This window comes from Wolbachia endosymbiont of Drosophila tsacasi (assembly GCF_028982115.1).
Classification (GTDB): domain Bacteria; phylum Pseudomonadota; class Alphaproteobacteria; order Rickettsiales; family Anaplasmataceae; genus Wolbachia; species Wolbachia pipientis_B.
This window is the reverse complement of record NZ_JAPQLJ010000052.1, coordinates 17,423-75,093: the sequence shown is the minus strand read 5'-3', so window position 1 is coordinate 75,093 and position 57,671 is coordinate 17,423. Positions and strand designations below refer to the sequence as shown.

At 35.5% G+C, this 57,671-nt stretch carries 50 protein-coding genes, 3 tRNA genes, 2 rRNA genes and 6 pseudogenes (1 of these 61 cut by a window edge); 15 read left to right on the top strand and 46 right to left on the bottom strand.

The window, feature by feature from the left end; genetic code table 11:
- Together OZD70_RS05170 and terL are read left to right on the top strand one after the other, a co-directional pair.
- Positions 1–1,123, top strand: the 3' portion of a protein-coding gene (locus OZD70_RS05170) for a DegQ family serine endoprotease (protein ID WP_275021317.1). 362 nt of this gene lie to the left of the window's left edge; the window shows 1,123 of its 1,485 coding nt (coding positions 363–1,485); its start codon lies beyond the left edge, outside the window; the stop codon is at positions 1,121–1,123.
- Between the two features lie 119 nt (positions 1,124–1,242).
- Positions 1,243–2,786 (top strand): annotated as a pseudogene (gene terL, locus OZD70_RS05165) (phage terminase large subunit).
- An 11-nt stretch (positions 2,787–2,797) separates the two neighbouring features.
- On the opposite strand, the gene OZD70_RS05160 reads toward terL, so the two are convergent.
- The 14 genes and pseudogenes from OZD70_RS05160 to OZD70_RS05100 form a co-directional block, all read right to left on the bottom strand.
- Positions 2,798–3,547 carry a hypothetical protein gene (locus tag OZD70_RS05160; protein WP_275021315.1) on the bottom strand — a complete coding sequence of 250 codons (750 nt, stop codon included), beginning with the start codon at positions 3,545–3,547 and terminating at the stop codon, positions 2,798–2,800.
- An 83-nt stretch (positions 3,548–3,630) separates the two neighbouring features.
- Complete coding sequence (locus tag OZD70_RS05155; protein ID WP_275021313.1) at positions 3,631–5,028, bottom strand: hypothetical protein; 1,398 nt, start codon at positions 5,026–5,028, stop codon at positions 3,631–3,633.
- Between the two features lie 30 nt (positions 5,029–5,058).
- Positions 5,059–5,256 (bottom strand): hypothetical protein, encoded by a 198-nt coding sequence (locus OZD70_RS05150; RefSeq protein WP_275021312.1) that lies wholly within the window; start codon positions 5,254–5,256, stop codon positions 5,059–5,061.
- A 122-nt stretch (positions 5,257–5,378) separates the two neighbouring features.
- Positions 5,379–5,573, bottom strand: a complete 195-nt coding sequence (locus tag OZD70_RS05145) for a hypothetical protein (RefSeq protein ID WP_275021311.1) — start codon at positions 5,571–5,573, stop codon at positions 5,379–5,381.
- A gap of 287 nt (positions 5,574–5,860) precedes the next feature.
- Positions 5,861–7,294, bottom strand: coding sequence for a hypothetical protein (locus OZD70_RS05140; RefSeq protein ID WP_275021310.1), 1,434 nt, complete (start codon positions 7,292–7,294; stop codon positions 5,861–5,863).
- Between the two features lie 378 nt (positions 7,295–7,672).
- The gene (locus OZD70_RS05135) at positions 7,673–8,164 is read right to left on the bottom strand and encodes a hypothetical protein (RefSeq protein ID WP_275021309.1); all 492 of its coding nucleotides are present in this window, start codon (positions 8,162–8,164) and stop codon (positions 7,673–7,675) included.
- Positions 8,165–8,253: 89 nt separating this feature from the next.
- Positions 8,254–9,021, bottom strand: coding sequence for a hypothetical protein (locus tag OZD70_RS05130; protein ID WP_275021308.1), 768 nt, complete (start codon positions 9,019–9,021; stop codon positions 8,254–8,256).
- A gap of 9 nt (positions 9,022–9,030) precedes the next feature.
- Positions 9,031–9,228 (bottom strand): annotated as a pseudogene (locus tag OZD70_RS06040) (ankyrin repeat domain-containing protein); the annotation flags it as partial.
- A 90-nt stretch (positions 9,229–9,318) separates the two neighbouring features.
- Positions 9,319–9,471: a hypothetical protein gene (locus OZD70_RS05125; protein WP_275021307.1), complete on the bottom strand. Its 153-nt coding sequence runs from the start codon at positions 9,469–9,471 to the stop codon at positions 9,319–9,321.
- Positions 9,472–9,659: 188 nt separating this feature from the next.
- Positions 9,660–11,573: an excinuclease ABC subunit UvrB gene (gene uvrB / locus OZD70_RS05120; RefSeq protein WP_182183686.1), complete on the bottom strand. Its 1,914-nt coding sequence runs from the start codon at positions 11,571–11,573 to the stop codon at positions 9,660–9,662.
- Positions 11,574–11,826: 253 nt separating this feature from the next.
- On the bottom strand, positions 11,827–12,585 hold the full coding sequence (locus tag OZD70_RS05115) for a cytochrome c1 (protein WP_275021336.1): 759 nt from the start codon (positions 12,583–12,585) through the stop codon (positions 11,827–11,829).
- A gap of 2 nt (positions 12,586–12,587) precedes the next feature.
- On the bottom strand, positions 12,588–13,820 hold the full coding sequence (locus OZD70_RS05110) for a cytochrome b (protein ID WP_275021306.1): 1,233 nt from the start codon (positions 13,818–13,820) through the stop codon (positions 12,588–12,590).
- 144 nt (positions 13,821–13,964) lie between these two features.
- Positions 13,965–15,161 carry an ankyrin repeat domain-containing protein gene (locus tag OZD70_RS05105; protein ID WP_275021304.1) on the bottom strand — a complete coding sequence of 399 codons (1,197 nt, stop codon included), beginning with the start codon at positions 15,159–15,161 and terminating at the stop codon, positions 13,965–13,967.
- A 100-nt stretch (positions 15,162–15,261) separates the two neighbouring features.
- Complete coding sequence (locus tag OZD70_RS05100) at positions 15,262–15,513, bottom strand: DnaJ domain-containing protein (protein ID WP_275021302.1); 252 nt, start codon at positions 15,511–15,513, stop codon at positions 15,262–15,264.
- Positions 15,514–15,682: 169 nt separating this feature from the next.
- On the opposite strand from OZD70_RS05100, the gene OZD70_RS05095 reads away from it, so the two are divergent.
- Positions 15,683–16,255 carry a NifU family protein gene (locus OZD70_RS05095; protein ID WP_458695149.1) on the top strand — a complete coding sequence of 191 codons (573 nt, stop codon included), beginning with the start codon at positions 15,683–15,685 and terminating at the stop codon, positions 16,253–16,255.
- A complete protein-coding gene (hisS, locus tag OZD70_RS05090; RefSeq protein WP_275021299.1) occupies positions 16,252–17,478 on the top strand; it encodes a histidine--tRNA ligase in 1,227 nt (408 codons plus the stop codon). The genes OZD70_RS05095 and hisS overlap by 4 nt, the downstream gene beginning before the upstream one ends.
- Positions 17,479–17,498: 20 nt before the next feature.
- Here hisS and surE read toward each other — a convergent pair whose 3' ends face one another.
- The 8 genes from surE to rseP form a co-directional block, all read right to left on the bottom strand.
- A complete protein-coding gene (gene surE / locus OZD70_RS05085) occupies positions 17,499–18,251 on the bottom strand; it encodes a 5'/3'-nucleotidase SurE (protein ID WP_275021298.1) in 753 nt (250 codons plus the stop codon).
- A gap of 652 nt (positions 18,252–18,903) precedes the next feature.
- Positions 18,904–20,247: a signal recognition particle protein gene (gene ffh, locus OZD70_RS05080; RefSeq protein ID WP_275021297.1), complete on the bottom strand. Its 1,344-nt coding sequence runs from the start codon at positions 20,245–20,247 to the stop codon at positions 18,904–18,906.
- Positions 20,232–21,791 (bottom strand): proton-conducting transporter transmembrane domain-containing protein, encoded by a 1,560-nt coding sequence (locus tag OZD70_RS05075; protein WP_275021295.1) that lies wholly within the window; start codon positions 21,789–21,791, stop codon positions 20,232–20,234. Before OZD70_RS05075 ends, ffh begins: the two co-directional genes overlap by 16 nt.
- A 302-nt stretch (positions 21,792–22,093) precedes the next feature.
- Entirely contained in the window at positions 22,094–25,063 is a 2,970-nt protein-coding gene (locus OZD70_RS05070) for a WPE palindromic element domain-containing protein (protein ID WP_275021294.1), read from the bottom strand.
- Between the two features lie 29 nt (positions 25,064–25,092).
- Entirely contained in the window at positions 25,093–25,533 is a 441-nt protein-coding gene (gene fabZ, locus OZD70_RS05065; protein ID WP_275021293.1) for a 3-hydroxyacyl-ACP dehydratase FabZ, read from the bottom strand.
- A gap of 4 nt (positions 25,534–25,537) precedes the next feature.
- The gene (locus tag OZD70_RS05060; RefSeq protein WP_182183705.1) at positions 25,538–26,089 is read right to left on the bottom strand and encodes an OmpH/Skp family outer membrane protein; all 552 of its coding nucleotides are present in this window, start codon (positions 26,087–26,089) and stop codon (positions 25,538–25,540) included.
- A complete protein-coding gene (gene bamA / locus OZD70_RS05055) occupies positions 26,090–28,426 on the bottom strand; it encodes an outer membrane protein assembly factor BamA (protein WP_275021290.1) in 2,337 nt (778 codons plus the stop codon).
- A gap of 7 nt (positions 28,427–28,433) precedes the next feature.
- Positions 28,434–29,552, bottom strand: a complete 1,119-nt coding sequence (gene rseP, locus OZD70_RS05050; RefSeq protein WP_275021288.1) for an RIP metalloprotease RseP — start codon at positions 29,550–29,552, stop codon at positions 28,434–28,436.
- Positions 29,553–29,652: 100 nt separating this feature from the next.
- Here rseP and OZD70_RS05045 point away from each other — a divergent pair, with 100 nt between their 5' ends.
- Positions 29,653–29,931 carry an FAD assembly factor SdhE gene (locus OZD70_RS05045; protein ID WP_275021286.1) on the top strand — a complete coding sequence of 93 codons (279 nt, stop codon included), beginning with the start codon at positions 29,653–29,655 and terminating at the stop codon, positions 29,929–29,931.
- Here the strand turns inward: OZD70_RS05045 and OZD70_RS05040 are convergent.
- The 3 genes from OZD70_RS05040 to OZD70_RS05030 form a co-directional block, all read right to left on the bottom strand.
- Entirely contained in the window at positions 29,906–30,232 is a 327-nt protein-coding gene (locus tag OZD70_RS05040) for a cell division protein ZapA (protein ID WP_182183710.1), read from the bottom strand. The two genes, OZD70_RS05045 and OZD70_RS05040, sit on opposite strands and share 26 nt — an antisense overlap.
- Positions 30,233–30,304: 72 nt before the next feature.
- Complete coding sequence (locus OZD70_RS05035; RefSeq protein ID WP_182183712.1) at positions 30,305–30,583, bottom strand: HU family DNA-binding protein; 279 nt, start codon at positions 30,581–30,583, stop codon at positions 30,305–30,307.
- A 29-nt stretch (positions 30,584–30,612) separates the two neighbouring features.
- On the bottom strand, positions 30,613–32,265 hold the full coding sequence (locus OZD70_RS05030; protein ID WP_275021285.1) for a 30S ribosomal protein S1: 1,653 nt from the start codon (positions 32,263–32,265) through the stop codon (positions 30,613–30,615).
- Positions 32,266–32,412: 147 nt separating this feature from the next.
- On the opposite strand from OZD70_RS05030, the gene trmB reads away from it, so the two are divergent.
- Positions 32,413–33,078, top strand: a complete 666-nt coding sequence (gene trmB / locus OZD70_RS05025; RefSeq protein WP_275021283.1) for a tRNA (guanosine(46)-N7)-methyltransferase TrmB — start codon at positions 32,413–32,415, stop codon at positions 33,076–33,078.
- A 79-nt stretch (positions 33,079–33,157) separates the two neighbouring features.
- On the opposite strand, the gene OZD70_RS05020 is transcribed toward trmB, so the two are convergent.
- From OZD70_RS05020 to OZD70_RS04980, 9 genes are all read right to left on the bottom strand, one after another.
- The gene (locus tag OZD70_RS05020; protein WP_275021281.1) at positions 33,158–33,631 is read right to left on the bottom strand and encodes a coenzyme F420-0:L-glutamate ligase; all 474 of its coding nucleotides are present in this window, start codon (positions 33,629–33,631) and stop codon (positions 33,158–33,160) included.
- A 12-nt stretch (positions 33,632–33,643) separates the two neighbouring features.
- The gene (locus tag OZD70_RS05015) at positions 33,644–33,931 is read right to left on the bottom strand and encodes a hypothetical protein (RefSeq protein ID WP_275021279.1); all 288 of its coding nucleotides are present in this window, start codon (positions 33,929–33,931) and stop codon (positions 33,644–33,646) included.
- Position 33,932: 1 nt separating this feature from the next.
- On the bottom strand, positions 33,933–34,412 hold the full coding sequence (locus tag OZD70_RS05010; RefSeq protein WP_182183719.1) for a dihydrofolate reductase: 480 nt from the start codon (positions 34,410–34,412) through the stop codon (positions 33,933–33,935).
- Positions 34,409–35,707, bottom strand: a complete 1,299-nt coding sequence (gene folP / locus OZD70_RS05005; protein ID WP_275021277.1) for a dihydropteroate synthase — start codon at positions 35,705–35,707, stop codon at positions 34,409–34,411. Before folP ends, OZD70_RS05010 begins: the two co-directional genes overlap by 4 nt.
- Entirely contained in the window at positions 35,704–36,087 is a 384-nt protein-coding gene (locus OZD70_RS05000) for a dihydroneopterin aldolase (protein WP_275021275.1), read from the bottom strand. Before OZD70_RS05000 ends, folP begins: the two co-directional genes overlap by 4 nt.
- Before the next feature lie 31 nt (positions 36,088–36,118).
- On the bottom strand, positions 36,119–36,775 hold the full coding sequence (locus OZD70_RS04995) for a CADD family putative folate metabolism protein (RefSeq protein ID WP_275021273.1): 657 nt from the start codon (positions 36,773–36,775) through the stop codon (positions 36,119–36,121).
- 78 nt (positions 36,776–36,853) lie between these two features.
- Positions 36,854–36,930: transfer RNA gene (locus tag OZD70_RS04990), tRNA-Met, on the bottom strand.
- A gap of 42 nt (positions 36,931–36,972) precedes the next feature.
- Positions 36,973–37,296, bottom strand: a complete 324-nt coding sequence (gene trxA / locus OZD70_RS04985) for a thioredoxin (protein WP_275021271.1) — start codon at positions 37,294–37,296, stop codon at positions 36,973–36,975.
- Between the two features lie 114 nt (positions 37,297–37,410).
- Positions 37,411–38,031 (bottom strand): ribonuclease D, encoded by a 621-nt coding sequence (locus OZD70_RS04980; RefSeq protein ID WP_182183874.1) that lies wholly within the window; start codon positions 38,029–38,031, stop codon positions 37,411–37,413.
- Positions 38,032–38,211: 180 nt separating this feature from the next.
- Between OZD70_RS04980 and OZD70_RS04975 the strand changes: the two genes are divergently transcribed.
- Positions 38,212–38,284: transfer RNA gene (locus OZD70_RS04975), tRNA-Gly, on the top strand.
- A 704-nt stretch (positions 38,285–38,988) separates the two neighbouring features.
- On the opposite strand, the gene OZD70_RS04965 is transcribed toward OZD70_RS04975, so the two are convergent.
- The 3 genes from OZD70_RS04965 to OZD70_RS04955 all read right to left on the bottom strand — a co-directional run bounded on the left by OZD70_RS04965 (position 38,989) and on the right by OZD70_RS04955 (position 41,561).
- Positions 38,989–39,747, bottom strand: a complete 759-nt coding sequence (locus OZD70_RS04965) for a cell division protein FtsQ/DivIB (RefSeq protein WP_275021270.1) — start codon at positions 39,745–39,747, stop codon at positions 38,989–38,991.
- A complete protein-coding gene (locus OZD70_RS04960) occupies positions 39,728–40,738 on the bottom strand; it encodes a D-alanine--D-alanine ligase (RefSeq protein ID WP_182183871.1) in 1,011 nt (336 codons plus the stop codon). Before OZD70_RS04960 ends, OZD70_RS04965 begins: the two co-directional genes overlap by 20 nt.
- A gap of 448 nt (positions 40,739–41,186) precedes the next feature.
- Entirely contained in the window at positions 41,187–41,561 is a 375-nt protein-coding gene (locus OZD70_RS04955; protein ID WP_275021268.1) for a ferredoxin family protein, read from the bottom strand.
- A 61-nt stretch (positions 41,562–41,622) separates the two neighbouring features.
- Between OZD70_RS04955 and dprA the strand changes: the two are divergent.
- Positions 41,623–42,711: pseudogene (dprA, locus tag OZD70_RS04950) on the top strand (DNA-processing protein DprA).
- Positions 42,712–42,931: 220 nt separating this feature from the next.
- Here dprA and OZD70_RS04945 read toward each other — a convergent pair.
- Positions 42,932–43,660, bottom strand: a complete 729-nt coding sequence (locus OZD70_RS04945) for a triosephosphate isomerase (RefSeq protein WP_275021267.1) — start codon at positions 43,658–43,660, stop codon at positions 42,932–42,934.
- A 22-nt stretch (positions 43,661–43,682) separates the two neighbouring features.
- Positions 43,683–43,755, bottom strand: a tRNA-Thr gene (locus tag OZD70_RS04940).
- Between the two features lie 77 nt (positions 43,756–43,832).
- Here OZD70_RS04940 and rsmA point away from each other — a divergent pair.
- Together rsmA and guaB are read left to right on the top strand one after the other, a co-directional pair.
- Positions 43,833–44,651: pseudogene (gene rsmA / locus OZD70_RS04935) on the top strand (16S rRNA (adenine(1518)-N(6)/adenine(1519)-N(6))-dimethyltransferase RsmA).
- A 31-nt stretch (positions 44,652–44,682) separates the two neighbouring features.
- Complete coding sequence (guaB, locus tag OZD70_RS04930) at positions 44,683–46,176, top strand: IMP dehydrogenase (RefSeq protein WP_275021266.1); 1,494 nt, start codon at positions 44,683–44,685, stop codon at positions 46,174–46,176.
- A gap of 10 nt (positions 46,177–46,186) precedes the next feature.
- Here the strand turns inward: guaB and fsa are convergent, their stop codons facing one another.
- The 5 genes from fsa to pstC form a co-directional block, all read right to left on the bottom strand.
- Entirely contained in the window at positions 46,187–46,828 is a 642-nt protein-coding gene (fsa, locus tag OZD70_RS04925; RefSeq protein ID WP_275021264.1) for a fructose-6-phosphate aldolase, read from the bottom strand.
- A 39-nt stretch (positions 46,829–46,867) separates the two neighbouring features.
- Complete coding sequence (locus tag OZD70_RS04920; RefSeq protein ID WP_275021263.1) at positions 46,868–47,224, bottom strand: hypothetical protein; 357 nt, start codon at positions 47,222–47,224, stop codon at positions 46,868–46,870.
- Positions 47,205–47,549: a F0F1 ATP synthase subunit epsilon gene (locus OZD70_RS04915; RefSeq protein WP_275021261.1), complete on the bottom strand. Its 345-nt coding sequence runs from the start codon at positions 47,547–47,549 to the stop codon at positions 47,205–47,207. Before OZD70_RS04915 ends, OZD70_RS04920 begins: the two co-directional genes overlap by 20 nt.
- Positions 47,550–47,561: 12 nt before the next feature.
- A complete protein-coding gene (gene atpD / locus OZD70_RS04910) occupies positions 47,562–48,989 on the bottom strand; it encodes a F0F1 ATP synthase subunit beta (RefSeq protein ID WP_275021334.1) in 1,428 nt (475 codons plus the stop codon).
- Positions 48,990–49,090: 101 nt separating this feature from the next.
- Positions 49,091–50,179 (bottom strand): phosphate ABC transporter permease subunit PstC, encoded by a 1,089-nt coding sequence (gene pstC / locus OZD70_RS04905; protein WP_275021333.1) that lies wholly within the window; start codon positions 50,177–50,179, stop codon positions 49,091–49,093.
- A gap of 107 nt (positions 50,180–50,286) precedes the next feature.
- Between pstC and rpmH the strand changes: the two genes are divergently transcribed.
- The 3 genes and pseudogenes from rpmH to OZD70_RS04890 all read left to right on the top strand — a co-directional run bounded on the left by rpmH (position 50,287) and on the right by OZD70_RS04890 (position 51,039).
- Positions 50,287–50,421 carry a 50S ribosomal protein L34 gene (rpmH, locus tag OZD70_RS04900; protein WP_164224295.1) on the top strand — a complete coding sequence of 45 codons (135 nt, stop codon included), beginning with the start codon at positions 50,287–50,289 and terminating at the stop codon, positions 50,419–50,421.
- Positions 50,422–50,440: 19 nt separating this feature from the next.
- Positions 50,441–50,764 (top strand): annotated as a pseudogene (rnpA, locus tag OZD70_RS04895) (ribonuclease P protein component); the annotation flags it as partial.
- An 89-nt stretch (positions 50,765–50,853) separates the two neighbouring features.
- Positions 50,854–51,039: a hypothetical protein gene (locus tag OZD70_RS04890; protein WP_275021260.1), complete on the top strand. Its 186-nt coding sequence runs from the start codon at positions 50,854–50,856 to the stop codon at positions 51,037–51,039.
- A 16-nt stretch (positions 51,040–51,055) separates the two neighbouring features.
- On the opposite strand, the gene rrf is transcribed toward OZD70_RS04890, so the two are convergent.
- A 5S ribosomal RNA gene (gene rrf / locus OZD70_RS04885) occupies positions 51,056–51,162 on the bottom strand.
- A 66-nt stretch (positions 51,163–51,228) separates the two neighbouring features.
- Positions 51,229–53,994, bottom strand: a 23S ribosomal RNA gene (locus tag OZD70_RS04880).
- A gap of 335 nt (positions 53,995–54,329) precedes the next feature.
- Here OZD70_RS04880 and OZD70_RS04875 point away from each other — a divergent pair.
- Together OZD70_RS04875 and OZD70_RS04870 are read left to right on the top strand one after the other, a co-directional pair.
- Positions 54,330–55,406, top strand: a complete 1,077-nt coding sequence (locus OZD70_RS04875; RefSeq protein WP_275021258.1) for a methyltransferase domain-containing protein — start codon at positions 54,330–54,332, stop codon at positions 55,404–55,406.
- Positions 55,407–55,425: 19 nt separating this feature from the next.
- A pseudogene (locus OZD70_RS04870) lies at positions 55,426–57,213 on the top strand (ribonucleoside-diphosphate reductase subunit alpha); the annotation flags it as partial.
- Positions 57,214–57,671 lie beyond the last annotated feature (458 nt).

The following is a 57,671-nucleotide window of genomic DNA, read 5'->3' as shown; positions in this document are numbered from 1 at the left end:
AGGTGGAACTATAGTAACCAATTATCACGTTATTAAAAACGCCCAAGATATCACAGTTACTATGAACGATAATACTTATTTCAAAGCAGAAGTTTTAGGCTATGATGCAAGAACTGATCTTGCTGTGCTTAAGGTTCATTCTAATAAAGATCTTCCTTTTGTTGCATTTGGCAATTCTGATACAGCAAGGGTTGGCGATACAGTTATTGCAATAGGTAACCCATTTGGTTTGGGTGGTTCTGTAAGCACAGGAATTATATCTGCAAGGTCCAGAGACATTAGTATCGGCACTATGAATGAATTTATTCAAACCGACGCTGCAATTAATAGAGGCAACTCTGGAGGGCCATTATTTGATTTAAATGGAAAAGTTATAGGCATTAACACCGCTATCTATTCCCCATCTGAGTCTGGCGGTAACGTGGGTATAGGCTTTGCTATACCATCTAATTTAGCTATGTCAATTATTGACACATTAAAAAGTGGCAAAAAAATAAAACATGGTTGGCTTGGTGTGCAAGTTCAGCCTATAACGAAAGAATTTGCTGAGTCTTTGGGTTTAAAAGATACAAAAGGTGCACTGGTTGCAAGTATAGTAAAGGATAGCCCTGCAGAAAAAGGTGGAATTAAGGTGGGTGACATATTATTAGAATTTGATGATAAAAAAATTGATAGAATGACACAACTGCCTCAAATGGTTTCAAGAACTGAACCTGAAAAAAAAGTACAAATTAAGTTACTTAGAAAGGGCAAAGAGGTCAATATTAAGGTTGTGATTGAAGAATCTGCAAATGATGGTCAAGGTAATAATCAAGAAGAAAATAAATCAACATCCGATTACATAACTGGTTTAACTGTTTCAAACCTGCCAAAAGAATCAAAAGAAAGTAATCTTACAAAAGGTGTGATAGTTACTAATGTAGATAGTAACAGTAATGCCACGCTGCGTGGTATTAAAAAAGGAGACATTATTATCCAATTAGATGGAACCGATATAGAAAATACTAATGATTTTCAAAAACAAGTTGATTCAGCAGTAAAGAAAAACGGTAAAGATTCAATAATGTTGCTCATTTACCGCAATGGAAATCAATTCTTTACTTCAATAAAGCTAAAGAAATAGCACTTTTCGTAGGTTATTTACTAAATTAGCAGCATTGTAAGCCTGCCATTGTAACACCTCAATCTTATAAGACAAATCAAAACTATTAAAGTCTACATTCCATTCACTAAAATACACATATGGATAATATAAATTTTCTAAAATTCATTGAACTGTGCTTTCAAACGGTGGTGCCGGGATGTGAGTATAATGATTATCGGTACATAAAAGTCATAGCAGACAGGCTGGAAGCAGCGAGCATTGTTGAAGTGAGACGAATAGTATTCAATATGCCTCCACGTTCAATGAAGTCCATATGTGTGAGTGTTGCGTGGCCCGCATGGATACTGGGAAATCAGCCAACCGCGAGAATAATAGTTGCAAGTTACTCTCGGCTGCTCAGCAAAAAGCACTCGCTTGATACCAGGTGCATAATGCAATCTGATTGGTATAAAGAGCTGTTTCCAGAGGTAAAATTATCCAAAGACCAGAACACTAAATATAAATTCCAAACAGTGCAGAGAGGATTTAGAATCGCAACATCAGTTGGAGGAACGTTAACCGGTGAAGGTGGAGATTTTATTATTGTGGACGATCCGCTTAACCCTGCCCAAGCTTTGAGTGAAACGTTTAGAAAGCGTGCCACAAACTGGTTCGATCAGACTTTGGTGACAAGGCTCAACGATAGAAAAAAAGGAGTAATTGTGCTTGTTATGCACAGGCTGCACCTGGAAGACTTAACTGGGCACCTCTTATCCAAGCCAAAAAACATATGGCATCACATTTGTTTGCCAATGATTTCTGAAAATAAGGAGGTTATTTATTCAATTAATAACCATACTGGTGTCATTCCAATCCCCCCTCCTGTCATCCCAGTGCCCAGACACTTGGATCCAGAAAATTCAACCGCAAAAGACTGGATTCCAGCATCAAGTGCTGGAATGACACTACCTGCAAGAGTATTATACTCAAGAGAAGAAGGTCAGTTGCTATATCCCCTGGAGGGAGGAAGAGAAGAAGTTGAGATGATAAAAGTTGAACTCGGGAGTTACGCTTTTGCTGCTCAATATCAACAAAACCCCTTGCCGCTTTCAAGTGGTATAATAAAACAAGAGTGGCTAAAGCGCTATAAAATTTCCCTGATAATCCCTCACATGTAACTCAAAGCTGGGACACTGCAGTTTCAACAAACGATTCCAGCGACTTTAGCGTCTGCACTACCTGGGCAAAAATAGATAATAAATTCTATCTACTTGATGTATATCGAGCAAAGCTTGAGTATCCAAAGCTTAAAGAGCAAGTTCTGTCACTAGCTGCAAGATGGGCACCACATGCAATTTTGATTGAAGCAAAAACGAGTGGTCAGCAATCAACACAAGAGCTAAAGGCAAATAGCAATCTACCCATTATTGAAATTGTGCCACACAATGACAAACTCACTCGATTTTATCAAATTGTTCCAATTATAGAGTCTGGCAGGGTTTTTCTGCCGCATCAAGCAGTATGGCTCAGCGATTTCGAATATGAAATTTTAATGTTCCCAGAAGCCCGTTATGATGATCAGGTGGACAGTATGGTACAATATTTACAATGGATGAGAAAAATTAACACCAGCGCCTTTAGGGTCAGAGACTTTGGCCCCAACCCTAACAAAACACTTAGGTGGCTGAGAGCAGTGGATTAGGTACAAACCGCTTATACAAAAACTTCTTTTTCTTCTTGCAAGTGTTTCTTGATATCAGGAGAATCTACCCTAGAATTTATAAGAGATTTATCATTAAACTCTTCAATAAGCGACGGTGACTGTCCCCGCTCAAGCGACTTCCCTAAACCACTATCTGCAGAAGCTTGAGAACTACGTTCCCCAGGTAATTGTGCTTTTACAGAAGATTTTTTTATCTCCCATTCCTTCAGTAATTCCTCCCTCTGATCAGGATCAAGAGATTCTTGCAACTTTGTAGGATATACAGAAGTCAATGCTCGTATTTTTGGTTTATTGGAAAATCCACCATCCTCTAATTCAGTAGCCCCTGGCTTGTTTTTGGTACATGCTTCAGTAACAGGAGAAGTCTCTTTTGAGGGTGGATAACTTTTTGCTTTTCTTTCTGAGGCAGATCGCTCAGAAAGAGATGGTTTTTTAGTTACATGATGCACAAGATCACTTTTACTTGAACACATCGCATCACGCTCTACACTACGTCGCTTAAAAGGTGAGAACTTTGCTAGTATCAGCTTTATTTCTTCATAGGACAAACCACCCCTATGTTTCTTCGGAGATTTAATCTCTTGTGAATTTGCTTCAGAACACTCACCACTAACTTGCTGTTTTTCATGTTCCACATTGTTCACATCTTCAACACCTGATGATGACACATACCAAGTACTCTTCCCTGTTCGCATACTTTCATCAGCACCTTTCGATGATGAAGGTTCACTAGAACTCACCTGTAGCAATTCATTTCCGGACGTGCTTTGTGATGAGCAATGGCTAGAAGTACTAGCCCATGCTGGCATATTCGCAGCAGCACCTACATTATAGAGAACTTGCCTGGAAACCCCTCTAATGCTCCATCCTGGCTTTTTCCCGTAGGAGAACTCAATCGTGCCAATTGTGCCTTATCTAGATGTCCATTAGGCAACCTGCCATTTTGAAAATGTATGGAAGAATCCCATTCCATATCTGACAGTTCAGTCGATGGCTCTGGACCACCACTTGAAGCACCAGAATCCTTAGGTTTCGGAGGTGACTCACCAATACCACTATCTCTGCTTCTGCTTCTTTGTTTGGGTGGCGTTCTTAGTCCACTCGGTCCTGCATGTATAGGAGAATTGAATGGCGACTGTGCAGGCGACAATTCTCGAAAATGAAGCTCAGGGTCAATGAACAGTTCATGGTCTTTGTTGATTACAGAGCTTTCTATGATCTTAGTTATCACACAGTGAGAAATTTCTTTATTAGAAAAGTCTATGCCATATACCCCACTGCTTCCATTTACTAATAATTCTCCCTGAGTTTTACCATAAAGATCACAAAATACAGCACCATTAAATGCATAATTTAGTTTAAGAGCTTCTTCGTTTGTTAATAATCTAGCTCCTTCATTACCTTTTATATTAGGTATAAGAATTGAGGCTTCTTCTCTACCTAAAGGGGAAGCACATACAAAGCCATATATTGCCACTCCTGTCAATTGACCAATAGATTCTACTATCATATCTTTAAATAACTTCACTTTATGATTAGCATCACTGTCAACTCCAAGATACATACCTACAAGCCATGCAACACGCCGTGTTACACTATCAATAAAACGAGCGTCATCAAAAACGTTCTTGATATATACACTATTGGCTTCAATCTTCAGGGGCTTCTTAGGAACATTTTCATATCTTTCTCTCATCCTTGATAAAAACCCACGCTCAAATTGCTGACGTGATTCTTTAGTATCAAATTTAGAACAACACAAATATTTTCTCTTGTTAAATGGTACAGTTGTGCTGCTAATTTGCATATCTTCTAGAATATCCTTTTCAAGTGAAGAAGCTAAGTGAGACTTTAGATTAAAAATTACGCCATGATCTATAGGTGTTACAAACTTATACCCATTCTGTTCATCCCAAAACCAGTCTCTATCACTGATATTAAATGGGAAAGAATTAACATCAAAAATTAGCTTAGCTGTATCCAATATTTCTGCATCATTACTTTCTTCAATGCCATAGAATTCACGTATTATCTTCCTTTTTATACTGTTCAGATACCTTCTACACTGATACGTATTCATACTCTTCTCAAATGAGACTACGATATAGTCCTCCTTGCCCTCGCTTTGCAGCGTGAAATTGGTTTTAACTGTATTACGAGCATAATTATGTACATTAAAAGCGCTAATCAATGCCCTTACTGTTTCTCTTATATTAGGCATACTAACCTCCCCATTTTTAAATTACAACAACTACCCTTTACTTATAGAACTACCAGGATTGTTTTTCTGCTCAGACTGACGCCTCCTTTCTTCTACTCTTCTGGCTGCATTACTATGATCATCATACCTCATTCCTTTTCCTCCCTGCACTATACCACCACCTGGTGCTGTATTCTCACTTTTCCACTTTTTAGCATCAAAACCTTTTTTATCATTACCGCTATACATATTGCCTCCTAAGTAAGAATATTATGTAATTAATATACTAAAAATAAATTGTAGTGCAAACACTTTTTTTATATTCTTTAGCATAAATTTTATTCATTCTTTATTCATAAAACTTAAGTTTTCTAGATTCCGCTAACACGTAGCAGAATGACGAACTGTCGACATCTGTCTATATGCCCCTGGATTCCAGTGTTAAGCACTGGAATGACATGGTGAGGCGTCATCCAAGTAGCTGATGCTGGTTCTATCCAAGAGGGTGTCATCCCAGTGCCCAGACACTGGGATCCAGTATTCTTTATCGCATAAGTAACTAACACTGGTTTTTCACAATTTCATCAAAAACACTCCCTTTTAACATAAAACCCTACACTTATCAAACCCAATGTACATCCTGGATTCCAGTACTGGAATGACAAGTCATTGGCAACCCTAAGTTCCCTACGTCATACCGCCGCAGTATCTCAAGCATAGATTCCGCTAACACGTAGCGGAATGAGGAACTGTCGACACCTATCTATATGCCTCTGGATTCCAGTTTCACGCACTGAAATGACAAGAAAGGGACACTGGGATCCAGTGTTCTTTATCACATAAGTAGCTAACACTAACTTCTCGATGGTGTATTACCATTTCCTCTTGCTGCACGTTCATTCAATACATCAGTAACTTTTGATCTAGGATCTTCTTGAGCACCACCCACAGAACATTGCTTAGATTCATTCTCAGCACTATTCCAAGTACCCATGTTAGTAAAATCAAATCCACAATCAGCAACAGAACTTTTAATAGATTGCTTAGGAGCTCTTCTGTCAGAAGCAGATTCCTGAACAGATTTTTCTGGAGCACTTCCGTTAGGTTGCCCTGGGTTAGGAACAGGACTCTTAGCAGATTGGCTTGAAGCTTGATGGGTATTATTATTACCTTGCCCTGTCATTTTTCTCCAATCACTATTGCATCCATAAACCTTTTTTCTCTCCTGCCACGTCTCCGTTGCAGTCTTTGGAGCAGGTGGACACATAGCTACTTTCGGTCCCTCAGGCTTCGCTTTTTTCTCTTCTTCCACTTTTGGTTTTGTTTTTTTTATCTCGCGGATCTCCTCCTTTATAACCTCTTTAGGCATTAGTTCTTTCATAGGTTTTGGTAAAAGATCAAGTTCCGGTTTGCTCAGAACAACCGGCCTTACAAATCCGTATAAAACTTCAAAAAGGGAAACTGGCACTTTAGGTTTTTCTCTTTCATCTATCTTTATTTCTACTTCTTCATGAACTTCTTTAATTGCTTCTAATGATGTTTTTTCTGCTTTTTTATCTTCTGCTTTAGCTGTTTCTTCTTTAGATGCCTCTACTATAGCTGCTAGCTCAACTCCAAACATCTCTGCAAACATTGTAACAATCCATCCGGTAACGGCCATTTGTAACTTGAATTTTAGATCCGTCAATGCTTGTAGACGTTCGAGCACCCTTGCAAACTCTTCTACTGATAACTCACCACTGTTTAATTTTTCCCGCAATTCTTTTATCTCTTTGTCCAACTTCTTGTCCCAACTCAAATCTAAATTACTTTTGAAGATCTTCTTGATTAACTTCTTAAGCTTATCACACAAAACCTTAATTATCGCAGCAATCAGGTTTTTTTCTTTCTTTTCCTTGAGCATTTGGTAGATTTTCGGATCATCTACGTCTACTTCAAAGAAGTTGAAGAGAGATTCAAAGAAACTCCAGAAATCTCGCAGTGGTCTTTCACAATCGAAGTAACCCTCATTACCTCCTTTGGTATATAATTCTGCTTGAGATGGTATTTCATCGACACAACTAGAGGCCTGACGCTCACACTTGAGCCTTCTGAGCAAATCTTGTCTGTCAAGCTCCTCTACGGCTGCTTTCAGTTCATTTAACTTCTGCTCCGCAGAGAAATCTTGCTCCCTAATTTTTCCTTGAAAGATTGAGCTACCGCTTTCGTTATTATCTGAAAAAATTTCCATTGTTCTTGTCCCCTTAATAAAATTACTGTCTTTATTATTAACTGAAAAGCTTTCCATTATTTTTGCTCCCTTTATAAAACTTAATAATTTAATTGTACAGCACTAAATATTTAAGGAGTCTTAACGTAAAGATATCAATAAAATTATTTATATTTTTACACTATATATATTATATCATACGCTTTTTAACCTTTCAATAATATTTTTTTTATTCTTGCTGCTTTTTCAAGCTCTAGCATGCGCTCTCCTTCTTATTAATGTTCACTTTTGCCTCCACTACCACTTTTTCTTGTAAAGTATTTGTTTACTATACTCTCTGGCATAACATTGTACAACATATTGTATTCAGAGTGTATTGAACGAGCCTGAAAGGCTGATAAACGAGTATCAACAAAGACTGTCAGAAAGCAAAGATAAAGCTACGTTAGATATAACTTAGCCACATTTGCCTTTAGCTCTTGTGTTAATTTGCTGCGGACAAGCTTGCGTCAAATCAGAATATGGATCATCCTTAATAGTCTCGATTGACTCTGTAGGTACATTACCATTTTTCTTAAAACCTTTATCTTCTATAGCTTCCAGAACACTTTTTCCTCCCAAAAGACAGTTTTCCCCTAAACTTTTCTTCTCAGCTTTTAATTTGTTAAGCCTTGCTTCGCTCTCCTCATCGATCTTTACCTCTATTTTATTACCATCTTTCTTACTAGGACTTAGATAAATACTAATCTCTCCTACCTCAGTGGTAAAAGACATTTTAATGCTACCTTCTAAGATATCTGTATAATTTCTTTTTCCACCTTTTGTACCTTCAATTCTCACTATACTCTCCCCAATTTGAAGTATGCCGACTTTTAGATTTAACTTTTTAGCTTTTTCATTGTTTAAGATTTTCACAGGTTCAATAATACTATCTTGTGGATATTTCACATAAAAATATACATTATCTATTTCTGCTTTAAAGTCATACTCATGAGTTTGCTTACTTTTGTTTACAATACCTTCACATGCTATACTCTTTAGCTCTTCTTTCCTACCCTTATATTTCTTACCGAGATCATTTGAATAATCACAGTCATAATGTTTATTTGCAAGCTCGGTATCATCGTAGAAAAAATTTTTCTCATTCCTCCACCTTTTAACAACAAATTACTTATGATCTTTTTTATGATGATGCCTGAAGTTTTATATTTGTCAGCTTCACATTCGTTGCCATCACTTTCATCGATACAATCAGGTATATTAAGAATTCCAGTTGAAAAACGTGGATTCACACGATGATTAAGAACATCTTCTATTTCTTCAAGTATTAAATTTGTTACAGTTTCTTTATCGCCTTTTTCATTACCATTACTACAACTTGAATTTAATCTTAGTCCTTTCTCCAAGTACTCATTTACTATTTTCTCAATACTTTCTAGAATACTTTCTTCAAATTCTTGTTTGTTTTTTGTTGTTATACCTCTTATCTCCTCACAAAACTTATCAATTAGCTCCTGCTCATCTATAGTTAATGGTATTCCTAGCTTCGCTAATAGTGAGTCTTCTAGAAAAAGATAATCACTTGAACTACAGCTCGAATCCTCGTCTTTTCGGTCACAATCACTCGGTTCAGTAGAAATTGCTTTATTATCGTCACCGGAGCCATACCCTAGATCATCACGCAGTGCCTGATCATCATTGTGCTTGTTAGGGTAATTACTAGAGTTATTTGCCGGATTCTCTTTATTTTCACAAGAACCATCTGAATGATAGCCCTGATCCTTGTCTGGATCCGGACAATTCACAGCTCGAATGCAGTCACTTTCAGTAGCATATTTAGCTGGAGTGTTTCCACTTTTATCTGTTATACTTGGATCAGCTTTTTTGCTTAAAAGAAATCTTATAGCGTCAATATTGTTATGTTCAGCAACGTAATGTAACAGAGTTTTTCCAGCTTGGTTTTGTACATTTGGATCAGCTCCTGCTCCTAGAAGAGACCCTATATATTCAATATTATTGGGATTATCTAATAGATTGCTATCATCTTCTAAATCATTTAAAATGTTAAGTAAGTGTTTATCTAAGTAATATGACAGAGTTTTTCAATCTTGGCCTTTTGTACTTGGATCAGCTCCTGTTTGTAGAAGACGAATTATACATTGAGTAAAATTTTCATTATCTAATAGACTGATATCCTCTTCTAAATATTCTAAAACACCATAACTGAATTTCTTGTTTGCTACCTCACCACTCATATTCTATAACTATTACTCACTAATTCTTTAGTAATTACCGTAATACATAGATAAGTCAATAAAAAAATGCACCTTTCCTTCTTCAATTCTAAGAAATTGTCAAAAATCTCAAAAAGATGAGCTAAAATAAGAAGGAGAATAGCAGGTTGTTTACACTTTCATGCTATGCCCATAGCATCATATATTACTTAACCTTGCAATAATTTTTTTATTCTTGCTGCTTCTTCAAACTCTAAATTTTCAGCATGCTCTATCATTTGCTTTCTCAAATCATCCTTATTAGTATTTACTTTCGGTTCTGCTATTGCCCTCTCCTGTAAGGTGTTTGATATAGGTTTTATTATAGTCTTTGGGACAATATTGTACAATATATTATGTTCTTCTTGTTTTTTTCTTCTTCTTTCGGTCTCTCTTAATGCACGATCTAAAGAACCAGTGATTTTATCTGCATACAAAATTACTCTACCTTCAGCATTACGTGCAGCACGACCGATCGTTTGAATGAGCGATGTTTCTGATCGCAAAAATCCTTCTTTATCAGCATCCAAAATTGCAACCAACCCACACTCTGGAATATCAAGACCTTCCCTAAGCAAGTTAACACCTACTAAAACGTCAATTTCTTTAGATCTTAATTTACATATAATTTCTATTCTCTCCAACGCACCAATATCAGAATGCAAATAACTCACTCTCATATTTAATTCACTCATATATTCAGCTAAATTTTCAGCCATTTTTTTTGTCAGTGTAGTGATTAAAACACAAAATCCCTTTCCTATTGTCACTTGTGCCTCATGAATTACATCATCAATTTGACTCTCTATTGGTTTCACAATGCAGATTGGGTCTGTAAGCCCTGTTGGACGAATAACTTGCTCTATAAATACGTTATTGGTTTGTGCTAACTCATACTTTCCGGGAGTAGCTGAAATGTAAATAGTCTGCGGCCTAACTTTCTCCCATTCTTCAAATTTTAATGGACGATTATCAAAAGCGGAAGGGAGCCTGAAGCCATAGTCAATCAATTTCTTTTTACGTGCCTCATTACCACTGTACATTGCACCAATCTGAGGAACGGTGACATGACTCTCATCAACAAATAAAATTACGTCTTTGGGTAAATATTCAAACAAAGTAGGCGGTGGATCCCCAGCTTCCATTCCATAGAGATAACGCGAATAATTTTCAATACCTTTACATATTCCTGTTGTTCTCATCATTTCAATATCAAAATTAGTGCGTTGCTCGAGACGCTTTGCTTCAACAATCTTGTTTTGCAAGTAGTAATAATCCAAGCGTTCATGCAGCTCTTTTTTGATTAGCCCAACTGTCTGTAACAGAGTCTCACGTGATGTAATGTGATAGCTGTTTGGAAAAATGGTGATTGTATTTAGGCTTTTGGTAATATTACTCGTTATAGCATCAATTTCAGAAATTTCTTCTATTTCATCACCAAGCAGCGATAAACGCCAAGCTTTATTTTCATAATAGGCAGGAAATATATCGATAATATCACCACGCACTCTGAAATATCCTCTCTCAAACCTGGTATCAGAGCGCTTGTATTGAAGATCAGCTAAGTTACTCAAGAAATCATTAACATGAATTTTATCTCCAACACTTAAAGATATAGTCATGCTGCGGTAGCTTTCAGGCGAACCAAGACCGTATATGCAAGAAACACTGGCAACTACGATCGTGTCCCTGCGCTCCAAGAGGGAGCAGACGGCAGAATAACGCAGCATGTCAATTCTGTCATTGATTGCAGAGTCTTTTTCGATATAAGTATCAGTTTGCGGCAAATAAGCTTCGGGCTGATAGTAATCATAATAAGAAATGAAATATCCAACAGCATTATTGGGAAATAATCCTTTCATTTCCTCATAAAGTTGTGCTGCTAAGGTTTTATTGTGTGCCATGATCAGCGCAGGTCTGTTTGTCCTTGCTATAACATTTGCCATAGTGAAAGTTTTCCCAGAACCAGTAACCCCAAGCAAAACTTGGTCTCTTTTATTGCTATTTAGCCCCGCAATTAAACTATCGATTGCTTGCGGTTGATCTCCAGAGGGTTGAAAATGTGTAGTGATTTGAAATTTCATAGACTTTACTTACTATCTTTGATTCATTGCATAGTGAACACTATATTGCTTTTAAGATAAGTTGTATAGCTATAAACTTTCCGTAAAGCCATAAAACATTAACCAACAATAGACTTCTTGCATAACCATATAACGAACTTTCTTGGGAATAGAAACGAAAAAACTTGCTTGACACCTCTGGACACTGCCGTCATAAAGGAACCAGTGTTAGCTACTTGGATGACAACCATTGTATTTGAAGCAAAATTGACTATCACTTCTTTTTATAGAGCTTGCTCCAAATTCTATTGTTAGTTAATACAAAAAACACTGTTAAAATTATAAAATACGCCACTACTTTTAATCCAAGTTTATGCCGGCGCTCTAATTCTGGCTCTGCTGCCCATTGTAAAAAATTTATCACATCATACGCCATATTTTCAACTGTGGCTTGTCTTGTACCATCATATTCCACCATTCCTTCAGAAAGCGGTGGCGCCATAGCTAACCTGCCTGTTGAAAAGTAAGGGTTGAAGTATAAATCATTTTCATCGTGCTCACCGTTTTGATAGCCTGTTAAGAGTGAATAGACATAATTTGCACCATCATGCCTTGCTTTAATAATTAACGATAAGTCTGGTGGAACTGCACCATTATTGCTCGCTGCAGCTGCTTCTTTTGTATCAAAAGGTGCAATAAAATAATCCGAAGGTATTCCAGGTCTATCGAACATTTCACCTAAATCATTCGGACCATCTTTAACTTGGTAAGAAGCTGCAATCTGTTTTACATCTTCTTCAGAAAAACCAACATCTTGCAAATTACGAAATGCTATCCTATTCATTGAATGACAAGCAGCACAGACTTCTTTATACACTTTATAGCCCCGTTGAATTGACTCTCTATCGAAAGATCCGGTAATTCCATCAAATTTCCAGTCCATTTTTTTGTTTGGTGATTGCTTGAATTCTTCTGCACACATAAAATTAGCAAAAAACGATATGCAAAGTATAGCTAACATATTTCTCATCATCATTACTTCATCTCTGGCACAGAATCACTTAAGGTTTTTGGTGGTTCTTTTGGCTTTTCATATTTACTAAGCAGTGGTAAAATTATTACAAAGTATGCAAAATAATAAAGAGTAGATAGCCTACTCATAGTGATGTAAGGCTCTTTCACCTCTTGTCCTCCGAGCCAGGCAAGAAATGCAAAATTTATTGCAAAAACCCAAAAAAATTTTTTGAATATCGGCCGATAAGCACCACTTTTAATTTTTGATTTATCAAGCCAAGGTAACAAAAACCACACTAAAATAGATGCAAACATGGTAAGCACACCAGTAAGTTTACCTGGAATTGAACGTAGCATTGCATAAAAAGGTAAAAAATACCACTCTGGCACTATATGTACCGGAGTGACCATAGAATCAGCTTCTATATAATTGTCTGGATGTCCAAGATAATTAGGAGCATAGAAAACAAATGCAAACAAAACTACAAAAAACAGACCAAAAGTTATGCAATCCTTGACTATATAATAAGGATAGAGAGGAATGGTATCCTTATCTGATTTTACCTCCACTCCACTTGGGTTACCAGAGCCAAACCTATGCAAAGCTATCACATGAAGCATAGCTAAAGCAATAATAACAAAAGGCAGAAGATAATGCAGAGCGAAAAAACGGTTAAGTGTTGGGTTATCCACTGAAAAACCACCCCATAACCATATAACTATTTTATTGCCAATTAAAGGTATAGCAGAAAACAAGTTGGTTATAACTGTTGCACCCCAGAAACTCATTTGTCCCCAAGGAAGAACATATCCCATAAAGGCAGTTGCCATCATTGCAAAAAATATAAATATACCAACAAACCACACCATCTCTCGTGGCCTCTTGTAAGATCCGTAATATAACCCACGCATTATATGAACATAGACTACCATAAAGAAGAGCGATGCTCCAACAGCGTGAGTGTAGCGTATTAACCACCCGTAATTCACATCTCGCATTATGCGCTCTACACTATTAAACGCATAATCAACATGCGGAGTATAGTGCATAGCAAGAAATATGCCTGTTATTACCTGTAAAATCAGTGCTATACCAGACAAAGAACCAAAATTCCAAGCATAATTTAAATTTTTTGGCACTTGATAAGAAGCAGTATGTTTTAGAAAAGAAAATATAGGCAGTCTATACTCTATCCATTCTAATATGCCTTTTTCTTCTTCTATCGTTGTCTTTTTTTTAGTATCATCTTGCATAACTTAAAGCTTTCTCACCTTCAACTCGTTTTATTGTAGCAGCTTATCCCCAGCACACAATAAAAAGTTTAAATTTAAGGGATGGAAATCTGTTTTTTTTCAAAAAACAAGCACTCAAACTTGAGTGCTTATTTTAACTATAGCTTAAAAGAACTTTTGGTGATTTATGCCTTTAGATACTGTTGTGTTACTTAGTGAACTCCCAGGACACTGATTAAGCTCTTCAAACTCATTAATTGCCATCTTGACATCTCTTTCTATAGCGCTAAGCTTTCTTTCTTTAATTTGCTCCAATGTCAAAAGCGAATCATCCAATGGTCTTGAATATTTCCCCCCAGTGAACTTTCTGGCTACCACATCAGCTAGCAGAGCTGTTCCATAAAAATCAACTTGCGAAGAACCAGCTAGGCTTCCAGCCGAATGAGTAACAGGCTGCTGAGCAGAAGATAAAGCAGGAGCACTTTGGAATAAGCGACTGAGTGCAGCAGTAGTTGAAGCTCCCATCCAATTAAATATACTATTAATAAAAAAGGAAGGTTTTACCGCGCTGCTTGCTACAGATATGGATTGCATAGCGTTGTCTGGACTTATATTTACACTCTTTGCTTCTGCAGCAATTTCTTTTATCGTTTTATCGGGATAAAATGTCTTAGCAAGATCTGAAGGTGTCTGGTTCCTTATATCTTTAACATTGTCAATATCAGCACCATTATCGTATAGCAGCTTTATTATCTTAGGATGTTTAAATCTAATAGCCAAATGTAGAGGTGTTTCGCCCTGTTTATTTTGAGCATTGACATTAGCATGATATTTAATGAAAACTTTTACCATTTCTGGATTATTTCTTACAACAGCAACATGTAAGGACGTACAATCGCCCTGGAAAGCATAAGAAAACTTTTCATCCGAGTTAGCACCATGCTTAAGCAGAATCTCTGCTTTTTCTGGGCTACCATCTTGTACAGCCCAAGCTAAAAGGCTAAAAAACTCATCACCATTTGTAAATTTACCACTAGTACTAGCACCATTATTAATCAGAAACTCCACCATTTGTGCAGAACAATACCTTGATGTAACGCAACGATACAAAACAGGACGTTCAGCATAATCTTTAGCATTAACATCAGCATAATTATCAATTAACAACTTTACCATTTCAAAGTTGTTCTTTAGGACAGCAACTTGCAAAGGTGTTTCGCCCTGTCTTTTAGAGTTAACAATCTTACTAATATTTTCTTCTGGTATTTTTTCAATACATTCTTTAGCTTTCTGAAGATTATCTTCCTTTACTGCAGCAAATAATTCATTTTTTAACTGCTCAATTTCTGTATTTGTTACCATAAAACCCCTTAAAATATAATATTTTGGCCTTATACTATATAACTTGAGTATGTCCAAGTAAAATTTACAGAAAAAACTAATAATTTCTAATGGTTGAAAATCAATTCTTCAGCAACCTATCACGTGCCGCATTTAATTTTTGTGCAAAATATTCCGAGCCTCCCTTATCTGGGTGAACTAATTTCATTAAATTTTGATATGCTTTATTAATTCCATTTTGACTTGCCTCAGGATTCAGCCCCAGTATCTTTAATGCTTCATCCTTGGACATGTTATCACCAGTGTAATTTTCAGTATAACTTCTACTGCTACTAAATTCGTTCAAAAATTTACTCAATATAGAGTTCATCATGAAACTTATGTTATTTTTTTTTGTCAGGAAAAGAAAAAATACAACAACGCTAGGCAAGACAAATGTAATTACTATGAATACTAAAAAAAGAAAAAAGATGAATGACATGTATATTTTTTTATCATTTTATGATTAAATAGTAACAATTATAATTGTCATGGTAAATAACATGTTCATCCAGATTGAAGAAACACCAAATCCAAACACACTGAAATTTCTCCCTGGATTTGCAATTCTAAACGAAGGAGAAACGGCTGATTTTTCAAACGCAGATGAGATAAAAAACTCCAAGTTAGCAGCGGATCTTTTTCAAATAGAACATGTAGCGAGAGTATTTTTTGGTCATGATTTTATTTCAGCAACAAAATTGAATGGAATTAATTGGGATATATTAAAAGTAGAAGTTTTAACTACAATCATGAATCACTTTACTTCTGGCGGAAAAGCACTAGATAAAGAAGGAGTTAATGACAGCAACGTGCCAGATGAAGAATTTTTCGATGAGAATGATATAGAAATTGTAAATAGAATAAAAGAGTTGATGGAAAGTTATATCAAACCTGCAGTTGCTCAAGACGGTGGTGATATCAAATTCCGTGGCTATAAAGATGGAATAGTTTATGTTGAGTTACAAGGAGCTTGCTCTGGATGCCCAAGTGCTGCAATTACTTTAAAGCAAGGAGTGCAGAATATGCTGAGCTACCACATACCAGAGGTTGCAGGTATAGAGACCACACTATGACTAATCAAACGGTTAGAGGAACAAAAGATCTCCTATTTGATGAATGGTACAAGTTTAAACACATAGAGCAAACAGCAAGCAGAATCTCAAGTCTATATGGCTTTTTGCCTGCTCAAACTCCGATATTTGAATATACGGAAGTTTTCACAAAGACTTTAGGTGATAGCTCAGACATCATCACTAAAGAGATGTACACCTTTAATGATAAAGGGGGAAAGAGCATAACTTTACGTCCTGAGTTCACTGCAGCAGTTGTCAGGCTACTCATTGAAAAAAAACTGCAAACGCCGATAAAATTATTTTCAACAGGGCCTACATTTCGTTACGAAAGACCGCAAAAGGGAAGACAGAGGCAATTTCATCAGATAAATTTTGAGGTTTTTGGTGTAGAAGATTCAAAAGCCGATGTTGAATTGATATCACTCGCTCAGCACTTACTAACTGAATTTGGCATCAATAAAAATGTAAAGCTGGAAATCAACTCTCTGGGTGATAGTGAAACAATAACTAAGTATAGAAAAGCTTTGATCTTATACTTTACAAAGTATCAAAACGATCTATCAGAAGATAGCAAAAATAGGTTGATCAAAAATCCACTCAGAATACTGGATTCTAAGGATGAGAAAGATAGATTAATAATTTCTGATGCGTCTAAAATCAGTGATCACTATACAAAAGAATCTTCATATTTCTTTGACCAGGTGTTAAATGGACTGCAAGCTCTTGGCATACCTTACACTGTAAATAGCAAATTAGTTCGAGGTCTAGACTATTATTGTCACACAGTATTTGAATTTGTCACAGAAGATTTAGGTGCACAAGGGGCAGTTTTTGCCGGTGGAAGATACGATAATCTAGTATCTTCAGTAGGTGGAAAACACACTCCAGCAATAGGATTTGCAGGAGGTATTGAACGCATAATGGAGTTAATCAATTATTCTCCGAAAGAAGAGCGACCTATTTACCTAATTCCGATCGGCAGAGAGGCTGATGAACATGCTCTAACACTTGCGAATGAATTGCGCAGAAATGGTTTATATGTAGTCTACGAATATAGCGGAGCACTTAGAAACCGAATGAAAAAAGCAAATCAAGCAAATGCTAAAGCTGCTTTAATCTTTGGCGATAAAGAATTGAGTAGTAAAACTTTAAAGATTAAAAACATGGATATAGGTGAAGAAAAAATAATTGCTCGCGATAACACAATAAAAAACATCAATTAGGAGCAATGCAAATGTTTTTCTTAGTCAGCTATAGAAGAAAATTCGTCTGCACAAGAATTTTTCATAGCATTCAATGTATCATAATCTGTAAAATCTAATTTTACTGGTGTGATAGTAATAAATCCTTCTTTTATTTTATTTACACTACCACTGCCTGAGTGCTCTCGAGACCAATTTAAGCTAAAAGAGCCATTCGAATTTTCAGTAAAAGTTAAATCCCCATCAATGTTATATTCACCTTGTTCAGCAAATTCTACTCCTTTTACTTTTTCTGTAGCAGGAAAATTTACACTCATCACTATGTTTTTAGGCCAACCAACCTTAACTAGCTTGGCAATAACCTTTGGTGCAAAAACCTTTGTATTGTGCCAGTCTATTTTATCATGATAAACTTGGCTCAGCGCAATAGAAGGTATAGACCTTGCAGCACCTTCCATTACAGCACCAATTGTTCCTGAATAACAAATATCGTCCCCGACATTTGATCCAATATTTACTCCGGACAATATTAAGTCTGGTTTTTTATTCATAACTTTATTTAGCGCAATAATGACACAATCTGCAGGAGTACCAGACACACTAAATTCCCTTTCACTATGTTGGTTTATTCCAATAGATTGCTTCACTGGATAATCAAGAGATCTTGCAGCCCCGCTTCTATCAGTATCTGGTGCCACTATCCATATTTCTGAGGTAAAATTCCGTGCAATCTCTTTGAGTAATTTTATTCCTTTACTTCCAAAGCCATCATCGTTTGTTATCAATATTATCATATACAATACTCAGCTATACAGTTCCAAACTATGTAAATCACTGGCTGTAAATAAACTCATAAGGCTTTAGGTTTCTTTGCATAACTATGAACTGTAACAAAGAACCTGCTGTAAATCAATAAGAAAAGATTAGGAGTGAAAACAGGTTGGAAAGTATATAGCTAAAGTGGCTTAGGGTTACCTACAATTTGAAAAACCGTCATTCCGCTACTAGTTAGCGGAATCTATACCGCGCACAACTGTACGAACGTTGTGATTTTGGTCCATCAGGAGGGTGTCATCCCAGTCTGGGATCCAGGAATTTTAATTGTAAGTAAGCATACTGAGTTGATAAGTATAAAAGTAACCAGAAAATAAACATTTTTGATGAGGTTATATGGAAAACTGGATTCCAGATTGGAATGACAAGAAGAGGGTACTTGGATAAGAGGCATTGCCCTTCTGGTAGGCCCAAATCACAACATTCGTACAGCTATGGAATGAACCGCGGTATGACATAGGGAAACCTTTCTTAGGTTAGCTATAGTATTTCCTAAAATTAATAATAAATTTCTTGGCTAGCAAGAAGCTGTAAAATTTTTTGCGAGACCTAAGCCACTTTTGATATAGCTAAAGGGTTACTGACAATTGTCTCATTCCACTACCTGCTGACTTACTTTCTGCTTAGCATATCCATCAAATCAGATTCTTTGAGTTTACTATGGTCAACTTTACTGAACTTATTTACCACAGAGCTCATTTGATTATACTGCTTAATCAGAAGATTAACTTCAGTTACACTTGTTCCGGACCCCTTAGAAATTCTAAGTCTTCTTTTGCCATTTAAAATATCTGGATTTTGCCTTTCTTTTTCAGTCATTGAGTTTATAATAGCTATATATTTTTTCACTTTATTTTCATCTGGCACACTGCTACTTAGCTTTTTTGTGAATGAACTAGGAATGAATTTCATTATGTTGCTAATACCATCCATTTTATTGAGAGTTTTTAACATTCCCACTAGGTCGTTTAGGTCAAATTTACCCTTTTTTACTTTCTTTTGTAACTTATCAATTTCTTCCTGACCAACAATCTCAGCAGCTTTTTCAACCAATGAGACAACATCACCCATATTAAGTATCCTTTTTGCAATTCTATCGGGGTAAAAATCATCGAGGTCACTTAATTTTTCACCACAAGCAATAAATTTAATTGGACAATCGGCGATCATTTTCATAGAAAGAGCAGCACCACCACGTGCATCACCATCAACACGGGTAAGAATAATGCCGGTTACACCTATTGCCTCATTGAATGATTTTGCAATGTTGACCGCATCCTGGCCTATCATTGCGTCAGCTACTAAAATAACTTCTGCAGGTGAAACCATTTCCTTTACGGCTTTTAACTCATTCATCATATTATTGTCAATATGAAGCCTGCCTGCGGTGTCTAGTATTAATACATCATAATTATCGTTCTTTGCTGCTGCCAATGCCCTTTTTGTAATTGCAATAGGCCCCTCATTTATTACTATAGATAAAGCTTGTACGTCTATTTGTTTACCCACCACCTCAAGTTGTTTCTGGGCAGCTGGCCTATAAATATCTAAAGAGGCAAGCATCACTTTTTTCTTTTGCTTTTTTAGCTTTAAAGCAAGCTTTCCTGAGGTGGTTGTTTTACCTGCACCTTGTAAGCCCACCATCATAATCACAGCAGGGGGTTTAACTGCTAGATTTAAGTCACTTTTCTCTGATCCAAGAACTGCAACTAAATTATCCTGCACAATTTTAATTATCATTTGTGCTGGAGAAACACTTTTTATGACTTTTTCCCCAATCACTTTATCTTTAATGTCATTGATGAATTTTTTCGCAACTTCAAGTGAAACGTCAGCTTCAATTAAAGCTATACGTATTTCACGCATGGCAAGATTAAAATCATCTTCAGAAATGATTGACTTTCCTCTCAGTTTACTAAATACAGAATTTAAACTTTCAGTTAACGATTTAAACATAATAGCGTTAGTAGAATACTCATTAAAAAGAGAGAAGAAGCTGAAACAAAACTCACTGAGTCATAATCCAGCACTTCTTTAAGTTTAGTAATATTATTAAAGTATAAACCAGCAAGTGAATTAGTCAAGTTTTGCACTATGCTGGCAAACATTTCTCTAGTTTTAGAGACTAACTGATTGAACAGCAAGACAATATAGGATATGAAAGCTCTAAAAGTCCAATCAAGATCCATTTTAAAATTTATTCTCGGGTAAAATAACTTGCGTAAAGGAATAAACAATAAAGTGGTACATAATAACAAATTAAATTGCGACAAAATATTTTTTGTGTTGTACACAAAATCGAAAATCGAAGATTTATTGTAAATAGGCAAGTAAGGATTGCCAGTGATTACGCATATAAATGCTAAAATGATCATAGTCGCTTTGCCCCCCCTCTCTGCTAAAGGTTTTGACTTACTTTTTGCAATAAATAAGTAATAAAGAAACTTTAGCCCCACGCTTAAATAAAGCAGCAAATTTAGAACCTTATATAAATTTTTATACCCTTTTAAGGCAACAGTGTTCATTTCAATTTCAGCTGTGATATATGATTTACTGATAAATCCAGCGGTTCCAGGAAATGCAGCCATTGTAAGTATTGCGATTATAGCACACATGCCTTCCACTGACATCAGTTTACCTACTCCATTAAAACTAATTGTTTTTGTTCGTGAAATAATCGAATTGCTGACCACAAACAATAATGATTGATAAACAAGAGAGAAGATTATATGCAGTATCAAAATTGGTATTGCCTTTTCCGAAGGGCTGAGTAAACCTCCTGCAATAATCAGCAAGCCCATTTGTCCGATAATATTATAGCATAAAAATCTACGAATATTTTGCTCAAGAGAAGCAAATATAATGCTGTAAATTGCAGTGATGGCGCCTACAAGCGCTAATATTTCAGTACAATCTTGCCATAAGTTATAAGTGTGTAAAAGCATCACTAAAAAAGAGATTTTAGTGGTAAATAAAGAGAGATATGTAGTGCCATGTAGCGATGCAGCAGGATATGCATCAACAACCCAAAACGAAAAAGGGAAATAAGCGCAGTTTATCAATAAACCTAAAATTATCAGGTTAGTATTTTGCAGTGCCAATCCTGCTGTTAATATAACTCCAACGAAAAAGTGTACACAAGCGTACCTTATTGCAGATTCACTATCTCTACAGCCAGCTGCGATAGTAAAAAATGCACTGACGGTCATTAATTCACAGAATATTATAACCAATATCATATGTTCAGATAAAACTGCATAAAGTGAACTAATAGTGTAAGCAGCAAAAGATAGCATCTCTGAAAAAGTCAAATTTTGTGCTGGTAGAACAGCTAAAAATGCAACTGATAAAAAAGATATTAGTATGATACGAAAAGATAAATCAAAATCCAGAATTGGGAGAGACCAATTTACTGCAATGCTCAAATTTTCAGGTAACTTTAGGACTATAACTATTAATACAGTCAGTAGAAGTAACAGTGACGATTTATAAAGTTGCACAATAATTTAAACCAATATGGTTTATGCTATCTCAATATATGAATAAAATCAATTTGCATATTAACCACTAATTAAACTAATTATCATATAATTATATCAGAGTTTAGAGGGTTATAGAGAAACCGGTCAGATTAGGTTTTAATCTAATCTGACCGATAGCTTTAATAGTGAGGTAAGCTTTAATATAGCATTCTTAATTCACAATGCTACACTCGTGCATAATTTATTTTTAATTTGTGCACGAGCGTTAATAAATTATTTACTTTTTGAAATAAAATTTGGCATCACTTTAATATCCAGACTTAGTAAACCTCAGTAGGGCTGCCAGTTGGACCCATAAGAATTACTTGTTCACCTTCTTTAAAACATTTACATAAATTAGTGGAACCGCCAGTTTCAAGCACAATAGTGGAAATAATTCCTTTTTTTTTGTCTACTTCAGTGCCGGTTACGGCTATACCTTCCATAGCAAGATTTGTATTATTGGCTTTTCTGCTATTGGTTTCAAAATTTTGCAACCTAAAGAATTGTCCAGGTTTAAAATTCTTTGCCGCAAGTGGTGCTTTGATCACTATTTCCACAACTTTGTCTGTTAAATATTGAACTTTTATAACCTTTGCAGTGAATTGCTCTTTGATTTTATTGAAAAACTCTTTGTTAGCCAGGTGTTCTGATATTATTCTAGCGCGTGACGCTTTAGTGTACAAATGCTGCAATTTGTAGGTAATTCGCATAGCAGGTGGTGTCGTGCAAGTAGCTGACACTGAAATCCAGTTCTGACTATACAACCATCTGGTGTACTCATTCAAAATTAAGTTTTCTGGATTCCAGTGTCTGGGCACTGGAATGACATCTTTTTTGGTGAAAGTTACTCTTACATTACAACATTCATACAATTGTGCATATGACTCCGAGATTCTAGCTGGAGTGACAGAAACGAAGCTATTAACTCTATTCAAAAGCTGAGAAATGATAGGGTAACCATTCTTAGCGCTTGCCATAGCTTTCACGACGCTGCCGCTATACGAAGGATGAAGATCACCAAAAAAGCTAATTGTTTTATTGCCTTGCTTATATACTAATATCCTGTCTTTATTCTGCATCTTAGGGGAAAATATTGGATCTATTTCTTTTCCTGATGAATTCAAATGAGTAAAATACCCATTGCTTAATTTAAAATGCTTTTTATCTTCTGTTGCAATAACTATATTTGGCTCAGTACCTGCTGCTATAAAAATAGAACGTGCTTTAATACATTTGATTTCGCCGGATTTTGTGTCTATTAGTTTTATTAATTCAGCATGGTTATATTTATCCGTCACAACTTCAACTGGCTCTAAGTTTTCAATAAAGTAAATCCCTTCTGAAAGTGCATTTTGCACCTCTTCGCTATTTAATCGATAACTTGGCGAATCTTTTAGCTCTTTTCTATATACAACTTTCACTCCCCCCAAACTCTGCATTAACTCCAATATTTTTATTTCTCTACTCTCTTTTTTTGCTAACTTTTGCTTTTCTCGGATCAATTGTGCGTGCAATATAAACTCATTCGCAATTTTGCGCTCTTCCTCTGTCCAATCCTTTTCAACATAGTCCTTTCCATACTCATCAACTAATATCTCATAACGAAGAAGAAATTTTTCTACTTGAATTGGATAATACGCTAAAGCTTCAGTGGCAGTATCAATCGCAGTAAGCCCCGCACCTATGACAACTATCGGCATACGAACTTGCAGATTTGCTATAGAATCAAATTTAAGAGCGCCAGTCAGTTGTAACGACATAAGAAAGTCAGATGCCATACGCACTCCACGAGCTAGTATATTCTTTATTTTGATCATTCGTTGCTTGCCAGAGCCAAGTGCTAGTGCGATGTGATCAAAACCCAAGTTGAAAGCATCATCAACATTAATCGTGCCACCAAAACGAATGCCCCCATAAAGTGCGAAATTCTCACGTCTTTCCAGCAGCAATCTAATAATCTTTAAGTAATTTTTATCCCACCTAGAAGTAATGCCATATTCTGCCACTCCACCAAAACCACCTGCCGTGCGTTCACTCAATTTTTCGTGTTCAAAATCTTTAATTAGCTGGAAATTATCGATTAAAGGTTCAATCTTTAGTCCATCAATGGCGATAACGTTATGCCCATCATTCAACAAATGATGAGCTAAATTAAAACCAGCAGGACCAAGGCCTACAACTAGAACGTTTTTTCCGGTGTTTTCTCTTGGCAATGAACGCTGAAAATTTAAAGGATTCCAACGGCTGAGCAGAGAATATATTTCAAATCCGTACGGTAAACTAAGCACATCATCCAAAATCCTTGTTTCAATCATTGGCACATTCACGGGTTCTTGTTTCTGATATATGCACGAGTTCATGCAGTCATTGCATATTCTGTGCCCAGTAGCCGCACATAATGGGTTATCTATCATCACAATTGCAAGGCTTGCTATGCTGTAACCTTCGCTTTTCACCAGATTCATTTCCGATATTTTCTGTTCTAGTGGACAGCCATGCAGCTCAACTTTTAGTGGGGACTGTTTAAAAGTATTGTCGTTATTAATTAGCCCCTTTGAGCAGCTGTCCTTATTTTGCTTATGACAGAATATGCAGTAGTGAGCGTTATCTAATGCTTTATTCAAACTCACCTTTTTGCTTGTTAGATCAAAACCATATCGTCTTTTTACTTCATTTGAATACAGCACTCCAGCTTTGTCTACTTCTTTTTTAGAAAATGGTATGAGGTTTTCGTGGTCGATTTTTTTATGAATACTGAATAATATACTCTGTTTATTTTTTACTCTCCACACTGCATATTGTGCCGCAAGTTCTATTTCTTCTTTGTGATTTTCTTTATCTTCAAACCAATGCATCACCTGCTCGGCAAAAATTTTTTCTGTTGTTGGCAAAGTGAGAAAATGACTTAGTTTGTTAGTAATATCTATATTCGCCACATTCATGTATTTCTTCAATGCGTAGCGTTGGACAAACAACCTTTTGCATTTATATATCACAGCAAAGTCATTATGTTTTTTCTTTAGCTCTTCTATTTCTTTTTTAATGTTGAAAAGTTTTGCAATGAACTCGTCAAATAAATATGAGAGGTCTATTATTAACTGGCTATCACCAATCTGATTTTCCCTTGCTTCAATTAATGAACAAAACAAGCTTTCATCACATGATTTAATATAATTCAAAAATGTCTCATCCAATTTTATTAATCCACTGCGAGTATATAAATTTGAAAATGAGATATTAAGCTGCATTATACAGTATGCACACTGTCTTTTGTATATTACGTATTTTGTAGCATAGCTAAAATCGTTGCTTCCGCAACCTTTTCTTCACCAATACACGCAATACACTCAAATTTACATGCACTTAAACGTGCGTTTTTAACATTAGCTTGCAGAATCAGTGTGTCCCCTGGAGTGACTGGCTTTCTGAATTTCGCATTTTCAATAGACATAAAGTAAATAGCTTTGTTTTCTATTGTACCTTGACTTTCTTTACCAAGAACACATATAGCAGATGCTTGAGCTAGAGATTCAATTATCAAGACTCCTGGCATTATTGGATGACCAGGGAAATGACCAATAAAAAATGGCTCATTGAAAGTCACATTTTTGATTGCTTTTATACTTTTACCAGGATCACACTCTATAACCCTATCTACTAAGAGAAACGGATAAGAATGTGGTAGTATTTTTATAATATCACTGATATTAAATTGCATAAGCCTACTCAATGCCTTTTAAAGCAAATTCAGGTATTTCCTTGTTTATATTGTTTAATACCATATCCGATAAATCAACTTCATCCATAGAGTATAAAACTTGGTTCTTTTTTGAAATAAATAGTACCAAATCTATGTTGTCTTTTTCTGCCGTTTTTTTAGCAACCTCTTTTATCTTGTTAAAAACACTCTCTACTGCATCTCTATAACTTTCTTCTAAATACAACATTTTTTTAGTGTAAGCATCTCTAGCATTTACAGTATGCTTATTAAACTGTTCTGTCTTTTCCTTTTTTGCTTCTTCTGACAAAAGTTCAAATTCTTCTTTTGATGGCTTAAGTTTTTCTAACTCACTTTCAAATTCTTGTTGTAATCTAGAATTCTGCTCCTTTATTTGTTGTTGTATGTTTTGCAGAGCAAGGGATTCATTGATAACTTTATCACTATCAATAATGGCAGCCTTTGTGTTCTGAGGTTGATATCCTGCAAACTTATACCCCACAAATAGGGAAATAACTAAGGCAATAACTGATATAAATAACTGTATATATTTCATTCAAATACCCGCTTCAATAGAAAATTTAACATTTGGTGATAGTATTCTATCATAAGATTCCTTTACTAAAGGAAACCCAAAATCTAATCTAAGTCTACCAAAAGGAGAAGGCATTGAAAAGCCAAAACCTGGTGACACTCTTATAAGCTTACTATCATTATATAGACCTTTATATTTCTCATTTTTATCATCTAAGCCAAAAAGTGTTGCATAGTCAACAAATAATGAGCCTTTGATACCAGCATAGTCATATAGTTTTGGTAGTGGAAAATCTACTTGCTGTGTTAAATTAAAATAAGTTTTGCCTCCTAACGAGCTTTTATTGTTGTCTATTGCTCTTGGTCCGATACCAGAAAGATCAAACCCTCTAATCTCATTACTCCCTTTAAAAAAGTGCTGGCCGATGTTTAAATCTTCATCGATATAAGAAAAAATATGACCTGCCGCCATCTTAAAGCGTAGTATTATGCTATCGTCAATTTTACTTAATATAGGATGCGTGTAAAAAGACAAAAACTCAGATTTTAGGAAGTTTACATTCCCTCCCAATCCTGAAATATCCTGACTTATACGCAATAAATATCCTTCTTTTGGAGCATAAAGATTATCCAGTTTATTATATGCCAATGTGTATCCTACTGATGAAATCTGATGTTCACCTCCTTGCCCCTTTATTATATCAGAGATGTCATTGTCTTTTCCACCCTTATTATCCATGTGTATACGGTTATACTTGTAAGAGTAGCGAATGGAATTAGTTAAGTTTTCTATAACTTTGTATGATAATTTTGTTGAAAATCCCATGTCACAACTGTCGAAGCTAGTGTGTGGTTTATCTTGTTTTTCATAAAATACGCCCACACCTAGTGATGTATCAGAATCGTTAAAATTATTTTCAACAACCTCTACATTAGTAGAAAGTGAATATTTATTTTTTTCAAGAGCAAAAGAGAGCTCTTTACCACTACCAAATAAATTACGATCTGTGAAATCAGTTTTTACAAATGCTCCACCAGGAAAGGACATACCTCCTGCTAAAGATAATGAAGCAGTTCTTTTTTCTTTAACATTTAAGTCAAGATTTACTGCATTGTCATTAACTGCATAACTATTTACTTTTACTGTTTTAAAAAAATCACTACTCATTAGTTTTTTACGTGATTTTTGAATCTCAGATATATTGTACGCATCACCTTCTGCTATACTTAGCTTACTTCTGATCACCTTATCTAAAGTGCGATCATTACCATCAATTGTAATTTGATTTATATAAATCTTTTTACCCGGCAGCACTTTGTAAGTTACATCCACAACATTGTCACGTTGTGCATACTCTGGATTAACTTTTGCAAATATATATCCTTTCTCATTTAAATACTTGTTTATTTTTTCTACTGTATTATTAATTTTAACTCTATTAAATATCTTATCGTTTTCCTCTGTTATAAAGTCTAATATTTCTTCTTTTAAGCTCAAATCCTGAATTTCAGTTTCAATATTAACCTCATTATTTCCAAACAAATATTGCTGTCCTTCGTCAATCAAAAAAGTCAATTCTATCTGATTGTTATTATCAACCTCAACAATTGGTTGAATATTATTTTGAATATATCCCTTAGACGAATAAAAATGATCGAGCAATTCTGTGTTAATCAATAAATGCTGTGGTGAATAATGATTTCCGCCTTTAAAAATGGCTCTAAATAACTTACTAAATATATCGTTACTATGTCTTTTGATAACTTGCTCTAGCTCATTTTCGGAAAAGTTTTTGTTGCCTATAAATCTTATATCCTTAATTTTAGAGGTTTTACCTTCTTTTATTTTAAAAATTAGATTGACCCTATTACTATCAAGCTTATTCAGCTCATATGCAACGTTAACACCAACCTTACCGTTATTTCTATAAGCAGTGATTAAATTCATTAAATCGTTTTGCAATTTTGTTTCAGTGAAAATAGTTAGCGCTTTTGACTGAATTACATTATTTAGCAGCTCTTTGCTGTTAAATAACTTATTACCCTTTAATATTACCTTGTTAATTAGTGGATTTTCTTGAATTTTTATTACCAAATTTTTTTTATCATCGATATAAGCGTTAACACTAGCAAACAACTTTGTTTTATACAAACCTTTTATAACCGAATCTATATCATCGTCGTCTACATAGCTACCAGGTTCTAACTTGATATAAAACCCTATTGTTTGATTGCTTAATCGCTCATTGCCAATGCATTTGATATCTTTGATCTGTACTTTTTCCTTATTTTCTAAAGCAACAAGTAGAGCGGGAAAGGAGATAAAAATTACTATTAGTATATAAAATAGCTTTTTCATATTTATTTTAAAAAAGACTCCTAATATCATTCGAAATTGCAATTGCCATCAGCAAGAACAAAATGAAAGCACCAAAGGTAGCCTCATATTTTTGATATTTCAAACTTAAATCTCTACGTATAACTGCTTCTATAATATAACGAAATAAATGCCCACCATCCAGTAGCGGAATTGGTAGCAAGTTAATCGCAGCTAAATTAGCTGAAATAATTGCCATGAGATACACAACCATAATAAATCCTTTTTTGGCTGATTGCCCTGAATATTTTGCAATTTTTATTGGTCCACCTATTTCACTTGCACTTCTCTTACCAACGATAATTTGAAAGATAGCTTTGATCGTTAAGCACATAGTATGGTAAGTTTCACTTACTGATAAGCTCGCAGCCCCAAGAAAAGATGACTGCTTTAATGTATTGACTGAAATAATCCCTATAGTTTCTCTTTCTATTATGTTGCCAAAAACATCTCTACTCTCAATTGTCAATGGAGTCAGGCTAGTTCTACGCTCCTCATTATTTCTGCTATATTTAATTTCCATTCTCGTCTTGGGGTTCGACATTATCACACGTGAAATATCTTCAAAGTATTTTATTTTATGCTCATTGATTTGTGTAATAGTGTCACCTGGTAATAGGCCAGCTTGTTTGGCTGCACTTCCTTCAATTACATCCCTAATCACCGGTGAAGTGCGGTAATAACCTGCCGTGCTAAAAAATATTGTAAAAGCTATAACAGCAAGTATCATATTTGCAAAAGGCCCTGCAAAAATCACTGCTGCTTTTTTATACCGCGGTTTTGTATGAAATGAATATAACTTTTCTTCTTCAGTTAATTCTTTTTGATCAGCTGGGACACTCGCTGCATTAGTATCCCCTAACATTTTAACATAACCACCCAATGGAACAGCGTTTAATTTCCATCTAGTTCCAAACTTATCGTTAAAACCAAAAATTTCAGGACCAAAACCTATAGAAAAAGATTCAACTTTAACTTTGCATGCTTTGGCAACAACATAATGCCCATATTCATGCACAAACACTACAACAGAAATGATTAAGGCAAATGACAAAAAACAATATATTCCATTGCCAAACTGATGAATGAAACTCGAAATTAACTCCACCTGTGTATTTAGATCTTAAACAAATGTTAAGTATATTAAAACGCACCTCGCTTGACAAGTATTTAGTTTAACTTTTAAATTAAAAAAAAGTTTAATTGTAATGACAGATACCTCACTACTCAGAAGAAAATTGATGTATAGAAGCTGGCATAGGGGTTGCAAAGAAACCGATATACTTTTAGGGCATTTCACATTGAAATATCTTGATAAATTTTCCTTGAGCGAACTAATCGAATACGAAAAAATAGTTGATCTTGATGATTACGAATTATATTGTTACATAACTCGTAAGACAAACCTCCCTCCTGGCTTAAATAGTCAGATAGTCAATTTAATTGCTTGCTTTATTGAAGCTAATCCTTTATGCACTCAAGATTAGTGATAATCTTATTTACCTTATCTAGTACCTCAATATATTCTATTCTTTTCTCGTTTCTATACTTTTCGCGCTCTTGATTTGCTTCATCCAACCGCTTTGTTAATTCTAAAATTTTATCCTCAAGAATTAGCGCTGCAAGTAAGAAATTTAATGCATCCGAACCCTTACCTCCAGTTTTTTGAGATACAGAACCAACTAGCTTGTCAAAACTATTAGCAAGACGTAATAAATGGCTCTTCTTCCCACTTTCGCAAGATATCTTGTATGTGTTATTACGTATAACTATTTCTACTACTTGCATATGGTACTAAAAATTTCTATCGTACAGTATAAACTCAAACCCCTACTTTCATCTTATTTATGGTATAAGTTTTTATTTATTTATCAAATCAGATAATTTTTTACTGCTACGAAAATATGTTTTAAAGTATTGATTCTTTGTAAACTTCTGTAACATTAAATAGCTTGTTTCTTTCAAGTTATAGCTTCTAACTGAAAAAGAACCAAACCCCCTGATTTCAACTCTATTATGATGCTTCAATGTGCTTGAAAGTATCCTAAAAAATCTATCAACTATAGCTGCTATAACAATCTTATCTAAAAAAGGATGTCTTTTTGCTACTCTCGCTATTATATCAGACTTTGTTGCCATTTATATGAAGCCAAAATAAGTAAACCTTATCACTTAGCAGATAATACTATGTTATATTCTTCAACACCCAATACTTCAACTTCTATTTTTTCTGATATAGAGAACTTTTTATTTTCCGGTAAATGCTCTTGATCTATTAGAAGGGTTACATCGTTCTCAACTTCAACGACTAGTCCATTATCTTCTCTCTTACCTACAACAACCTGTATTTTATCGCCTACCTTAACTTTCTTTATCAGTTCTTCAAGAGGATCATACTCTATTTGTTTTATTCCAAGATAAATTCTTGCCCGATTCACGTTAGCCCTTATTACTTTTGCTTCTATTTTATCACCTACATTATACTTCTTTATCTCATCTGAGCTATTTTTAGACCAACTTAAATCTTTCACATATATTGTCCCTTCTACGTTCTCATCTATTTCAGAATCATTGAAAGCAACAGATACATATGAGCCAGTATTATTCTTCACTTCACCAGAAACAATAGAACCAGGAGGATATTTCTTGATAAATACTTGCCAAGGGTTGTCTACACACCTTTTCATGCTTAAACTCATCCTACTCTTAGCAATGTCAATACTGAGAATTTTTACATATACTTCTTGTCCCCTTGTTACGAGACTATTAACTGGTAAATTACTCTTAACCCAAGTTATTTCTGACGAGTGCACTAAACCTTCAATTCCAGGTCTAAGCTCAACAAACAATCCATAATCTTCTATGCTTGTTACATAACCCTTATGCACACTATCAACTGGATACTTTGACTCTGCATCTTGCCAAGGGCTATCTTCTAGCTGCTTCACACCCAAGGAAATTTTAGCATTTTCCTTATCTATTTTTATGATTTTAACTTTTATAGTCTGGCCACAAGCAAAAACTGCAGATGGATGACTCACTCTACTCCAAGAGATATCTGTAATATGTAGCAATCCATCTATAACCCCCACTATATCTGATTCATGAATACCGACAAATACACCGTAATGAGTGATGCTTTTTATTTTTCCTTCTATTATATCGCCTTCATTTAAAGATTCTAAAAATTTAATTTTTTCACCAGCGTGCAATTTTTCTAACACCAGCTTTCTTGATACTACAATATTACCTTGCTTCTTATCCATTTTAAGCACGATGAACTTTTGTTCAGTTTCAACAAGGTGCTTCGCGTCTTTTACTTGCTTCAAATCCACATGACTCAGCGGTAAAAAAGCGCTTATTCCGTCACCAAGATCAACAATAAAACCACATTTAATTGAGCGTTTAATAACTCCGCTTACTTCAGCTCTTGTAACTGTATCTTCTTCCAACTTATTCCATTTCTCGTCTCTAATTGCTTTTTCACGGCTAAGAACAACATTACCATAATAATCTTCAATTCTTTCCACATAAACTCTAATTTTCGAGCCAATAATGATCTCATCATTACAACCAAGTTCCTTGATCAGAATTCTCCCGTCAGACTTTAAACCAATATCAACCACAACGTCGTTAGGGTTTATTCTTGTAATTACACCTTCTACCACATCTCCTTCTTTAATTTTGTTAACAAAAGAATCTTCAAACAAGGCATTATCTTGATCTTCAAATTGGCCTTGACATATCTCTTCTATAAACTTGTTTGATGATAGCTTTCTGATAGTAACCGGTAGATTTACAACTGGATCATTATTATTCATGCAATGTGACCTTTAATTTAAACTTTATTAGAACTCATGTATTATATAATATTAATAATTATTGACAAGTAATTTTTCGTTAATTCATTTCGAGAATTGTTTAAGCTATATAAAATATAGTGAGAAAATTATATATGTATCAAGAATATGCTATTTAAGAATAGCAAGTGGATTAGATCATTCTCCAGAAGGTCCAGGTTAAAACCGGATGTTGATGAAATATTGGAAAAACATTCTATTCAAAACAGCAAAGAATCTATAGAGAAGATTGTAAATTCACGAAAAAGAATATGGGTAGAAATAGGCTTTGGCAACGGTGAAAATATGCTTTACCAGGTGCTCAATGAACCTGATCTATTATTTATAGGATGTGAGCCCTACTTAAAGGGGGTTTCTCGCTTGCTAACAAACATAGAAATACAAAACATAAAAAACATTTTAATATGGACAGAAGATGCAAGAGAATTGATTGCAAATTTTCCTGACAACAGTGTTGAAAGATTCTTTATCCTCTTTCCAGATCCATGGCCAAAAAGAAGTCACAATAAAAGACGATTAATTAATACGGAATTTTTAAATTTATTAGCAAAAAAAATACTTATAACAGGGGAAATATTCATTGCAAGCGATCATCAGGACTATGCAGAGTGGATAGCATCACATATAAAGCAGTGTAACTCTTTAATCTATAGTGAAGACGATTTCACAAGTTATACTCTTACAAAATACCACAAAAGAGCGCTCAAAGATCAGCGTAAAGTAAGGTTCTTTAAAGTAAGTGTTATTAATAATTTGCAGACTATGGATCAATAGAGTTTTTGCATATCTCTTTTACGTTAACTATAGATTAAAAATAATAAAAAAGAGGGAGAAATAGAGTAAATTCCTTTAACTACTTCTCCTTATGAAGAAATAGCAAATTTCTTAAGTTTCTCTTTAACCAACGGGCTCCCATGAGGAGAGGAGAATAAAGATCTTTTTTCATAGATATCTTAACACTTTTTTCTTCTTTTGTAGTTGGCGGACGAGTAAGAAAGTGAACCTTTGGTGCACCACTAATTATTGCCATTGGTGTTTGCTCTGCCCCTTCTCCCATAACTAAAACAGCAGACGTTGCCAGTGCATCAAGAAGATTGACTTGTGTTACCTGCAGTGATTGATTATAAAGATCTGGCTTGCCTGTATAGGAATAAAGTGGTTCAAATCCACACCAACCAAGAGCAACGCCCGTAACCCCACGACGCATAGGTGTTACATTACTATCTGTAATCAAAATACCAAGATGTTTTATGCAGTGTTTTGTCTTGAGATAGTTCCATATTGATAGAGCTGTTTTCTGAACATCCTTTGGGTATAAAATATACATTTCATTACCATTTTATTCATCAATGCCAGCAGATGGAATTAAGATATTATCTTTAATCGTTAAACAGATACTATGAGGATTGTGGTCCACATCAACAATTGCATCAGCTTCTCTTTTAATTAGCTCTTCTTTAGAACAAGCAGTTTTGCAAACTACTTGTTTTTGACAAACGGAAATGATTTTTGATGTGATAGCAAGAACAATTTCCTCTCTTAGCAACTCTGAAACATAGCAATCAAGAACCTGCTCTAATACTTCTCCACATACAATGCGGTGGGTATAAATTGCTTCAATATGCATATTAACGTGTTAGCTTGCATATAGTATAGTCTTTTGTTTTGGTAAGAATAGTTTTATTCCATCTATCAAGAAGTGTTAAGTTGAAATATACATCACCTTCATAAGGTCTGTGAATTTCTGTTATGATAAACTCTGAGATTAGATCATACTTCAAAAAAAGGTGCGCTATTTGTGCTCCACCAATCACGAAGACTTTAGAACTACCTTGGATTGACAAAAACTCTTGCATAGAAGAAATAATAGTGCACTTTATACCTCTATTAAAACAAGAACTTAACTTGTTACGAGAAAAAACAACAGGGATACGATTCTTTAATATGTTTTGGGGTATTATCTCAAATGTTTTTCTTCCCATAACAATAACTTGTTTGTCAGTCACCTGACGAAAATGATCTAACTCACTTGGATAATGCCAGGGCAATCCATTATTTATTCCAATCACCCCCTTGGGATCAACAGCCATAATTCCGATAATCTTCATTCCTGTAAAGCAGCTTGAGCTACAAAAAATCGCATGTGATCACGCACATTATGCACTCGAAGGAAATCAACCTTGTTGTGCAATACAGATGATAAAGCAATTGTTTCTAAATCTCGGTTAAAGACAGGTTCTGTAGAAAAAGAAGAAATAAATGACTTTCTAGAATGACCAACCAGAACTTTGCAGCCAAAACTTTGCAATGCTTCTATATTGCGTAAAAGCCAGATATTCTGATACAGAGATTTTCCAAAACCAATACCAGGATCAATAATTATCGAGCTTTGATCAAAACCTAGGGTAAGTAACCTGCTAATGCTCTTCTCTGCCCAATTATTTATGATATCAATTGGGTCAGTGTTGTCTGGAATAACGTTGTCTCTATGTGGTGGTATGGAGAGCGAATGCATAATAACGATGCTACATCCACTGCTAGCAACTGCTTTTAAGGTATTATCATCTAGATCTCCCTTCTGATTGTTTACCCAGGTAATTTTGTAGTGTTTTAAAACATTCAAAATAACATCTGGCCAGAAACTATCAATGCTAACTTTAATATCGCCAGCTTTCATATAATCGCTAAGATTATCAAGTACTGGCTTTAGATGTGCATACTCTTCCTCTGGAATCTGCATTAAAGATCCAGGTCTTGTTGATTGAGCACCAAGTTCAACTATGCTTGCACCATCTGATAACAGCCGCAGTGCCTGCTTGGTTGCTTGATCTGCATCATAATAAAGACCACCATCTGAAAATGAATCAAGAGTAATATTGACAATACCCACAAGCTCTGGCGAAAGCGTAAAACTCTTTAAAAAACAATCTTGAATGTTAGGAATATCATAATCAACAGTACCGAACGTCTTGTTGATTATTGGAGTATTATCCATAGGGTTCAGCATTGCCATCAAGTGAAGCAAAAATGGTCTGTTTATCAATTCTGGGTGAGGAATTCTAAGGTAGGGTGTATCGAGCGTTAGATCATCCCATAACAAAATATCCAAATCAATAACGCGAGGTGCCCACTTTTCATAGACCTGCAGGCAGCCAATATCACACTCAATTTGTTTTAGGCCTTTTAATAGCTCTTCGGGAGAAGAAGAACAACTTCCATAGACAATCATGTTGAGAAATGGCTTATCCCACCCAGATGGAGCACCATCTGGTAAAATGGCCTTAGTTTCTAGAATGATCGAAGACTTTAAATCTTTAAAATAGCGTTCCTTTAGTAACTGAGCAGCTCTTTGTAAATGGGAAAAGCGATTTCCTATATTTGAGCCAACAGAAATGTAAATCATTCTTGCAACGCATTACGATAAGTAAAGAAAACACCTCCATGCACACCAGGAACGGGTGGTGCAACTTTGTGAATAGTTACGCCTATAGAAGAAATAATATGCTTTTTTTGCATCACAAGGTTATTAATGGTCCTGTATATATCATGAGTTAAATGCTCGATTAAGTTGAATTGCTTGCTTTGAACGAGAGATTGAATACTCTGAACTACCTCCAAGTAGCATATAGTATCCTCAAGCCGGTCAGTTGTAAGTCCTAAAGGGGGGGGTTTAAAGGTAAAATCAATATTAACACTAACTAATTGAGAATGAAACTTCTCTTCTGCACTACATCCTAAATGAACCCAAAGCCGCAGATCAGATATAAGAAGATTATATTGCATTTTAATATCACTGAGTTTAATCTACTTACAATTAATGACACACACTAGCGTTCATCATCCCGCCAAGGAAACCCCACAAGAGTTTTGCTCCTTTTTTAGCACCTTGCATGGCTTTCTCTTGCTCTTCTTCGCTTAAGTCTGCAATAAGATTTGCACATTCCTCAGAATGCCATTCATCAGCATGCATATGAACCATAAAAAATTGAAGAGAACGCTCATCACTTATTGAATAGTGTTTTTTTAAACCTTCAATTTTAGACTTAGAAACCTCTGGAGTTTGACATTCATAAGCATAAAGTGCACCCAAACCGGAAGCAAAGTCTGATCGTACAATATCAAAGTAACCATCAACTAACTTCTGTGTCTCTTTAATCTGTGCATCCTTATGGAAATCAGACCGTGTTGCACCAAGCCCTTCAGCAAAACGCTTCCATAACTCTGGGTGATTTTCATCACCTTGTTCTTCTTCTATCAAATTACCAAGCAAAACCTGTCGCATTTTTAGATCTGGGCACAGAAAATGTATACCACTGATATAACGAGGAAACGCAGCAACGTGATAATATTCTTTAGCATAGGTTTGTAAAGCTTGCAAGCTTAAGCTTCCTGTATTCCATGATTGGTAGAATGGATGATTTAGTAAGTGCAACTCATCTAACTTATCATTCAAAGATTTAGTAAATTCCATTATTTCCTCTATTATATCAACATATAATTCATATACTATAGTTTTCTCATTATCACGATCATGCTAAGATCAACACAATGGTGGGATTGGTAGGACTCGAACCTACGACCACTTCGTTATGAGCGAAATGCTCTAACCGACTGAGCTACAATCCCTTTTATCAATATTTATAATACACACAAAAGCAAATTTGTCTATTAGCTTATTTCACTATCAACCCAACTTAGCAAATCATTTGTTGCACCAATTTTGCGTGCAATTTCCTTACCATCTTGAAATATGATTAAAGTGGGTATAGATTGCACTCCATACTTACTTGGCACTTCAGTCCCTTCATCTATGTCGAACTTGCAGATCTTAATCTTGCCTTTTTTGTCTTTAGCTAACTTTTCAATACGCGGCATTAGACTTTTACATGGCCCACACCATTCTGCCCAAAAGTCTATCAGAACAAACCCTTTATAGTCATTGACTTCAGATTTGAAACTTTGATCATTTACCAATGTAATATCATCACTCATAAAATACCTAAATTTTTGTAAAATATAGCGCATCAATCAACAGTTAATCAACTAAATTCTTCTGAAAAATTGCCCTAAAGTGTCTTGTACGAACAAAAAACTTCTCACAAATGGTTATATCTGATGATTAAAGATATCCACGTTTTCCCAACCCATTAAGTCTAACTCAATGCGAGTAGGAAGAAATTCAAAGCACTTTTGGGCCAATTCTTTTCTATTTTCACGTTCCAACATTAAATCTAGCTTTTCCTTTATCTTATGGAGATACAAAACATCAGATGCAGCATAACTTTTTTGTTTGTCTGTCAAATTTTCATTTCCCCAATCAGAAGATTGCTGTTGCTTATTTAATTTGGTGTCAAGTAGTTCTAAGCACAATTCTTTTAAGCTATGATTATTTGTGTAAGTGCGAACTAACCGTGAAGCTATTTTCGTGCAATAGCAAGGAAGTGCCCAAGTTTTCAAGTAATAATGTATTATGCTCAGATCAAATCGCGCGAAGTGAAATATTTTAGTTATATTTTTATCCTCTAATATTTTTCTCAAATTTGGCGCTGTGTAATCGTTCTTGAGTTGAACTAAGTGAACGTTGCCATCATTAAAAGAGAGCTGCACAAGGCATAACCTATCTCTGCTATGAAGTAGCCCCATTGCCTCGGTATCAACAGCTATAGACCTTATATCATCTGGTATTGAACTAGCTGGCAAGTCGTCTTTATATAAAAATATTTCCACAAAACTAATACATTTTTTGGCACAATTGAAAATCTATGATAATCAAAAACGAGCCTTAAGTATACGAAAAGATCATAGAAGGAACAACGCAAATTTATGGGCTCTCACATTTTTCGTGTACACGGGGTTTACAAATCGCTGTGTATGCCTATAATTAAGTAAATTTAGGTTAATTTAATTGCGGGAGTAGCTCAGTTGGTAGAGCGCAACCTTGCCAAGGTTGAGGTCGAGGGTTCGAACCCCTTCTCCCGCTCTTTACTTTCAAAATCATTTCGTCAAAAATCACTTGACAAGCCTCGCCAGCCCCCTTATCATGGTACTGAAGGTATTCAGTTATCTTCATCTGTGCAGATTAAACAGCAAGAAAACAACGTGGTTGGCGTCTTATTTTTAATTTTTTGCACTATGTGCACCTTATGTCTTCACAACATTTCTGGGTTTTTACCTATATAAGCTGAAACGCGCTTATAAGTCGTTTAAGACAGCATAGTACGCCAATTTGCAGGATTAGAGAGTGACAACTAGCTAACACGGGGTTTCTTTTGCCTTTTTTTCTGCTTAGTAAATTTCTTAAACATTTGAACTAAGGTGAGTTGCACTTAAAAGCAGCTAAATTGCAATGTTTAAGACTTAAAAAAACGCCAATACAGAAAATAGACAATGACTAGAGCTTCTTTTGCCTTTTTTTTATTTGGTAAATTTCTTAATGTTTATAGCTAAACGACAACCGTCATCCCGCAGCGGGATCTCTTGTTAGCGGATGAGATACCGCGAATGAATCGCGGTATGACGTAGGGCTACAGGTGTCATTCCAGCGCGTGACGCTGGAATCTAGTCTTTATTATGCAGCTACTTATTTAAAGTTAAGTTTCCTGGATCCCAGTGTCTGGGCACTGGGATGACAGGAGAAGGAGGCTACTTAGATGACAAGAAAGGGGCTACTGGGATGACACCAGATCACCTCTTCACAAAAATTTTATCAGTAATACGCATATCAATAATACTCCAATCGCTGAAAGTAAAATCAGTTGTATTGTGCAAGTGGTTTAAATAGTCCCATGCACTAGAAGGGTTATCTTCAGGCAGTTTAACTGTGGAATCGTTATCAAGTATGATATTCCATCTTCTATTCCCTATATAAGCAAAAGAAGAAATGTGGTCACTTAATTGAGTTTTACTCTCTAACACATCTCTAACAAATTCTAGGTTTGATAACGAGTTTTGTCCTGTAATTACAACAAGATCATCTACTGGATAGTCATCTACGATCACTTTACCTTCGAAATCAATTACCGAGGTTTTGTTATTATCTTTCCAGAGAGCAAACGGTTTACGCTCATCTATATTAATATGTAGGGTATTGGGCAAAATCCTGTGAACTCTTACGTATTTTATCCATCTGCTTACGGATTGTATGTTACCGGCAAGTTTTGAAAGTGATATATACAGGATAGGTTGCGTTCTATCTACCAAACTTAGAATGTCCTTTTTGTTTGTAAATTTGTTGCCGCTTACGACTACTTCGTCGATTGAAAATCCACTACTGAGTAATAAACTAGATAGGCAGTCATTATACCAAGTAAAGTAGTAATTAAATCGATTTATTATTTTATCAAGTGAGCTGTAGAGCATTAGCGTAAGAAAAAGTGCTGTGATAATAACCAAGGCACACTTACGCAAAAAACTCCTTTGGCTTCTAGTAATACTGCTCAACATGACTTAAATCCCTAATATTTTTGTGCTGCAAACTATCTTCAATAATAATTTTAACTAATTCATTAAAATTGATTCCTTTTGCCAATTTTGCAATTCCTGGCACTAACGATAACTCAGTAAAGCCAGGATGTGTATTAATCTCAAGCATTTTTAAAGTGTCATTTTTGGGATTATAACGGAAATCTGAGCGGGAAATAGTTTTACAGCCTAAAAATTGATGAATTTTCAGTGCGTGTTCCAAGGTCATTTTATATATATTGTCAGGAATTTCAGCAGGAAATATATGTTCTGCAAATCCATCTGTATACTTTGCTTCATAATCATAGAATTTATTTTTTGGTCGTATTTCCATAGTGCCAATTGCTTCATCTAGCAATACAGCAGTATGTAACTCTACACCTGGAATGTATTCTTCTATGATCATCAAATCTTTTGTCACAGAAGTAGCTCCTTCCTTGTCATCCAAGTAGCCAGATACTGCCTGGTCACGCGCTGGAATGACATTAAATTTCAGTTTTAAATAATCCTCATGTGAGAAAACAATATGCACTCCGATGCTAGAACCTTCATTAATTGGTTTTAAGACGTACGGATAATCGATTTTAATATTATTTTTTAGTAGATCTTCTCGGCTAATTACATAACCTTTTGGAGTGTCGATACTAAGGGATCGAAATATATGCTTTGACATCACTTTATTCATAGCAACAGCCGAAGCCATAACTTCTGAGTGTGTATATTTTATACCTAAAATCTCCAACAAACCTTGAATGCAGCCATCTTCACCATAAGGTCCATGCAGAGCTATAAAAGCAAGGCCCGGGTTAATCTTTTTAAGCTTTTCAGCAATGTTGCTGTCAACATCTATTTCTATTGCATTATATGAAAGGCTATCAAGTGCCTTCTTTACGGCTTTTCCACTCATCAGTGATATTTCTCTTTCGCAAGAAAATCCACCACTTAAAATTGCTATAGTTGGAACCATAAGCATTCTATGTTTTACTATATAGCATATATAAAAGATGCTCTTATCTTCAATAGAAAAAACGCTTTGAAAAATTCTATAGTTTTATCCTATGCACAACTGTACAGACATTGCAATTTGCAGGTGGTGTCATTCCAGTCTGGAATCCAGCTTTTTCATAATCATCAAAACGTTGTATTTTAACATAAAACGGCTACTTTTATACTTAATAAAATTCCTGGATCCCAGACTGGGATGACACCGTCATAAAGGAACCAGTGTCAGCTACTCGGATGACATCATAGAGGCACTACCCTTTTAGATGGAAACCAGTGTCAGCTACTTGCATAACACCATCTGCCACCTGCAAATTGCAATGTTTGTACGATTGTGCGTCACGCGCTGGAATGACAAAGAAGAGTGAGTTGCTAGTTTTTTATATGGTTATGCAAGGAGTTTAATCTTTTTTTTAATATTATTCTAAATTTTCATCAAAATAAGTTGTTTTATCCTTTTTTTCCTTATACTCTTCTGCAGTATAGAGAGGTTGCTTTTTAGCTGTGATGTTTGGCCATTTTTGTGAGTATTCTACATTTATATCGTAAAATAACTTGAAAGTTTTTTGTTCGCTGCTCAGCAACTCTTCATCTAGTTCTAAAATATCTTTTATGGAATCATCAGTTACAATTGCATCTACTGGACACTCAGGTATGCACACTCCGCAATCAATACATTCATCTGGGTTAATCACGAGCATGTTTTTACCTTCATAGAAGCAGTCAACGGGACATACTTCCATACAGTCCGTATATTTACATTTTATGCATTTATCTGTAACAAAATGCGTCATAAAACACTGTATATTTGCATTATCTTGGGTACACTAAATTGATAAGAAATTCAAGCCTTTTATGAAGATAAATAAATTGAACAACAAAGAATTAGAAGTATGGTTAAGCTTGGCTAGAACTATAGGACCAATAAAATTTTTTAGTATACTAAGAACACATGGATCGCTAGATGAGGTGCTAAAATATCTCAATAGGGTGGCTAATAATAAGGTGTATGGCATTCAAGATGCACGAGAAGAAATCAATAATGCAGAAAGAATTGGAGCTAAAATTATACCCGCATGTGACCCAGATTACCCTGATCTTTTAAGAAATATCTCTAGTTGTCCTCCTATAATAACTGCGTTTGGTGATATATCATTATTAAGCCGTGAGATAATTGCAATAATCGGTAGACGTAACTCTTGAATGAATGGAAGAAATTTTGCCAATAAGTTGGCACTTGATTTAAGCGAAGCTGGTTTTGTTATTGTTTCTGGACTTGCAAAAGGAATCGATACTGCAGCAAACAGTGTAATATACAAAAATCATCCCACTATTGCTGTTACAGCAAGCGGAATTGATGTGGTGTATCCAAAAGAGAATTTTGATCTATACAAAAAAATCACTGGGAACGGTGGGTTAGTAATTACTGAGCTTCCATTTGCTACTAAACCAAAGCCTCAATATTTTCCTCAAAGGAATCGAATTATATCTGGCCTATCGCTGGGTGTTGCAGTGATTGAAGCATCGAAACGTTCTGGCTCTCTAATAACAGCAGATTTTGCTTTAAATCAAGGGAGAGAGGTGTTTGCAGTTTCTGGTTTCCCTTTAGATTCACGCTGTAGTGGTAGTAATTATTTAATTAAAAACGGTGCTAAGCTTATCGAATCCGCTGATGACATAATAGAGAGTATTAGGTTTAGTTTACCTCCGCAGCAAAAAAACCTATTTGATGTTGAGCACCATTCTGTTAACCAAAAACAAGAAAAATTACAACAGGCAAAATCTGTTATAGTTGATCATATTAACTCTGTACCTGTTGATATAGATGAACTTATATTAGCAAGCGGACTTTCTACCAACATAGCTCTAATTGCTCTTTTAGAACTAGAGTTGGAAAACAGAATAGAGCGTTCACCGGGGAATAAAATATCGTTAATTTTCTAGATTACTTTAGCTATAGCTAACCCAAGAAAGGTTTTCCTACGTCATACCGCCGCGATATCTCAGCATAGATTCCGCTAACACGTAGCGGAATGACGAATTTCTGTTTTTCAAATTATCGGTAAACCTAAGTCACTTTAGCTATAGGTCAGTATGTCGTTTTACTAGATGTTCGTACAGATATATGCTTGACACTGAAATGATGTCATTTGTCATAGGATTCTTAGTTGCTGATTTTAGAATTGATAAGAGAAAACTTTTTTTCAACTTGTTGTATAATTTTATAAAAGTGATCGAAATCTAAGCTTGCACTACCAATTAAAACTCCTGATAAATTTGAAATATTTAACAAACTTTCTATATTTTCTGAACTGACTGAACCACCATATATAATGTGTTTTTTACCAGTACACAATTTTATTACCTCTATCACCTCAGCAATTGCATCATTATTTGGCATATGACCTGTGCCTATTGTCCATATTGGCTCATATGCTACGGTATATTCACCGTGTGTTGGCAAGCGGTTTTTGCATTGATATTCTATTACTTCTTTTGTTTTTTCATTCTTATAATCTTCTAAATTTTCACCTACACAGATAATTGAGTGTAAGCCTGATTCTATTGCTATTTCCGACTTAAGTTTTATTTCACTATCTTTTTCATTGGCCCTTTCAGAATGACCAAGTATTACGTAAGTACACCCTAGTTCTTTTAACATTTCTGCGCTAATTTCACCTGTGTAAGAACCGAACTTTTTATGATGGCAAGTCTGTGCTCCTATATTAATATTATTGTTCAACTCTATACTGCTTGGAAATGATGTAAAAGGAGGGCAAATTACTAATTTAGAGGTAATTTCGTTGCTCTTGTTGTTAAGTTTGCCTATAAAGTCAACAAATGAAGAACGCATTCCATTCATTTTCCAATTTGCTACTATTAAAAAGGACATCAACTTTACTTATTAGTGAGAGTGCCGACTGTCGGACTTGAACTGACAACCTCCTGATTACAAGTCAGGTGCTCTACCAATTAAGCTAAGCCGGCATAAACACATTAATAATATACAATTATCAATGGATTTTAGTCAACTGATTTTTAAAATACTATATAATGAAAATAATATGAGAAAATTTTTACTGAAGCCAAAAAAGAGTCTAGGGCAAAATTTTATTTTATCGAGTGAGATAACAAAAAAAATCGTCGCTTTAGCTGGTAGTCTGGAAAATTTTAATGTCATTGAAATTGGTCCTGGATATGGTGCATTAACAAGAGAAATATTGGTGCATAATCCAAAGTCTCTACTTTCTATAGAAAAAGATAGAGATTTAGTGAAACACCATGACCAACTGCTAAATGAGCATCAAGGAAAGTATAGAATTATAGAAGCGGATGCACTGCATGTTACAGAAGAAGAGCTGATAGAGCGCCCAGTTAAAGTTATTGCTAACTTGCCTTACAATATCTCAGTAGTGTTATTTTTAAAGTAGTTAAATAATATAAAATTTTTTACGAGTTTGACATTAATGTTTCAAAAAGAGGTAGCAGATCGCATTACGGCAAGACCCAATTCTAAAGATTATGGTTCCTTATCAGTGCTAAGCCAGTTACTATGTGATATAAAAAAGGAATTTGATATTGAACCTAAAGAGTTTTTTCCAAGGCCAAAAGTACATTCTTCAGTAATTACAGTAAATCCTTTGCCTACCCCAAAGTTTGCAGTAAATTTGGAAACCTTAATAAGATTAATACGTGCCGTTTTTGCTCAAAGAAGAAAGATGCTGAGAAATAGCTTGCAAAATATAACGAACCACGCTGAAACTGTCCTTGAAAACGTTAAATTGAGTGGAAACGAACGTCCAGAAAACTTAACTATTGAGCAGTTTTGTTTGCTGGCAAATAATGTAGAATGCTTATTTTGCAAAAGCCCTATTGCAATTTAATTAATTGGCGTATAAGCTTTAAATAAAGTCTATGAAAAAAATGGAAGCTTGTTATTCGTTTGACGATATACTTCTTTTGCCAGCCTATTCTAATATATTGCCTCGCGATGCAGATACAAAAACTTATTTAACAAATAATATAGAACTAAATATCCCTCTCATATCCTCTGCAATGGATACTGTTACTGAATCGGGCTTTGCAATAGCTATTGCCCAACATGGAGGGATAGGTTGCATACATAAGAATTTATCAATAGATGAACAAGTTTTAGAAGTAAGAAGGGTGAAAAAATATGAAAGTTGGATCGTGTATAACCCAATCACGATTTCACCGGATAAAACAGTTGCAGAAGCAATTTCATTAATGAGAGAGCACAATTATTCTGGCATTCCTGTAGTCAATCAACGCAAGTTAGTTGGAATTTTAACTAACCGAGATGTGAGGTTTATTGAAGACCAGAACATGAATGTAAAAGTTTCCGAAGTGATGACAAAAGATAAGTTAGTGACAGTGCGGGAGCAGGGAGTGAATAGTGCCTCAGCAATGAAATTGTTGCATGAAAATAGAATAGAAAAGCTTTTGGTCGTAGATGAAAATTCTTGTTGTATAGGTTTAATTACGGTTAAAGACATTGAAAAATACAATAGACACCCAAATTCATGTAAAGACAGTAAAGGACGGCTTAGAGTTGCCGCTGCAATTGGCACTGGTAAAAAAGATGGTATAGAAAGATGTGAAGCTTTGATCGGAGAAGAAGTTGATGTAGTTGTTGTGGATACTGCTCACGGTCATTCCGAAAACGTTATCAATACCATTAGGGAAATAAAAAAGATGTATCCTAATACGCAATTAATTGGCGGAAACATTGCAACAAAGGAAGCTGCTGAAGCGTTAATTGATGCGGGTGTTGATGCAGTGAAGGTCGGAATAGGACCAGGATCAATCTGTACAACCAGAATAGTTACAGGTGTTGGTGTGCCACAATTCTCTGCAATCAAGAATGTTGCAGAAGCGTGTAGAGCAAGAAACGTCAGACTAATTGCTGATGGTGGGGTAAAATACTCAGGAGATGTTGCAAAAGCTATTGCAGCTGGTGCTGACTCTGTGATGATTGGTTCGATTTTTGCTGGCACTGACGAAAGCCCAGGTGAGATTATCATGTATAAGGGCAGAGCATATAAAGGCTATCGAGGAATGGGATCTATTAGTGCAATGAAGCGAGGTTCAGCCAGCCGTTATTTTCAAGATAAAGATTCAAAACTCAAATTAGTTCCACAAGGAGTGGAAGGAAGAGTTCCATTCAAAGGTCCAGCTTCAGGAGTAATCCATCAGTTGATTGGCGGATTGCAAGCTGCAATGGGGTATACTGGTAATAGGAATATAGAAGAGATGAAAAAAAATTGTAAATTTGTTACTATTACTGCATCAGGATTAAGAGAGAGTCATGCTCATGATATAGTCATTACACAAGAAGCTCCAAATTACGCTTATCAAGCGTCCAATTTGTCAACCGATTCAGAGTAGTGACTGTTTATTATTTTGCACCCCAGTCTTTTTCAAATATTGCTAGCCCTTGGTCAGTAAGTGGGTGATTGATTAATTGTCTAAGTACTTTTGCTGGCACAGTAATTGAATCAGCACCAAGCCTTGCAGCTTCTATTACATGCGCTGGGCTTCTCACTGATGCAACAAGAACTTTAGTATCAAAACCGTAATTAGAATATATAGTACATATATCTTCTATTAGCGATAAGCCATCATAGCTTATATCATCAAGGCGACCAACAAAAGGAGAAATAAAACAAGCACCGGCCTTAGCGGCAAGCAGTGCTTGTCCAGGAGAAAAACATAATGTGATGTTAACAGGTATTTTATGCTCTGTCCACAACTTTTTACAAGAAATTAATCCTTCATATGTAAGGGGCAATTTTACCACAACATTATCAGCGATTTTCGCTAACTTAAGGCCTTCTTTAACCATATCTGCATGGTTATTTGCAACAACTTCAACACTAACAGGCCCCTCGATAATAGAGCATATTTCACGCACTAAATCCTCGTATTTATCTTTACGCCCGGACTTTACTATTAAAGAAGGATTAGTTGTTATGCCGTCAATGAATTCCTTTTGTTCTTTAATTTCATTTAAATCAACGCTATCAAGAAAAATTTCCATATTAATCTCCTATTAAAAAACTATCTTTACAAAACATTGTCATCTTTGAAGGCAAAAGTACAAAAATGGTGTTATCCCAGTGTCCGCTACAGAACTGTACGAACGTTCAGTAAGGCAAGGTGTCATTCCAGTGCGTGACACTGGAATCCAGCTTATTTCATCATAGAAATTGTTTTCAACATATGTTCCTAGAATCCCCTGACAATTGCATGATTTGCAAATATTTTTATATCTGGATCCCAGTGTCAAGCACTGGGATGACAAAGGTGAGCACTGGAATGACAGGGAAGAGAATACTGGATGACAGAAAAAAAAGCACTTGGATGACAAAAACTGGGCTACTTGGATGACAAGACCGACTTTTTGCCTAAAATAACTAAGAAAGAAATTTCTCATCAAGATAACTTAAATATATACTAATTCTCTTATTTTTAAACGATTTCTCATCATGAATTGCACGATCAAAAACCTGAATTTGACTTGTTATAATGTTACAATTATTATTTGCAACTTCTAATACGCCACTATCAATTATAACCTTCTTTTCTGTTTGGTTACTCATTTTAACAGTAATCATACCAGGCAATAAATAAATTAAGTAAGGAGCATGGTAAGCTAAAATCATAATCTCCCCTTCGAGCCCAGTTACTGAAAGAGAAACCACTCCACTGAATGAAATTTGATCATCAGGAGAGAAAAATTGCATTTTAAAAGTATTCATAATCTTTAACTTTTATTTAGCTTCAGCTTGTATTAATTCAGCCTTTTTTATTGCTTCATCTATATTCCCCACCATATAAAAAGCAGCTTCTGGTAAGTGATCATATTTACCTTCAACAATCTTTTTAAAACTGGAAACAGTATCAGAAAGTGAAACAAATTTACCAGGCATACCAGTAAATATTTCTGCAACGTGAAAAGGTTGAGAAAGAAATTTCTGAATCTTACGAGCCCTATCAACAATAATTTTATCTTCATCAGATAGCTCATCCATACCAAGTATTGCGATAATATCTTGCAGTGATTTATAAGTTTGCAATATACGTTTCACCTCAGAAGCTACCTTATAATGTTCTTCACCAATGATTTCAGCAGATAAAGACTGAGAAGTTGAATCAAGTGGATCAACAGCAGGGTATATTCCCATTTCAGCTATTTGCCTTGACAACACTGTGGTGGCATCAAGATGAGAGAATGTAGTTGCTGGGGCTGGATCAGTTAAATCGTCCGCAGGAACATATATAGCTTGCACAGAAGTAATAGAGCCAGAAGTTGTTGAAGCTATTCTTTCTTGCATTGCACCCATATCAGTTGCAAGGGTTGGCTGATAACCAACAGCTGACGGTATTCTTCCAAGTAAAGCAGAAATTTCAGAACCAGCTTGTGTAAAACGGAAGATATTATCCACAAAAAATAAAACATCTTGGTTTTCACGGTCACGAAAATACTCTGCCATAGTAAGTGCTGTTAAAGCAACTCTAGCCCTTGCTCCAGGAGGCTCATTCATCTGACCATAAACCAAAACAGCTTGAGATTTTTCATGCTCATTTATATTTATTACATTTGAAGTGATCATCTCGTGATAAAGATCGTTACCTTCACGCGTTCTCTCCCCTACCCCGGCAAACACAGAAAATCCTTTATGAGCTTTTGCTATATTATTAATTAATTCCATTATCAGAACTGTTTTACCAACACCGGCTCCACCAAATAAGCCAATTTTTCCTCCTTTAAGATAAGGTGCAAGAAGATCTATAACTTTTATTCCCGTAACTAAAACTTCTCCCTGTATTCTCTGTTCAGTAAAACTTGGAGGTGCTCTGTGTATAGGCTCTAAGTTATATTTTCCCTTCAGTGGACCACACTCATCTATAAGCTCTCCAACAACATTAAAAATCCTTCCTAAAGTTGAACGCCCTATTGGCACCGATATTGGTGCACCTGTATCAACAAATTCATCCCCCCTTGACATGCCATCTGTGCTATCCATAGCAATACAACGAACTATATTGTCACCTATATGCTGCGAAACTTCTAAAACCAGCTCCTTATCCTTATATTTTAGTTTGCTTTTTAAAGCATTAAATATTTTAGGCAATTCACCTTCAAATTTTATATCAACAACTGCTTGAGTTACCTTAATCGCTCTACCTATATTCATCTCTTTGTTTTTATCACCTAACACTATAATTCCATAAAAGAACTTCTAAAGAAAATAAATCTTATATTATTAATAGAAATTTTGCAACATTAAAACGCTTACTAGTTACGCTTCATTACAAACAATGCAAATGCATTTAACAGCCAAGTAATAACAAACAATACTAAGCTAAGCGCATAAGCAGCAAGAGTTTGCACACTATTGAAATCCTGATCTCCGGTAAGCAATGTAGCGATCTGCACGGTAATGGTAGTAACTGAATTAAGAGGGTTAAAAGTCAAATTTGCGTTGATTCCCACAGCCATTAGCACAATCATTGTTTCACCTATCACTCTTGAAATTGACAATAAAATTGCACTTAAAATTGTAGGCATTGCATAAGGTATTGTTATATGCCATATAGTTTCCGCTGGAGTTGCGCCAAGTGCCATGAAGCCATAACGCAAGCTTTTTGGAACAGATCTTATGGCATCTTCGAGTAAAGAAATAATAAAAGGAAGAATCATTATCCCAATCGATAAACCGGCAACTAAGGCACTTTCTGAGTGTATACTTAAACCAAAAAAATTTGCTACCTGCTTTACAAAGAAAGACAAAAACACAACCGCGAAATATCCATATACAACCGTAGGAATAGCAGACAAAACTTGCAAAGTTGTATTAACAATATAACGCACTTTCTCACTCGCATATTCACTAATATATATTGCAGAAAATAAACCAAGCGGAACGACAACTAACATTGCTATAATAGTTATAAGTAATGTACCCACCAAAAGCGGCGCTATACCAAAACATCCTATCTTCTCTTCATTGATAGTGACTACATTGTGGCCCCATTTCAAGCAAAACAAGAATTCTGAAATAGCTACTTTGTTAAAAAAATTAATGGATTGAATAAAAATAGATAGTATTATAAATAAAGTAATAAAAAATGATATGGCCAAAGCCACAAATAACGAAAGTTTTATTATCTTATTTCTTTTATTTTTAAAGATAAAAGCAAGCATGAAAAAAAGTAACGCTATAGAAATAAAAGTTATAAAACAATTATTATAGAGTATTAACAACCAAGCTAGCATCCATACACAACTAAGATATAGATAAGATTTAACCTTATTTACTTCTTGAAACCTACTAAAACAAAATAAAAGGATTAGTAGGACAGGTATGACTATCACCGAATTCATTTTCCCATACATCAAATTTTATTCTACGAAAATGTCATACAAGTTCACCATCATTTGACAATAAAGTAAAACAGTTTAAAATAAATAATTATATTAATATAAAAACAATGAAGAGAACATTTCAACCAAAAAATTTGATAAGAAAGCGCAGACATGGATTTCGTTCACGTATGGCAACAAGAGCTGGAAGAAAAATCCTTAATAGGCGCCGTTTATTAGGGTGTAACAAATTATGCGCATAGTAAGTATAAAAAAAAAGATTTTTCCTTTGCTTTCAAAAATAAGTTAGCATTTAGCAGTCTTTTTTACCGTGGGCTTTATATATCACTGTATGCTATAAAAGAAAGAGAGCTTGAAAAGTACACTCATACTATTAGAGTAGGTCTGGCTATCAGTAAAAAAGCCGGAAAAGCAGCAAAAAGAAATAAAATAAAAAGGCAATTACGAATGCTTGCTAAAGTTAGCATTTTAAATATAAGCAATATAGGGCACTACTACATAATACTAACTCATAGAAACATTATACAAGCAAGTTATAAAAACTTACAAAAAGATCTAACTATTTGCTTAAAAAAGATAAAATAAAAAAAATCTCAATTAAGGTATTTACAACTATATTTTTTATGATAGCATAAGTAAAATTTTTAAAATAAATTAACGGGTGTGGATGTTTAATGGTAGAGAGTAGAAAAGAAGAAGATTTTTATGAATATAAAGAATCTAGTTATCGTACACAATGGGAATTAGCATTTGAGCAAAGTCAATACTTAGAGCAGAATAAGAATAAGCCTAGACCACAATTATTAGATTTGAATATAGAAGCGACTTCTCCTAATAAAAGAATTATTAAAAGGCGATAAAAAGAAATTTTTATAAACTTGGCGGCGACTTACTCTCCCTTTTCAAGTACCATCAGCGCTAAAAAGTTTCACTTCCGAGTTCGAGATGAGATCGGGTGGTTCATTTTTGCTATAGCCACCAAGTCAATAAAAATTTCTAACTTAACAATTTTAACTTAATATTTAACACTGCATACACACATATAGAAAGCAAATAAATCAATCAGGCTATTAGTACTAGTTAGCTTCACATGTTACCATGCTTCCACACCTAGCCTATCAACGTGGTAGTCTTCCACGGCCTTAATTGGGAAATCTTTTTGAAGAGGGTTTCTTGCTTATATGCTTTCAGCAATTATCCCATCTATACATAGCCACCCAGCGATGCTATTGGCATAACAGCTGGTACACCAGAGGTATATCCATCTCGGTCCTCTCGTACTAGAGTCAGACCTTCTCAAATTTCCTTCACCCACGGCAGATAGAAACCGAACTGTCTCACGACGTTCTAAACCCAACTCACGTATCACTTTAATCGGCGAACAGCCGAACCCTTGGGACCTTCTTCAGCCCCAGGATGTGATGAGTCGACATCGAGGTGCCAAACGGTGTTGTCGCTATGAACGCTCGAACACCATCAGCCTGTTATCCCCGGCGTACCTTTTATCCGTTGAGCGATGACCCTTCCATACAGAATCACCGGATCACTATGACCGACTTTCGTCTCTGCTTGGCTTGTCAGCCTCGCAGTCAGGCAAGCTTATGCCATTATACTATCAAGCTGATTTCCGACCAGCTCTAGCTTACCTTCGCACGCCTCCGTTACTTTTTAGGAGGCGACCGCCCCAGTCAAACTACCCACCATACAATGTCCTAGTTCCAGATAATGAAACATAGTTAGATATCAAAAGTGTAAAGGGTGGTATCTCAAGGTTGACTCCATTATAGCTAGCGCCATAACTTCAAAGTCTCCCACCTATCCTGCAGATCACACTTTTAATAGCAATGTAAAGCTATAGTAAAGGTGCACGGGGTCTCTTCGTCTAACCGCGGGTACCCCGCATCTGCACGGGGAATTCAATTTCGCTGAAGTGATGTTGGAGACAGTGGAGAAATCGTTACGCCATTCGTGCGGGTCGGAACTTACCCGACAAGGAATTTCGCTACCTTAGGACCGTCAGTGTTACGGCCGCCGTTTACTGGGGCTTCAATTTAGAGCTTGCACCCCTCCTATTAACCTTCCAGCACCGGGCAGGCGTCAGACCCTATACTTCCACTTACGTGTTTGCAGAGTCCTGTGTTTTTAGTAAACAGTCGCTACTCCCTATTTTGTGCCACCTACTCATAGTTGCCTAAAAGCAGGTTACCCTTCTTCCGAAGTTACAGGTATAATTTGCCGAGTTCCTTCAACATCATTCTTTCAACACCTTAGTATACTCTACTCATCCACCAGTGTCGGTTTGCGGTACGGCCTCATAAATATAAGTGCTATTTCCTGGAGCTTCTTTTAAGCATAGATCAATCCAATAAGATCTATACAAATACAAAACCCGTCACACTTAAGAGGTTTAGGAATATTAACCTAATTGCCATCGACTACTCCTTTACGGACTTGCCTTAGGAACCGACTAACCCTACGCAGATTAACTTAACGTAGGAACCCTTAGATTTTTGGTGAGAGTGTTTTTCACACTCTTTTACGCTACTTATGTCAGCATTCTCACTTCCGATATCTCCAGCAGTTTTCACAAACTACCTTCATAGACTTACGGAACGCTCCGCTACCGCGCCTATTGATCGAAATCAATAAGCACTCACATCTTCGGTATACAGCTTTAGCCCCGGTACATTTTCGGCGCAGAAAAACTTATTTAGACAAGTGAGCTGTTACGCTTTCTTTAAAGGATGGCTGCTTCCAAGCCAACCTCCTAGCTGTAATGGTTTTTCTACTTCCTTCCCCACTTAGCTGTAATTTTGGGACCTTAGATAGTGATCTGGGTTGTTTCCCTTTCCACCACGGACTTAGCACCCGTAGTGTGCCTGCTGTATAATTAATTGTTGGTATTCGGAGTTTAGTTAGATTTGGTAAGACGGTGAATCCCCCTAGTCTATCCAGTGCTCTACCCCCAACAACATACATACAACGCTCTACCTAAATAGATTTCGCGGAGAACCAGCTATTTCCAAGTTTGATTGGCCTTTCACCCCTAATCACAACTCATCCAATAATGTTGCAACATTAACTGGTTCGATCTTCCAGTGTGTTTTACCACACCTTCAATCTGGTCATGACTAGATCACTTGGTTTCGGGTCTAATCCATAAAACTAAAACGCCCTATTCAGACTTGCTTTCACTACGCCTACACCTAACGGCTTAAGCTTGCTTCATAGATTAACTCGCTGACCCATTATGCAAAAGGTACGCTGTCACTCTAAATATCAATAAATTGATATAGAGCTCCAACTGTTTGTAAGCACTTGATTTCAGATTCTATTTCACTCCCCTCCCGGGGTTCTTTTCACCTTTCCCTCACGGTACTTGTTCACTATCGGTCGTTAAGTAGTATTTAGGCTTGGAGGATGGTCCCCCCATATTCAAACAGGATTTCACGTGCCCCGCTCTACTCAAGGATTTAAAAACTTTCTACTTATACAGGACTATCACCTTCTATGGTTACTATTTCCAGAGTATTCTAATTCTTATTCTTAAATCACTAGCCTTTTCCGCTTTCGCTCGTCACTACTAACAGAATCTCGGTTGATTTCTTTTCCTTTGGCTACTTAGATATTTCAGTTCACCAAGTTTGCTTTACATACTTAGTATGTAATAACTAGCTAAGCTAGCTGGGTTTCCCCATTCGGAAATCTGCGGATCAAAATTTGTTGACAATTCCCCACAGCTTATCGCAGCCTGCCACGTCCTTCATCGCCTCTTAACGCCAAGGCATCCATCAAGTGCTCTTAATAATTTATTTATCCGACTATATGCAGAATATGCAGAGTTAAATATTATTAAAATTGAATTGAGATTAAATTAATCTCTACCATAAAACTTGTCAAACATCTAAAAACTAAATTAATCTTTTATATGTTATAACCTAACATATAATATGTCAACGCCTTTTTGCACAAAACATTTACTTATATTATCAACAACAATATACTAGCAATCCTAAACAGTACAATCTGAGAAATATGCGGTAAACTTATATATACAGTAAAAATTAATGAAAAAGATATTTTGTAAGATAAAATGTGTTAAAATCAATTACCTAAAAATGATAATGAACATTCGGAGTATTTCTAATGTATGAAAAGCAATCTCTCCTTTATAAAAAATGTTGCTTTAAATTGTATGTCTAAGCTCATTGGTGTATTAAATATTAAGAAAGTAAAACACTTCATTGTGAATAAATATAATACTCTTCATAAAGAAATGACAGTGCTTCTTAAAAAATCTAAGAACCTGTTAAACACCAACATTGAAATCGGTTTATATCACTTTTATAAAGGTAGCATATCAGATGCAAAGTTACGATTTTGGTTAATTAGCATATTTTACCCCCATTTACCCATAGTCTGGTATAACATCGGAAGGTGTCATTTTGCGGTAGGGAATACTAACAAAGCTTATAATTATTTAACACAGACACTAAAATTAGATAGTGATCATGAGGAGGCATCTTACTATATAAAAAAAATGACAAACTCAGCGCCTATTGCAGAATTGCCAAAAAACCTCATAAGACAATATTTTGATTACACAGGTGAATATTTTGTTGAGCATTGGTTGATTGCCAAACAGTATAGAGGGCATGAACTTGTACACATGATAATTACAAAAATCTTCAACAACTTTACTTCTGAGCTCAATATACTTGACCTTGGTTGTGGGACTGGAATATGTGGTCATTTCTTGAAAATAAATAGTACTGGAAGCTACATAACAGGAATTGACATTTCAAGTAGAATGCTAAATATCGCAAGAGGATGCTTTATAAAAGGTAAGCCTGTTTACAATGAATTAATACATATGGAAATGAAAGAGTTTCTTAAACAAGAGAAAAACCAGCAGTATGATGTAATTATCTTTGCTGAAGTGCTACATTATCTACATGACTTTCAAGAAGAATTGGAATTAGCAAAAAGATCTACGAGCAAAAAAGGGGTTGTTATATCTTTAATAAGAAGAAAGGAAGGTGAAGGTATTGACTTTGTAAACAAAGGAGACTATTTTCGTCACTCAGAAAGTTATGTTCAACATGTTGCAAAAAAAATAAATATGCAGATAAGTTATATAAGTTACTGTAAAATATATGGCAGTCAGGTTGACGGTATCTTGTTTGCACTACAGCATCAACAAGAAAATCCGAAAAACCTAACTTAAAAATCGCTCAAAAAGGAATTTTATGAATAACATTACTATTAATTACGCAAAGGATAGCAAATTAACCGATTTTGGAAAAGCAGTTCTATCAGACAGGTATTTAATAGAAAATGAAAGTTACCAAGACCTCTTTGCACGTATTGCTAATTACTATTCTGATAATAAAGAACATGCGCAGCGTCTTTATGACTACATGAGCAACTTGTGGTTCATGCCTTCAACACCAATACTCAGCAATGGTGCCACCAAGAGAGGGTTGCCTATATCTTGCTTTCTTAATGAAACCGAAGACAGTTTGCAGGGAATAGTTGATTTATGGAATGAAAATGTTTGGCTTGCTGCACGTGGAGGAGGCATAGGTAGTTATTGGGGAAATTTACGTTCAATTGGTGAAAGTGTAAAAGGTAATAGTAAAACATCAGGAATTGTACCATTTATTGTGGTGCAAAATGCTCTAACGCTCGCAATTAGTCAGGGATCCTTAAGGCGAGGAAGTTCAGCAGTCTATCTTCCTGTATCTCATCCAGAGATAGAAGAGTTTCTGGATTTGCGCAAGCCAACAGGCGGTGACCCAAATCGCAAAGCGTTAAATATACATCATGCTGTAATAGTAACAGATAAATTTATGCAGGCTGTTGAGAATGATCAAGAATGGAATTTAATAAGCCCTCACAACAATAAGGTTATTTCAACTGTAAAAGCGCGGGATATATGGATCAAAATATTAACAGCAAGGGTTGAAACTGGAGAACCTTACATTATTTTCCTTGATGCAACAAATAACAATAAGCCAGAATCTTACAAAAAGCTCAACTTAGACATCAAGATGTCAAATCTATGCAGTGAAATAACTTTAACTACAGGGTATGATCACCTAAATAAGTCACGCACTGCTGTGTGTTGTCTATCATCCGTAAACCTTGAGTACTACGAAGAATGGAAAGACAATAAACTCTTCATAGAAGATATAATGCGCTTTCTTGATAATGTATTGGAAGATTTTATAAATAAAGCACCGAATGAAATGCAGCGAGCAAAATATTCTGCAGCCAGAGAACGCAGTATTGGTTTTGGCGTGATGGGCTTTCACTCATTTTTACAAAGCAAAATGGTTCCTTTTGAATCAGTAACAGCACAACAATGGAATAAAAAAATATTTAAGTATTTACGCGAGCAAGCAGATATAGTTTCTAAAAAATTAGCAGAGGAAAAGGGGGCATGTCCTGATGCCAAAGAAGTTGATCTAATGGAAAGGTTTACACACAAGCTCGCTATTGCTCCAACTGCCTCAATCTCCATTATTGCAGGCAATACCTCTCCTGGAATAGAGCCATATGCAGCAAACGTATTCATACAAAAGACACTTACAGGCTCATTTGTAGTGCGAAATAAATTCTTGCAAAAACTATTAGCAGAAAAAAATCAAGACAATGATAAAATATGGTCTTCAATTTCAACAAACGAGGGTTCCGTTCAGCACTTAGATTTTCTTAATGAGCATGAAAAATTGACATTTAAAACAGCGTACGAGCTTGACCAAAGATGGATTATAGAACATGCAAGTGATAGAACTTCGCATATTTGTCAATCTCAATCAGTAAATCTGTTCTTACCTGCCAACGTACATAAACGTTACTTGCACAAAATACACATGCTTGCTTGGAAAAAAGGATTGAAGAGCTTATATTACTGCAGATCACAATCAATGCAGAGAGCTGACAAGGTTTCGCATGACATATTCAAAAAAAGTGAAATATTGCAACACAAAACAGATATTGACTACGATGAATGTGTGTCATGCCAATAGCGACCTTATTCAAAAAAAGTAGAGAGAAAGTTAAGCAAATGGGTAAGGAAATATAATAGACTTCTTGCATAACCATATGACGAGCTTTTCTTGGGAATAGAAACGAAAAAACTTACTTGACAAGCCTCGCCAGCCCCCTTACCATGATAGTGAAGGTATTCAGTTATCTTCATCTGTGCAGATTAAATAGCAAGAAAACAACGTAGTTGGCGTCTTATTTTTAATTTTTTGCACTATGTGCACCTTATGTCTTCACAACATTTCTGGGTTTTTACCTATACAAGCTGAAACGCGCTTATAAGTCGTTTAAGACAGTATAGTACACCAATTTGCAGGATTAGAGAGTGACAACTAGCTAACACGGGGTTTCTTTTGCCTTTTTTTTCTGCTTAGTAAATTTCTTAAACATTTTAGCTAAGGTTAGTTGCACTTAAAAGCAGCTAAATTGCAGTGTTTAA

Coding starts and splice junctions, on each gene's coding strand:
- OZD70_RS05155 (WP_275021313.1), bottom strand. CDS start 5,028: ATGCCTAATATAAGAGAAACAGTAAGGGCATTGATTAGCGCTTTTAAT.
- OZD70_RS05150 (WP_275021312.1), bottom strand. CDS start 5,256: ATGTATAGCGGTAATGATAAAAAAGGTTTTGATGCTAAAAAGTGGAAA.
- OZD70_RS05140 (WP_275021310.1), bottom strand. CDS start 7,294: ATGGAAAGCTTTTCAGTTAATAATAAAGACAGTAATTTTATTAAGGGG.
- OZD70_RS05125 (WP_275021307.1), bottom strand. CDS start 9,471: ATGAGTGGTGAGGTAGCAAACAAGAAATTCAGTTATGGTGTTTTAGAA.
- uvrB (WP_182183686.1), bottom strand. CDS start 11,573: ATGAAATTTCAAATCACTACACATTTTCAACCCTCTGGAGATCAACCG.
- OZD70_RS05115 (WP_275021336.1), bottom strand. CDS start 12,585: ATGATGAGAAATATGTTAGCTATACTTTGCATATCGTTTTTTGCTAAT.
- OZD70_RS05110 (WP_275021306.1), bottom strand. CDS start 13,820: ATGCAAGATGATACTAAAAAAAAGACAACGATAGAAGAAGAAAAAGGC.
- OZD70_RS05105 (WP_275021304.1), bottom strand. CDS start 15,161: ATGGTAACAAATACAGAAATTGAGCAGTTAAAAAATGAATTATTTGCT.
- OZD70_RS05100 (WP_275021302.1), bottom strand. CDS start 15,513: ATGATGAACTCTATATTGAGTAAATTTTTGAACGAATTTAGTAGCAGT.
- OZD70_RS05095 (WP_458695149.1), top strand. CDS start 15,683: ATGTTCATCCAGATTGAAGAAACACCAAATCCAAACACACTGAAATTT.
- hisS (WP_275021299.1), top strand. CDS start 16,252: ATGACTAATCAAACGGTTAGAGGAACAAAAGATCTCCTATTTGATGAA.
- surE (WP_275021298.1), bottom strand. CDS start 18,251: ATGATAATATTGATAACAAACGATGATGGCTTTGGAAGTAAAGGAATA.
- ffh (WP_275021297.1), bottom strand. CDS start 20,247: ATGTTTAAATCGTTAACTGAAAGTTTAAATTCTGTATTTAGTAAACTG.
- OZD70_RS05070 (WP_275021294.1), bottom strand. CDS start 25,063: ATGCAGCTTAATATCTCATTTTCAAATTTATATACTCGCAGTGGATTA.
- fabZ (WP_275021293.1), bottom strand. CDS start 25,533: ATGCAATTTAATATCAGTGATATTATAAAAATACTACCACATTCTTAT.
- OZD70_RS05060 (WP_182183705.1), bottom strand. CDS start 26,089: ATGAAATATATACAGTTATTTATATCAGTTATTGCCTTAGTTATTTCC.
- bamA (WP_275021290.1), bottom strand. CDS start 28,426: ATGAAAAAGCTATTTTATATACTAATAGTAATTTTTATCTCCTTTCCC.
- OZD70_RS05045 (WP_275021286.1), top strand. CDS start 29,653: ATGACAGATACCTCACTACTCAGAAGAAAATTGATGTATAGAAGCTGG.
- OZD70_RS05040 (WP_182183710.1), bottom strand. CDS start 30,232: ATGCAAGTAGTAGAAATAGTTATACGTAATAACACATACAAGATATCT.
- OZD70_RS05035 (WP_182183712.1), bottom strand. CDS start 30,583: ATGGCAACAAAGTCTGATATAATAGCGAGAGTAGCAAAAAGACATCCT.
- OZD70_RS05030 (WP_275021285.1), bottom strand. CDS start 32,265: ATGAATAATAATGATCCAGTTGTAAATCTACCGGTTACTATCAGAAAG.
- trmB (WP_275021283.1), top strand. CDS start 32,413: ATGCTATTTAAGAATAGCAAGTGGATTAGATCATTCTCCAGAAGGTCC.
- OZD70_RS05020 (WP_275021281.1), bottom strand. CDS start 33,631: ATGTATATTTTATACCCAAAGGATGTTCAGAAAACAGCTCTATCAATA.
- OZD70_RS05015 (WP_275021279.1), bottom strand. CDS start 33,931: ATGCATATTGAAGCAATTTATACCCACCGCATTGTATGTGGAGAAGTA.
- OZD70_RS05010 (WP_182183719.1), bottom strand. CDS start 34,412: ATGAAGATTATCGGAATTATGGCTGTTGATCCCAAGGGGGTGATTGGA.
- folP (WP_275021277.1), bottom strand. CDS start 35,707: ATGATTTACATTTCTGTTGGCTCAAATATAGGAAATCGCTTTTCCCAT.
- OZD70_RS05000 (WP_275021275.1), bottom strand. CDS start 36,087: ATGCAATATAATCTTCTTATATCTGATCTGCGGCTTTGGGTTCATTTA.
- OZD70_RS04995 (WP_275021273.1), bottom strand. CDS start 36,775: ATGGAATTTACTAAATCTTTGAATGATAAGTTAGATGAGTTGCACTTA.
- trxA (WP_275021271.1), bottom strand. CDS start 37,296: ATGAGTGATGATATTACATTGGTAAATGATCAAAGTTTCAAATCTGAA.
- OZD70_RS04965 (WP_275021270.1), bottom strand. CDS start 39,747: ATGTTGAGCAGTATTACTAGAAGCCAAAGGAGTTTTTTGCGTAAGTGT.
- OZD70_RS04960 (WP_182183871.1), bottom strand. CDS start 40,738: ATGCTTATGGTTCCAACTATAGCAATTTTAAGTGGTGGATTTTCTTGC.
- OZD70_RS04955 (WP_275021268.1), bottom strand. CDS start 41,561: ATGACGCATTTTGTTACAGATAAATGCATAAAATGTAAATATACGGAC.
- OZD70_RS04945 (WP_275021267.1), bottom strand. CDS start 43,660: ATGTCCTTTTTAATAGTAGCAAATTGGAAAATGAATGGAATGCGTTCT.
- guaB (WP_275021266.1), top strand. CDS start 44,683: ATGAAAAAAATGGAAGCTTGTTATTCGTTTGACGATATACTTCTTTTG.
- fsa (WP_275021264.1), bottom strand. CDS start 46,828: ATGGAAATTTTTCTTGATAGCGTTGATTTAAATGAAATTAAAGAACAA.
- OZD70_RS04920 (WP_275021263.1), bottom strand. CDS start 47,224: ATGAGAAATTTCTTTCTTAGTTATTTTAGGCAAAAAGTCGGTCTTGTC.
- OZD70_RS04915 (WP_275021261.1), bottom strand. CDS start 47,549: ATGAATACTTTTAAAATGCAATTTTTCTCTCCTGATGATCAAATTTCA.
- atpD (WP_275021334.1), bottom strand. CDS start 48,989: ATGAATATAGGTAGAGCGATTAAGGTAACTCAAGCAGTTGTTGATATA.
- pstC (WP_275021333.1), bottom strand. CDS start 50,179: ATGAATTCGGTGATAGTCATACCTGTCCTACTAATCCTTTTATTTTGT.
- rpmH (WP_164224295.1), top strand. CDS start 50,287: ATGAAGAGAACATTTCAACCAAAAAATTTGATAAGAAAGCGCAGACAT.
- OZD70_RS04890 (WP_275021260.1), top strand. CDS start 50,854: ATGGTAGAGAGTAGAAAAGAAGAAGATTTTTATGAATATAAAGAATCT.
- OZD70_RS04875 (WP_275021258.1), top strand. CDS start 54,330: ATGAAAAGCAATCTCTCCTTTATAAAAAATGTTGCTTTAAATTGTATG.